Origin of the sequence: Streptomyces sp. NPDC048278 (assembly GCF_040652195.1) — a bacterium.
Taxonomy (GTDB): domain Bacteria; phylum Actinomycetota; class Actinomycetes; order Streptomycetales; family Streptomycetaceae; genus Streptomyces.
Genome location: NZ_JBEZLP010000002.1, coordinates 1 through 55,868 on the forward strand (window position 1 = coordinate 1; position 55,868 = coordinate 55,868).

Consider the following 55,868-nt stretch of genomic DNA (forward strand, 5'->3'; position numbering starts at 1 on the left):
GACGTCCTCGGCCTGTTCAAGACTGCCGGTGACCGAGAACAGCTGGCCGACCAGTCGCGGGTACGACGACTGGTAGAACTCCTCGAAGTCCATCGAGCCGGTCGACTCTCCTCGGTCACCATCTCTGTCCTGGTCCACTTACTTGGTGGGGGGCACCTGGACCATTTCGACGCGCTTCTGGGCAGGGGACAGCGCGAGCCAGGCAAGCTGGTCGGCGGTGGCCTCGCCCTTCGCCTTCAGCTGCTCGACCAGTTGGTTCTCCTTGGCGATCTGGGCGGCGGTCGGGCCGGCGGTCGTCGCCTTCACTGCGTACTGAAGCTGCAGGAGGAGCTTGTTCTCATCGGCGTCCTTGGCCTGGGCCTGGGCCTGGGAAGCCTGGCCGGCGGCCGTCTGCGTCTTCACGCCCTTCTGGGCGGTGGCCTGCTCCTGCTTGGCGGCCTGGGGCCTGGCCGGGGTGCCGGATGAGGCCAGCGCCGTCGAGGCGAACACGGCACACAGAGCTGTGGCGGCGACGCCGAGCGCGGCGAATCCGATCACGCGGTGCTTGCGGTGCTGCATAGTCAGTCGATCCTTCGTCGGTGGGATGGACACGGGGTAGGCACGATGGCGACGGCACGCAACACGGGCGACGAGCCCGTCGCCGTCCCACCACCCCCACGCCGCAGCCCCCGCCCAGCACACACCCCACAGGTCTTCGTTATCGATCCGAGACACCTCACGGGCAATTCACCTCCCCCGCCCCTGCGCCCCCGGTCGGCGAGTTGCGTACGCCGTGACGGCATGAGCGCCCCCCTTCGGCCTGCCGGCACGCCGCACTCGTGTCCGAGGAGAGAGCACGAGGTGATGGAACACTCAAGCGTCTGCCGTGCAATGCCCTTCTGGTCATCAGGTTTTCCCTGACACCGGCGCGCGACCACCGTGGACTTCGCCGACCTGCGCTTCGCCCGTCGCCGCAGTGGTCGGTGCGACCCGCGTGACATAGCTCACTGGAACTCGCATACGCCGAGCGGCAGTTCAAGAGGTGACCACAGACATGCGAACCCGGGTGCGCACTGGGGATCCGGACGCCTTCGCGGAACTCTTCGACGAGTGCGCCCGCGCGGTGTACAACCACGCCTTCCGGCTGACCGCCGACTGGTCCACGGCCGAGGACGTCATGTCGGCCACGTTCATGGAGGCGTGGCGGCGGCGTGCTTCCGTCGAGCCGGAGGGCGGCTCGCTGCGGCCGTGGCTGCTGGGCATCGCCACCAACGTCGCCCGTTCCCACCACCGTAGCGACCGCCGCTACCGCAACGCGGCGAGCGCCGCGGCAGCCGCGAACGCCGCCGGGGAACAGGTCGAGGACCACGCGGACGAAACCGCCGGACGCGTGGACGACCGCCGCCGGATCAACGCCACACTGGCCGCCCTCAGCCTCCTCAAGCGCTCCGAGCGCGAGGTCCTGACGCTGTGCCTGTACGAGGGGATGGAGTACGCCGAGGCGGCCCGCGCCCTCGGCATCCCGGTCGGCACCGTCCGCTCCCGCCTGTCCCGGGCCCGCGGCAAGCTGCGCAGACTCACCGACGCACAACTGCTCGAAGAAAAACGGGAACCCACCCGCACGAACCGGCAGATAACAGGTGATCGCGGATACGCGGTCCGGTCCGTACAGGAAGGAAACCGATGAACGCCAGCCCCACCCACCAGCCCCACCCGGCTGAGTGGACGGAGACGCAGGGTCTGCTGCCCTCCGCGGAGCGGGATCTGCCGGCGGGCCGTCACCAGGTGCACAAGGAGCAGATGATGGCCCAGATCCACGAGGACCTCCGTACGTCGTCCCCCACCTCCCCGGCCGTGCGGCCGAAGCGGACCAACCCGTTCCTGCGCCGTACGATCCTGCTGCCCGCCATGGCCTTCGCGCTGGCCGGCGCGGTCGTGGGCGGCGTCGCCCTCACCGGCGGCGGCGCGGACGGCGGCACGACCGCCCTGGCCACCGGCCCCGCCCTGACCACCCGGATCGGCACCGCCGACGCCGAGGGCGCCCCCCGGCTCCTCGACCGCATCTCCCTGGCCGCCGCCACCACCTCCGCGCCCACCCCGCACCAGGGCCAGTACGTCTACATCGCCTCGAAGGTGGCCAACACCTACTACCGGGAAGACGGCGACGACTCCGGGGTGGTCAGCGACAAGCTGCACTCCCGCCAGGTCTGGAGCTCCCTCGACGGCAAGGACGGCTGGCTGATCGAAGCCGGTCAGACCGGTGACCAGGGCATCACCCTGGCGAGCAAGGTCCCGTCGGCCGGTGCCTACGACACCCTGGCCGGGCTGCCCACCGACCCCGACGCGCTGCTGCAGCGGATCTACCGCCAGTCGGACGCCCACCGGGACGCCGACGTCCCGCGTGACCAGGCGGCCTTCGTCGCCATCGGCGACCTGCTGACCGAGAGCTACCCGCCCGCCAAGGTCGGCGCCGCCCTCTACAAGGCCGCGGCCAGGATCCCCGGGGTCGTCGCGGTGGACGACGCGGCCGACGCCACGGGCCGGCACGGGGTCGCGATCGCCCGCGAGAACCCGGCCGACGGCGAGCGCACCGAGTGGATCTTCGACAAGAAGACCCTGCGGTTCCTCGGCGAACGCACCGTGGTGGTCAAGAAGGTGACGGACAGCCCGCTCAAGGTCGGCACCGTCACCTTCACCAGCGCGATCACGGACCGCAGCATCGTCGACGCCAACAAGCAGATCCCCGGGCAGGCGAGCTGAATGCGCGGCAGAACACCGGCCGGCGCCTCGCTGGCCGCCCTGCTGCTGGCAGGGCTGACGACGGGCGTGTCGGTGGCGGCCCCGGGCTCGGCCCCCGGCGCGCGGACGACGGCCACGGACACGATCGGGGCCACGGTCACGGCGCCCGGCGGCTCCGCCCTCGGCGCGGGCTCCGCCTCCCCGGCCGCCCGGTACGTCACCCTCCTCACCGGCGACCGGGTCCAGCTGGACGCCCGGGGCCGGGTGACCGGCGTACGGCAGGCACCCGGCCGTGAGCACGTCCCGGTGTCGGTGCGCGGCGTCGGCGGCGACCAGTACGTCGTCCCCGCCGACGCCGCCGCCCTGATCGGCCGAGGCGTCCTGGACCAACGGCTGTTCGACGTCAGCGGCCTGATACGCGCCGGCTACGACGACACCCGGCGCGGCACGCTCCCGCTGATCGTGTCGTACGAGGGCAAGCCCGCCCAGCACAGGAGCACACAGAAGTCGCTGGTCACGGACGCGGACGCCACCGTACGCCGGGAGCTGCCCAGCGTGGCCGGCGCCGCGCTCACCGTGCCCAAGGCCGGTGCCGACGACGCCTGGCGGACCCTCACGAAGGAGCAGGGCGTCGCCCGGGTCTGGCTGGACGGCCGGTTCAAGGCGTCGGCGGACGAGGACGGCGGGACGGCCGACGGGACGGCTGGGGCGACGGCCGACGGGACGGCCGGGGAGGCGGGCAGCGGCGTCGCGCAGATCGGCGCCCCGGCCGCCTGGGCCGCCGGATACGACGGCAAGGGCGTCAAGGTCGCTCTCCTGGACACCGGTGTCGACACCACCCACCCGGACCTCGCCTCGGTGGTGACGGCGTCGAAGGACTTCAGCGGCACCGGCAGCACCGACGACAGGGCCGGCCACGGCACGCATGTCGCGGCGACGCTGGCCGGCTCGGGCGCACGGTCCGGCGGCCGGTACAAGGGCGTCGCGCCCGGTGCCGGGATCCTCAACGCCAAGGTGCTGGACGACAGCGGTGAGGGCAGCGAGTCCAACATCATCGCGGGCCTGGAGTGGGCCGCCGCGCAGGGCGCCAGGGTGGCCAACCTCAGCCTGGGCCAGGCCGACACCCCGGGGCAGGACCCGGTCGAGGCGGCGGTGAACGCCCTCTCCGAGCGCACCGGCATGCTCACCGTCGCCGCGGCGGGCAACGAAGGCCCCGACGCGGGAACCGTCGGCTCGCCGGGGTCCGCGGAGTCGGCGCTCACCGTGGGCGCCGTCGACGGCGAGGACCGGATCGCCGACTTCTCCAGCACCGGTCCGACCGCCGACAGCGCGCTGAAACCGGACCTCACGGCGCCGGGCGTGGACATCGTCTCGGCCAAGGCGGCGCACGGCTGGATGGGCGACCCGGCCGCCGACGGCTATGTCTCCATGTCCGGTACGTCGATGGCGACGCCGCATGTGGCAGGGGCGGCGGCGATCCTGGCCCAGCGGCACCCCGACTGGACCGGCGCACAGCTCAAGCAGGCGCTCACCGCGTCCACCACCCCGACCGCCGGCACGAGCGGCTACCAGCAGGGGACGGGCCGGGTCGACGTGTCCCGGGCGCTGGGCCAGACCGTGGTGAGCGAACAGACCTCCGTGTCCTTCGGCAAGCAGCTGTGGCCCCACACCGACGACCGGCCGGTCACCAGGCACCTCACGTACCGCAACGACGGCGACCGCCCGGTCACCCTGGACCTGACGGCCACCGCGACCGGCCCCGGAGGCAGCACGGCCCCCTCGGGCATGTTCACCCTGAGCTCCGCACGGCTCACCGTCCCGGCGGGCGGCACCGCCGACGTCGACCTCACCGCGGACACCCGCGTGGAGGCGGCGGACGGTGCCTACGCGGGCACGGTGGTCGCCACCGCACAGAACGGCCCCGACCCCGTGGCCGTCCGGACCGCCTTCGGCGTCGTACGCGAGATCGAGGCACACGACCTCACCCTGAAGTTCCTGGACCGGGACGGCAAGCCGGTACGGGCGCCGCTGACCGAGATCCTCGGGTACTCGGGCGCGTACTGGACCACGAACCTGGAGGACTCCGAGCAGATCTCCACGGGCGTCTACCGGGTACGGGTCCCACGCGGCGACTACGTCGTGGACACGGTGCTGGAGGCGGCCGAGGACGCGGGCACCTCCGTACTGGTCCGGCCGAGGCTCTCGCTGACCAAGGACACCACGGTCGTCTTCGACGCGCGCAAGGCGAAGCCGGTCGGGATCACCGCGCCGCAGGGCGCGAGGATGTCCGACGGCCAGCTCAACCTCGCGGTGGGCACCGGAGCCGACGGCGGCGAGGCGCACAACAGCACCCTCTTCCTGGGGGCGTTCAAGAACCTGCGCACCGCGACCCTGGGCCCGCCCGCCCCGGCCGGGCGGCTCAGCACCCAGCTCGGCGGCCTGTGGCAGCAGGGCAGCACCACCTACCACCTGCTCCACAACCTGCCCGACCGCTTCCCCACCGGCTACCGGCACACCACGCGCAGGAACGAACTGGCCCTGCTGAAGCGGAACTTCGGCTCATCCGTCGCCCACCGCAAGGGCACCGTCAACGTCCTGTGGAACGGCCCCACCCTCTCGCTGGGCACGGTGAGCGCCCCCTTCCCGCTGCCGGCGACCGCGAAGATCTACGTCACCACGCCCAAGGGCTTCACGTGGACGGCCGACCTGGGCCAGCAGAACGCCTCCGGGGACGACCTGGACGTCTTCTACGGCGCGGAGGGCGCGAAGTCGTACCGGGCGGGCCGGACCTACGCGGCCACGTACAACGTCGGCGTCTTCAGCCCGACGACCGGCGGTGGGTACGGCGCGCGACGCGACGGCGACACCCTCGACCTGTGCGTCCCCGACCTCGCGGACGGTTCCGGGCACCCCGCCTCCTCCACCGCGCGACGCCACACGACCGTCACCGCGGACGGCCGCACCCTCCTCGACAACGACGGCGACCTCTGCCAGACCGTGGAGAAGCTCCCCTCCGCCCCGGCCCGCTACACGATCCGAACGAACCTGACCCGCCCGACGAGCGTGGCCACGACCACGACCCGCCTGACCGCAACCTGGACCTTCACGTCCCGTACGGCACCGTCCGCCTCCGTCCCCCTCCCCCTCTCCACGGTCCGCTTCCACCCGAAGCTGACCCCGGCCGGCACGGCCCCCGCGGGCCGCCGCACCACCATCCCGCTCTCCCTCCAGGGCCCGGCGGCCACCCACCTGAAGTCCCTGACGGTGAAGGTCTCCTACGACGCCGGCAAGACCTGGTCCCCCACCCCGGTGACCACCACCCACGGCACAAGAACCCTCACCCTCAGCCACCCGGCCAACGCCCGCTCGGTCTCCTTCACATCCACCCTCACCGACACCACCGGCAACACCTACACGGTGACAATCCTGAAGGCCTACCTCCTGACCTGGGGCTTCGACATGCAGACTCCCCGCACCCCGGCGAAGAACCCTTAGCGGCGTACGCATCTCGGTGCAAACGTGATGGTGCTCGCGCGGGAGCGCCCCGCGGCGCGTGGCTGCGGGGCGCCCGGTGGGCGTTAGTCGACCATCTGCCCGTCGCCCGTACCGCCGACGCACTTCATCCCGACCACCTTTCCGCCGCCGTCCACGCACTCACCCGGGGTGAGGCTTTCGGTGTGGGCGGTGGCGGGGGCGTTGTGGGGAGCGGCCGTGGCGGTGGCGGCACCTGTGAGGCCGAGCCCGGCGAGGGCTGCCGTGGCGATGACGGCGGCGAGAGTTCGTCGAATGCGCATGCGGTTTCCCTTTCACGGATTGCCTCGGTTGGGGCACTACTCAGCTTGATCTTCACCCATGTGGGTGGCGCGTTTGGTTACTCCATTCGAGTGACACCCGCCGGAGTGGTCCACCGGCGACGGGCCGTCGCCTGCGAGAAGAACACGCCGGCGGGCGTTGAATTCATGCCCCCCTGCCAGTGCCTGCCGAGCCCACGATCAGGTTGCGGCAGGGGCGGCCAGGGTTGGTTCCTGACCGGAGCGGCAGAGCGCCTGGGCGACGAATCCGGACGCCAGCAGCTCGGCCACCGTCTCGCTGAGGAACCGTGTGGTCTCCGTACCTCTCGTCTTCGTCGTGCCGATGGCCTGCCGGATCGTCATGAAGGCAGGCTCCAAAAGGCGCAGGTCGGGGCGTTGCGCGACGTGCGAGCTCAACGGTTGACGGATACCGGCCGCCACGTCCAGGCCCTCGGCATGGAAAACGTCGACGCCCTCGTCGCCGCGCACGACAGTGGCATGGCGCAGGGTGCGGGCCAGGTACAGGTCGTACGCCGACCCCTTCTTGACACCGATGCGGATCCCCTCCCGATCAACCTCGTCGGCGGAGGCGAATGCCGAGTTCACGGGTACCGCGTACACCCCCTCAATGTGCACATACGGCGTACTGAACGTGACCTCCGCTTCACGAGCCGGATCCACAGCGAGGAAACAAAGGTCAGCCTGGCCCTCGACCATCGCGGCGTATGACTTTCGGGCCGCATCAAAGCAAACGAACTCCACTGGCAGGTTCAAGCGTGCGGCTATCTCGTGAGCCAACTCGACGGTGATCCCGGACGGCAATTCAGGGGTGCCCTGAGCGAGGACCGGATTACCGAGGTTGATCGAGGCGCGCAGCACTCCTGTGGGGGCGAGGTCGCGGGCAAGATCTGCGTTTGTGCATGCCATGCCGTGAGCTTAGGAGTCCGTTGTCCGATCGGCCTCAGGTTTCGATTGGGCACAGGGCCCGCTGTCGGCGTCCTACCACCGTCCGTGCCCCACCACCCACCCCTGCTCGTATCCCGAGTGCGGGCAGTTACGGTGAGGGCCCGCGCCGAGGAAAGGAGCGTCGTGTCCGCCGAGAGCTCTCTGGAGCCGCTGCTCGGTCTCGTGTCCCCTGAGCACGGGGCGGATGAGCAGGTGGCCTGGGCTGACGTCGAAGCGGCTCTCGGAGTCGGTCTGCCGAGCGACTACAAGGCATTCATGTCGGTCTACGGCGCGGGGGACATCGGAGATCTCGGCATCCTGGGGCCACTGCCCGTCGCCTCCTTGCAGTGGGACCCCGGCAGCATCGTGGACAGCGTGCCACCGTTTCGGGAACTCTGGGACGGCGAAGGTGGTGTCCCCGGTATCGAAGCCGACGGCGGCTCGGTCCTGCCTTGGGGCTCCGGCTGCCATGCCAACGAGCTGGGCTGGCTGACGCTCGACCCGAACCCCGACAGGTGGCCCGTCGTGGCCTGGCGGCGGCAGATCGGCTACGGCGACTCACGATGGAAGCTCTTCGACTGCGGCATGGTCGACTTCCTGGTCAGGATGATGCGCGCCGAGTTCGACGAGTGTCCTCTCGGGGATGCATCCCTCTGGGGCAAGACCGCCCCGTTCGTGCACTGGCGCGTAGCGCAACGCCGGTGGCTCGCAGGGCTCGACCCTGAAACGGGCGAGCCGGACCCCCACGTGCAGGACTTCCTCCAGTGGCCGGCACCGTGACTCACGGAGCGGTGCCGGCCCGGCGACAGTTCCAGGCCGGCACCGCCTCAGTCCATGACGTGCTGCTTGAAGTGCTGTGTGCAGGGCGGAAGTTCGACGCCTTGGCGGTGTGCCCGTGGCAGGAAGGCGACCGGCCGCAGGGGCTGTCCGGTCTCCGACCCGCACGCCGTCACGTAGCAGGGCGATCCGGGCGCACGCGCCGTCCTCAGCCAGTACCACCAGGAGTTGCCGGACGCAGGGCCGTCTCCAGGCGGCGGCCCCAGCGCAGGGCGGCATCCACGCACGCCTGTGTCCGGGGTTCCAGACGCCGTCGCGGTCCGACGACCTGCACGGCGGCGACGACCTCGCCGGTGAAGTCGCGGACCGGCACGGCGACCGAGTACAGGCCGGGTTCGGCCTCCTCGTCGACGACGGAGTAGCCGCGCCGCCGGGTCAGCTCCAGCCGGCGCAGGAAGTCGGCCAGGCCGGTAGGGGTGTTGGGGCCGTGGCGCACGAACTCGGTGCGGGCGAAGACCGCGGCCACCTCGTCGTCGTCGGCATCGCTCAGCAGCGCCTGACCGCAGTCGCTGCAGTAGGCCGGGTAGGGGCGGCCGATCCAGGAGCCGAGCTGGCGGCTTCCCTGCGGTACCCGTTCGGCGATGGTCACGGTGCTGTCGCCGACCAGGACGCCCAGGTAACAGCTCTCGCCGGTCTCGGCGGCCATGCCCTCCAGGGCGGTGAGTCCGTCGGTGCGGAGCCGGTGTCCGGTGAGGTCGCGCGCCGCGGAGTAGAGCCGCCAGTGCGGGGTGACGCCGCCCGAGGCGTCGTCCCGGACGACGAACTCCTCCGCGGCCATGGCGGTGATCATGCGGGACACCTGGCTGCGGTCGCGGCCCATCTGCCGGGCCAGCTCCGAGACCGACAGGCCGGAGCCATGCCCCCGGCCGTCGGCCGTGCCGCGGGCGAGCGCCGACAGCGCGTCCAGGCCCTTCGTCACGCTCGAGTCCACGCGCTCCTCCTCCGTGCCGACACCCGCGTCCGCCCCTGCGTCCGCCGGGTCGCCATGGGTCGCCGTCCCCGTGACCTGCCGGTGCGGACTCTAACGTCACTCCGGAACGATCAGAAAATGTGCAGCATCTGCATCTTGCCGTGCATTTAATGCACGCCTAACATCCTCGTACCAGCCGCCGCCGAACGCCGAGGGATGAGGACGCATGGCCACGACGACGATCACGCCGGGGACCGCCGCACAGGACCGGAAGCCCGTACGGCGCCGCACGGTCCGCGCGATCAAGGTGCACTGGCCGGTCCCGGCGGCGACCCTGGCCGCGTGCGCGGCGGGCGACCTGGACGTGCTGCGCTCCGACGAGTCCTTCGCCCCGCTGCTGCGGGTCCTGGAGACCTCGCCCGAACTCGGGGACTTCGGCGTCTACGGCGATGTCTTCGAGGTGGCCCTCGGCGTGGAGAGCTTCACCGTACGGACCGGCGCCCGGCCCACCCTCGGCTCGGTCGGCGGACGCTTCCTCTCCTCGACGCTCACGGTGACCACGTACGTCGACGCCACGGCCGGCGACGACGAACTCGCCCTGCTCCTCGCCCGCCTCACCGACGTCCACCCCTGGGAGGTCCCGGTGATCGAACTCTCCGCCCCCATGGACCTCGTCACCCGGGCCTGAGCCCCCTCCAGCTACTCCCCCGAGCCCGTCGCCGTACCGGACGACCGCTCCTGCCCGTGCGCGGCCACCCCTCGCGCACCCCGCACCCCTCACCCCCGAAAGTGGCCCGACCCCACCGCCATGCCCTGCCGATCACCCCCCACGCCCCGTCCTCCCCGCCCCGCCCCGCTCCCGCAGAGGAGACCGCCGTGTCCGTCTCAGCCGTACCGGAGAACCCGCCGACCGCCACCGGCCCCGCTCCGCAGCCGCCCTCCGAAGGCCTGCGCCGCACCATGCGCTCCCGCCATCTCGTCATGATCGCGATGGGCGGTGTCATCGGCTCCGGGCTCTTCCTCAGCACCGGATACACCGTCTCCCAGGCCGGTCCCCTCGGTGCCGTCCTCGCCTACCTGGTCGGCGCGTTCGTCGTCTGGCTGGTGATGGCCTGCCTCGGCGAACTCGCCGTCACCTACCCCGTCTCGGGCGCCTTCCACGTCTACGCCTCCCGCTCGATGGGCCCCGCCACCGGCTTCGCCACCGCCTGGCTGTACTGGCTGACCTGGGCCGTCGCCCTCGGCTCCGAGTTCACCGCGTGCGGGCTGCTGATGCAGCGCTGGTTCCCCGGGGTGAGCGTCTGGGTCTGGTGCGTGGTCTTCGCGGCCGTCGTCTTCGGCGTGAACGCCTTCTCGGCCCGCGTCTTCGGCGAGACCGAGTACTGGTTCTCGCTGGTCAAGGTGATCGCCGTGGTCACCCTCATCGTCCTCGGCGGCGCCGCCCTGTTCGGCTTCCACCCGCTGGCCTCCGGCGGCTCGCACCCGTTCCTCCTCCAGAACTTCGAAACCTCCCACGGCCTCTTCCCGAACGGCTTCTCCGGCGTCCTGGTCACCGTGCTCGCCGCGTTCTACGCCTTCTCCGGCTCCGAGCTGATCGGCGTCGCCGCCGGCGAGACCGAGAACCCGGCCGAAGCCGTGCCCAAGGCGCTGCGCGTCACCGTCGTACGCCTGCTGGTCTTCTTCGTCGGCGCGATCACGGTGATCGCCGCGACCATCCCGTACGACAAGGTCGGCCTGGACGAGAGCCCGTTCGTCACCGTCTTCTCGTCCCTCGGCATCCCCTACGCCGCCGACGCCATGAACTTCGTGATCATCACCGCGCTGCTGTCGGCCGGCAACAGCGGCCTGTACTCCTGCGCCCGCATGCTGTTCTCCCTCGCGGAGGAGAAGCAGGCCCCGCAGGCGCTGCGCCGGCTCAGCCGCCGCGGCATCCCGCTGACCGCGCTGGCGCTCAGCATGCTCGGCGGCCTCGCCTCCCTGGTGAGCAGCGTCGCGGCACCCGAGACCGTCTACCTGGTGCTGGTGTCGATCGCCGGGTTCGCCGCCGTCGGCGTCTGGATGTCCATCGTCGCGGCCCAGTTCTTCCACCGCCGGGCCTTCGTCCGCGGCGGCGGCGACCCGCGCACCCTGCCCTACCGCACGCCCTTCTACCCGGTCGTCCCCGTCCTCGCCTTCGTCCTGTGCCTCGCCTCGCTCATCGGCATCGCCCTGGACCCGGCGCAGGCGACGGCCCTGTACTTCGGCGTCCCGTTCGTGGCGGGCTGCTACCTCTACCACTGGCTGCGCCACGGCCGCCGCCGCACCGCCGCCGGGGCGACCGCGTGAAGCCGCCCACCTGCGTCCTGCTCGACCTCGACGGCACCCTGGTGGACTCGGCCCCCGGCGTGACCGCCAGCGCCGCCGAGGCCCTGCGGGCGGTCGGCGCCCCGGTCCCCGACGCGCCCACCCTGCGCACCTTCGTCGGCCCGCCGATGTACGACACCTTCCGCGACGTCGTCGGCCTCCCCGAGCCCGCCGCGCGCGCCGCCCTCGCCGCCTACCGCGCGTCCTACGCCCGCACCGGCGCGTCCGCCGCCACCGTCTACGACGGGATACCCGAACTCCTCGACACCCTGGCCGCACGCGGGCTCCCGCTGGGCATCGCCACCTCCAAGGTGCAGGACCAGGCCGAGCTGATGGCCCGCCGCTTCGGCCTCGACTCCCGGCTGAGCACCGTCTGCGGGGTGTCCGACGAAGCGGGCCGTACGACGAAACGGCTGGTGATCCGGGAGTGCGTCGCCCGGCTGCGGGCGGCCGGCGCGGACGTCAGCCGCCCGCTGATGGTCGGCGACCGCGCCTACGACATCGAGAGCGCCGCCGCCGAAGGCATCCCCGCCGTCCATGTGCGGTGGGGGTACGGCGGCCCCGAGGAGTCGGCGGGCGCCCTCGCGTCCGTCACCGAACCGGCCCAACTCGCCGCGCTGTTGAACACCGCTGAGAAAGCAGAGAAAGAGGACGAGCACGCATGACACCGGAACCGGCCACCGCCACCACCCCCGAGCCGCCCCTCTGGGCCCTGCACCGGGAACTGATCGGCAAGACGGTCCGCACCGACCTCACGCACGCCTTCCACCCCGGCCAGCCGCACTTCCCGGCCTTCCCGGACGAGAAGCGCGAGATGCCCTTCGACATGTCCCGCGGCGACGGCTTCAACGTGCACCTGTACACGATCGTCGGACAGTGGGGCACCCACGTCGACCCGCCCGTGCACTTCGTCGACGGCGCCCGGACCCTGGACGAGATACCCGTCGACGAGATGATCCTGCCGCTCGTCGTCCTCGACATCACCGAGCGCGTCGACGCCGACCCGGACGCCGTACCGACGACGGCCGACGTGGCGGCCTGGGAGGCGCGCAACGGCCGTGTCCCGGAAGGGGCGTTCGTCGCGCTGCGCACCGGCTGGGGCCGCCGCTGGCCCGACCCGGCCGCCATGGCCAACAAGGACGCGGCAGGGGTGAGCCACTACCCGGGCTGGTCCGCCGAGGTGCTGACCTACCTCTTCGAGGAGGCCGGCGTCACCGCGATCGGGCACGAGCAGACCGACACCGACCCCGGACTGGCCACGTCCGCAGGGGACTTCAGCCTGGAGAGCTACGTCCTGGAACGGGACCGCTGGCAGATCGAGCTGATGGCCAACCTCGACCGGGTACCGGAGGCGGGCGCCCTGATCGTCGCCACCTGGCCCAAGCCGCAGGGCGGTTCGGGCTTCCCGGCCCGCGTCTTCGCCCTGCACCAGGCGGACTGAACCTCCGCCGCACCGCCGGCTCCGGCGGCCGTCCTGACCCGGCCGCCGGAGCTTTCGCCCGTCCGGAGACCCGTGAGGAGAAAGGCACCGCGCCATGGACGCCATCGACGAGCAGATCATCACCGAACTCACCCGCAACGCCCGGATCTCCCACGCCGAACTGGGCCAGCGGGTACGGCTGTCCCGCAACGCCGTGCGCCAGCGCGTCGAACGCCTGGAGCGGCAGGGGCACATCGGCGGCTACACGATCGTCCGCCCGTCCCACGGGCCGGACAGCACGGTGGTCGCCGCGCACGTCCTGGTCTACCGCGAGGACCGGATGCGCGGCGGAGACGTCCTCGCCGCGCTCAAACGCATCCCCGAGGTGGTCTCCTGCGATGTCCTCAGCGGCCAGTTCGACCTGCTGGTCAGCGTGGAGGCGGCCTCCCTGGAACGCGTACAGGGCATCTGGGAGCAGATGGCCCAGATGCCCGGTGTACGGGACACGGTGACGGCGCTGGCGCTGTCCCGGGTGGTCAGCCGGCCGCGGTGACGTCCGCGGCCATGAGGCGCAGCGCGGTCGTACGGTCCAGCAGCCCGCGTCGTACGACGACGTCCACCACGTCCGCGCCGGTCCGCACCGCCTCCCGGGAGACGTCGGCGGCGGTCTCGTGGCCGATGCGCGGGGCGAGCGCCGTCACCGCGCCGACCGTTCGGGCCGTTCCGGCGCCGGTGCGGGCGAGGTGCTCGCGGTTGGCGGTGATGCCCGCGACGCAGCGGGTGCGCAGCGCCGCGCAGCCGTGCGTCAGCCAGCCGATGTGCTGCAACAGCAGGTGCCCGATGAGCGGTTCGAAGGCGTTGAGCTGCAACTGCCCGTTGTCGGCGGCCATGGTGATCGCGACGTCCGCGCCCGCGGTCGCGAAGGCGATCTGGTTGACCATCTCGGGGATCACCGGGTTCACCTTGCCCGGCATCACCGACGAACCGGCTTGCAGCGCGGGCAGGTTGATCTCGGCGAGGCCCGCGTGCGGTCCGCTGGCGAGCAGCCGCAGATCGCTGCACACCTTCGACAGCTTCACCGCCGTACGCTTCAGGACCCCCGACACCAGCAGGAACACGCCGGTGTCGGAGGTCGCCTCGACCAGGTCGGCGGCGGGCGTGAGGGCGAGTCCGGTCAGCGCCCGCAGGTGCCGTACGGCGGCTGCCGCGTAGCCCGGTTCGGCGGCGATGCCGGTGCCGATCGCGGTGGCGCCGAGGCTGGTCTCGGCCAGCAGCGGCAGGGTCTCGCCGATCCGCTGGACGTCCTCGGCGAGCGTGACGCCGAAGGCCGCGAACTCCCGGCCCAGCGTCATCGGCACGGCGTCCTGCAACTGGGTGCGTCCCACCTTCACGACATCCGCGAACTCCTCGCCCTTTGCTCTGAACTCGGCCGAGAGAAGCGTGAGTTCGGCGGCGAGCTCGGTCAGGGCGGCGCTGACGGCGATGCGCAGGGCGGTGGGGTAGGTGTCGTTCGTGGACTGGCAGCGGTTGACGTCATCCAGCGGGTCGAGGTGCTCGTAGCGACCGCGCTCGTGGCCCAGGTGCTCCAGCGCGAGGTTGGCGATCACCTCGTTGGCGTTCATGTTGGTGCTGGTGCCCGCACCGCCCTGGATGACGTCCACCCGGAACTGGTCGTGGTGCCGGCCCTCCGCGACGGCCCGGCAGGCCTCCGTGATCGCCTCCACCTTGTGCGGTTCCAGGACCCCGATCTCGCCGTTGGCGAGCGCCGCCGCGTGCTTGACCTGCGCCAGCGCCCGCACGAGAGGGGGGTGGGCGCCGACGGGAACCCCGCTGACCCGGAAGTTCTCCAGCGCCCGGGCCGTGTGCACACCCCAGTACGCGTCGGCGGGTACCGCCAATTCCCCGAGCGCGTCGGACTCGATCCGGAACCCGGTGCCCAACTCGCTCACGCCGGCTCCCTGTTGAGGCAGACCACCTTCGGCTGGGTCATCTCCTCGTAGGCGAAGCGCACGCCCTCGCGCCCCATGCTGCCGTACTTGAAGCCGCCGAACGGCATCGCGTCGAAGCGGTAGTCGGAGGAGTCGTTGACCATCACGCCACCGGCCTCCAGCAGCTCCGCCGCGGCCATCGCCCGGTCCAGCGAGCCCGTGAAGACGCCCGCGTGCAGGCTGAAGTCGATCTCGTTGGCCCGCTCGACGGCCTCCTCGAAGGAGTCCACGGGCTGGAGCACGACGACCGGCGCGAACGCCTCCTCGCGCCAGATCGCCGAGGTGCCCGGCACGTCCTCCAGCACGGTCGGCGCGTACAGCGAGCCGTCCCGCTCGTGCCCGCACAGCAGCCGCGCGCCCTCGGCGAGCGCGGCCGTGACCGTGGCCTCGGCGGTGGCCGCCGCCTGCTCGCTGATCATCGGCCCGACGTCGGTGCCCACGTCCGCCGGGTCCCCGGCCCGCAGCCGCCGGGTCCGCTCGACGAAGGCGTCCCGGAACTCCGCGTACACCTCGCGCTCGACGAGGATCCGCTGGGTGCCGATGCAATTCTGCCCGGCCGCCCAGAACGCCCCGGAGACACACGCCGCCACGGCCGCGTCGAGGTCGGCGTCCGCGAGCACCAGGACGGGGGCGTTGCCGCCCAGGTCCATCGCGAGTTTCTTCAGGCCCGCCGTACGGGCGATGGCCTCGCCGGTGCGGAACCCGCCGGTGAAGGACACCATCCGCACGTCCGGCGCCGCCACCACGGCCGCGCCCAGCTCGGCGCCGCCGTTGACGACGGTCACCACCTCCTCCGGCAGCCCGGCCTCGACCAGCGTGTCGACCAGCCGCAGCGCGGACAGCGGGGTGAGCAGGGACGGTTTGAGGACGACCGCGTTGCCGCCCGCGACCGCCGGGCCGAGCTTGTGCGCGACCAGGTTGAGCGGGTCGTTGTACGGGGTGACGGCCGCGATGACGCCCAGCGGCTCACGGGTGAACCAGCCCAGCCGGCCCTCCGATCCCGCGTACGCGTCGAAGGGCACCACCTCGCCCGCGTTGCGGCGGGCCTCGGCGGCGGACAGCCGCAGGGTGTTGACCGCGCGGCCGGTCTCCTTGCGGGCCTGGACCAGGGTCTTGCCCGCCTCGGCGACGATCAGCCGGGCGAACGACTCGGCCCGCTCCTCGATCAGCCGGGCCGCGCCGTCCAGCACGGCCGCACGGGCGGCGCGGGAGAGCCGACGGGCCGTCTCCCTCCCGGTACGGGCCCGCCGCAGCACGTCGTCCACGGCGGTGGCCGGGGTGAGGCAGACGGAGCCGATGGTCTCGCCGGTGTAGGGGTTGCGCACGGCAGCCATGCCGATACTGCCGATGCTGAGGGAGGCACTCAGAGCGGTGTCAGCCACGACGGACCTCCTGAAGGGTCTTGTTGTCGGCGACTGTGCTCTGCTCATGGATGCCGATGACGTCCGACAGCAGGGCGTACGCCGTCTCCATGCGTCCGGCGCCGGGTCCGCCCACCGTCACGGTGCCCAGCAGGTCGGTGTGGAAGGCGACGGTGTTGACGGGGCCGGTGACCCCGGCGAGGGGGTGCCCGTCGGGCAGCGCGACCGGGGCGACCCGGGCCTCGACGGTGCCGTCCGGGCGGCGGGCGGCGGAGCCGACCAGCTTCCAGCGCAGCCCCTCGGCCGCGGCCCGGCGGACGTCCTCGGCGGCGAGGGCGGAGATCCCGGTGCAGGGCACGTCCGCGCGGGTCAGGTCTGCGCCCAGCACCTCGTTCGCGAGGATCATGACCTTCAGCTGGACGTCGTACCCCTCGACGTCGGCGGTCGGGTCGGCCTCCGCGTACCCCAGGGCCTGGGCCTCGGCGACCGCGTCCGCGAAGGACAGGCCCGACTCCAGGCGGCCGAGTACGTAGTTGGAGGTGCCGTTCAGAACGCCCTCGAAGCCGGTCACGGCGAGGCCGCCGAACATCCGGCGGGCGGTGCGCAGCACGGGGGTGCCGGACATCACCGTGCCCTCGAACTCGAAGCACACGCCGTGCCGCCGGGCCAGTTCTCGCAGGGCCTGGCAGTGCAGGGCGACCGGCCCCTTGTTGGTGGTGCACACGTGCTTGCCGGCCTCGATCGCCCACCGCACGTGCGACAGCGCGGGCTCGCCGTCCGTGGGGTTGGTGAAGGTCGCCTCGGCCACGATGTCGGCGGGCACCTCGCGGATCACCCACTCGTTGCGGGGGTCCGCGCTGCCGCCGTCCATCGGGGAGAAGTCCAGTTCGCCGGGGGCGACGGCGAGCAGCGGAGCCAGGTCGATCCCCTCCCCGTCCGTGCGGACCAGCGAGCCGGCCCGCAGGTCGGTGATGGCCACCACCCGCAGCGCGAAGCCGAGTTCGGCCTCCAGCGCGTCTCCGCGGCCGGCGATCAGCTCGGCGAGCGCACGGTTCACGCCGCCGAATCCGATGAGCGCGAGGTCGTATCGGGTCATCCGGTCCTCCTTCTCCAGCGGCACCGCCCACCTGGCGGCCCGACCACGGACAGCCTCGTGCGCGGGCCGGTCAGCGGAGCCATGCCGAAACGGCCGGAAGGACTGCCGATGTGCACCGGGCACAGACCGCTCGTCCTGCGTCCGGCGTCGACGGCGCCGTACCGGACCGGACCGCACGGGACCGGCAGGCAGGCCGACCGACCGACCGCGATCCGCCGCCCCGGCCCACTGACCACCGGCTCGCTGACCACCGGCCCGCTGACCACCGGCTCGCTGACCACCGGCTCGCTATAGTGCGGAGGTGACGACGAACGGCCCCGCACCCCGCCCACCTGGCATGGGAACGGCCTCCTCGCTGCGCATGGCCCTCCGGATGGTCAACACGGTCCTGGACCGGGAAACCTCCGGCCGGAACGGCTTCAACGTCAGCCGGCTCGCCGACGAGGTGGACGTCGAGCGCAGCAAGGCGTCACGCACCACCCAGGATCTGTGCGACAAGGGCTTCCTGGAGCGCCTCGACGACTCGACGCTCCGCGCCGGCAGCGCCTTCTTCACTACGGCGGCGTCCCTGCACCCCGGCCTGCTGGGCCGCAGCCGCCCGCTCCTGCGCCGCCTGGCCGTCCAGCACAGTGCGGGCGCACGGCTCTCCGTCCGCGACGGCGTCCAGGTCCGACTGCTGCGCGCCGAGTCCGCCGCGGGTTTCGCCCAGGAGTGGCAGGGCGGGACGAGTCTCGTCACCCCGTGCTGGTGCACGGGCGCCGGCCGGGCACTGCTCCTCGACCACACCGCCGAGGAGATCACCACCCTGCTTGAGGACTACGAGCTGATCGGTGTCGGCGGCCCCGACGCGGCCCACTCGGCGAGGGAGGTCGCCGCGGCCAACGACCGTGACCGCCTGCGCGGTGTCATCGCGGCGCACGGTGAGTTCGAACACGGCGTCACCGAGTACGCCATACCCGTGCGCGACACCGCCGGACGCATCAGAGCCGCGGTGTCGGTCGTCGGCAGGCAACAGGACCTGACGGTCCACGAGCGGATGATCCACACCGACCTCACGGCCGCCGCGACAACACTGGCGAAGTACATCGACGGCGCCGACACACCGCCCTGACCCCGCCAACCCGCGTTCCGAGGACCACAGCCCGTACGAGTTCTTCCCCCGCGACGACCTGACCGTCGCAACCGACCGACTCGCCGCCCTGTCGACCCCATCAGAGCTACGTCCCAGCCCACAAGCCGCTCTCCACCTACGCGACTTGACCACCGTTTACCCAACACACGGCGCAGACCACAGGAAATACCCCTAGGACACCCAACCTCCCCTTTGGACCAGACAACAAACAAACCCCAGGCCTCTGACCTGGGGTCTCTCTGGAGCGGGTGACGAGAATCGAACTCGCGCTCTCAGCTTGGGAAACGGTGGCGCTTTGACGACGGAATACCTTCTGACCTGCGGATACGTCCTCTACGGCGTGCCTCCGAGGGGGGCGTCCGGCACCGCTGTTCACCGTGGTTGACCGGCCTTGTGGGCGCGGTTCGGGCACGAGCCCGGCCCGGGGGATGCGGGGCGGGGCCTCCGCGCCTGCACCGGGCGGGATCGATCTGGGGCTGTCAACGTGTCGGCAGCGGCCCGTACGCAGTGCGTTCTCGGTCGACGCCTCAGAGAAAACAACGGCCCTCTCCTCGATAGGTCGGGACGACGTCCACGATCTCCCCGTCCTGGACCAGGTGCAGCTCGTTGAAGCGCTCGCACAGCTCGCCCGCCTTGGCGTGCCGGAAGAAGACCGGTGATCCGACGGCGAGGTGCTCCGCGGCGGCACCGATCAGTGGCGTCTGCACCTCGCCCGCACCCTCGTTGCCGTCGTACCGCAGTCCCGGCGGAAAGGCCGGTACGGGCGCCCGGTCCCAGCGGGGGACGCCGGAGGCGACGTAGCCACCGCCGAGCACGGTCACCGTCCGCGGGCCGGGCCGGCGCACGACGGGCAGCGCGAAGAACGCCGCGGCCTGCGGAGCGAACCGCGAGTACCTGTCGAACAGGGCGGGTGCGTAGAGCCCTGATCCCGCGGTGACCTCCGTGACGACGGGTTCGCTCACGACGAGCTCCAGGTCACCCGTGCCGCCGGCGTTGACGAAGTCCAGTGGCGTGACGCGCGAGATCGCCTCGACCGCGAGCGCTCGCCGCTCCCGCAGCTCGCGATGGGACCGGCCCTGCATCAGCCGGATCGCGCGGTTGGTGAACGGACGGCCCGGCACCGCGTCCCCTGTTCCGGCGATCTGCGCCTCGTACGACATCACGCCGACCAGCCGGGCGGACGCGCTGCGCTCGACGCGTCGGGCCGCCGCGGCGGCCTGCTCCGGTGTGTGGATCGGGGTGCGCTTCGCCCCGATCCGGATCCGGCCGCCCGCCAGCCAGAAGGACGCGTCGAAGTCCAGGCAGGTCTTCACCCGGGTACCGGAACGGCGGGCCGCGTGTTCGATCAGCTCCACATGGTCCGGCGAGTCGATCATCACGACGGGGGCGCCCTCGGGGTCCTCGGCGGTGCGTTCCGCCAGGGCGCCGAGCAGTTCGGTGTCGGCGGTCGGATAGGCGACCAGGACGCCCTGGGCGCCGAGACCGTGCAGCCACAGCGCCTCGTCGAGGGTGAACGCCATGATGCCCTGGAAGCCGGAGTCCAGCCCGAGGACGTGTTCGACGATCCTGCGGGCCCGCAGCGACTTGGACGCGATACGCACGGGCTTCCCCCGCGCCCGGCGCAGGAGGTCGTGCGCGTTGGCGGTCAGCGCATCCAGGTCGACGAACGCGAAGGGCGGTGCCGTACGGGCGAACACCTTCCGGTAGTAGTCCCCGGCGTCACCGTGCGCCTTCATCGGGTCACCACCTCTCCGTGCGTGCCGAGGACCCTGCGGGTGTGGGCGTTGCCGAACGTTCCGGTCGGATCGAGTTCGGCCCGCTTCTCGGCGAAGTCGTCCCAGTGCGGGTAGAGGGGGCGCAGGGTGCTCCCCGTCAGGGTGTGCCGTTTGCCCCAGTGGGGCCGGCCTCCGTACGTCGCCATGACGTCCTCGAACGCGCGGAAGAAGGGGTCGGCGTCCATGCCCTGGTACTGGTGGGCCGCGATGTAGCAGGTCTCGCGTCCCTCGGCGGTGGACAGATACGCGTCGTCCGCGGCGGTGAAGCGCACCTCGAACGGGAACAGGACCGGCAGCCGCCGCCGCTCCACGAGCCGGAGGCACGCGGTCAGTGCCTCGGCGCAGTGGCTTCGCGGGACGGCGTACTCGCTCTCGGTGAACTTCACCTTTCTGGCGGTGGCGTAGACGCGATGGGCCGCGTCCTCGACCAGCGACTCGGACATCGACCGGGCGACGGTGGCGTTGACGGCCGGTACGAGGGACGGGAACCGCCTGCCGACCCGGCACAGTGCGCCCAGGACCGTGTTCTCGGCGAACTCCTCACGGACTCGCCGCTTCCAGCGCGGTGTCGGACGCGGGGTGTCGTCGGTGCGGGTCGACGTCCTGGTCATGGCCGTACGCGTGTACGGCCAGATGAAGAACTCGAAGTGGTCGCTGGTGTCGACGAGTCGGTCCAGCTCGGCCAGCACGTCGTCGAGCGGCCGGGGCCGGTCGACGCGGCGCAGCGCGAACGCCGGGACGCAGTCGACGGTCACCTCGGTGACGATGCCGAGCGCCCCCAGCGATACCCGGGCGGCCCGTAGCAACTCCGGTGTGGTGGCCTGGTCCAGCTGCCGTACGGTGCCGTCCGCGGTCACCAGCCGCATGCCCACCACCCGTGACGACAGGTTGCCGAAGGCGCGGCCCGTGCCGTGCGTGGCGGTCGCGAGGGCCCCGGCCACCGTCTGCGCGTCGATGTCGCCCTGGTTCTCCAGCGACAGGCCGTGCTCGGCGTTCCTCGGGCCCAGCTCACGCAGGGTGATGCCGGCCTGGAGGGTGACCCGGTGCTCCTGGACGGACAGCACACGGTTCATGCGGGACAGGTCGATCATGACGCCGTCGGTGCAGACCAGGTCGCTGAACGAGTGGCCGCTGCCCACCGCGCGCACGGTGAGCCCCCGCTCGGTCGCGGTCCGCACGGCGCGTACGACGTCCTCCTCGTCGTGCGGTCGTACGACGGACACCGGGTGACCGGTCTGCTCGCCCGACCAGTTGGTCCAGGTCATCGGGTACCCGCCTCAGGAGTCTTCAGGCCGGCCCGGGAGGTCAGCCCCATGCGGAGGGCGCCCGCGACTTCGAGCAGCACCTCCCGGGGGGCGGCGCCCGATCCGGTCGCGTTGACCATGCTGTGCGTGATGCCGCTGTGGCGGCGCAGGACGGTCGGCACTCCGGCGTCACGCAGCTTGTGCGCGTACGCCTCGCCCTCGTCCCGCAGGACGTCGAACCCGGCGACGGCCACATAGGCCGGGGCCACGTCGTGGAGGTCGTCGGCCAGCAGAGGCGAGACGCGTGTGTCCGTGGCCTGCGCGGGATCGGGCAGGTAGTGGGCCTTGTACCAGTCCATCTGGGCCTCGGTGAGGAAGAAGCCCTCCCCGAACAGCTCGTAGGAGCGGTGCTTGCGCGAGAGGTCCGTGACCGGCATCAGCAGGAGCTGCATCGCGGGTGCGGGGGAGCCGGGGGAGTTCGTCTCGCGTGCTCGCCGGGCCGTCTCCAGGGCCACCACGGCCGAGAGGTTCCCGCCCGCGCTCTCCCCGCCGACCGCGACGGCCGCCGGGTCGACGCCGTACTCCTCGGCGTCTTCCACGACGTGCGTGAAGGCCGCGAGCGCGTCGTCCACCGCGGCCGGGAACGGGTTCTCCGGGGCCAGCCGGTAGTCGACCGCGATGACGGTGAGCGACGCGTGCCGGGCCAGGAACCGGGCCACGGAGTCGCTGGCGCTCAGGTCGCCGAGCACCCACCCGCCGCCGTGGAAGTAGACGAGCGCGGCCGAAGGACGCGGAACACCCGCCGACCGGTACAGGCGGGCCGGGATGCCGCCCCCGGGCGTCGGGATCGTGAGGTCCCGGATCTCCTCGACGGGAAGCTCGTCGCCGAAGATCCAGGCTTCGGAGGCGATCTGCGCGCGCCCCTCGGCCAGCGGCAGCGACTCGAACGTCTTCGAGACCGTCAGGCCCAGGACGCGCTTGCCGACCTGCGCGTCCAGGTCCATCACCTGCCCGTCGACGGAGATGGGCCGGCCGGCGATGACCCGCTTCACGGCGGTCGGGAGGCGGCCGAGCCCGCGTGCCGCGCGGCGCGCCAGTCGCTCGGACAGCGGATGTACGTCGGTCATCGCGTCACGCTCCTCGGGGGTTGGAATGGCGCCAGGCTAGGCCGAACTCTGGACGTTTGTCCAGAGTTCATAGAGAGGTCTCCCCGAGCTCCGGCGCTTGGGCGGCCGGAACGCCGTCGGGTAACTTCGAGGCATGGGGATCAGGCCGCAGTCGCACTACGCACGAGGACAGGCACGCCGGGAACGGCTCCTCGATGCCACGGCGGAGGTCATCGCCGACCGCGGCCTGGAGGGGGTCACCCACCGGGCGGTGGCCGCGGCGGCCGGACTGCCGCCGTCCACGACGTCGTACTTCTTCGCCTCCATGGACGAGCTGATCGGCGCGGCCGTCACCCGGATCGCCGACGGCATCCTGGAGGCGACCCGGGACCTGGTGGCCGAGGCACCCTCGGCCGACGGCGGCATCCCCGCCCTCCCGTACGTCGACCAGCTGATCGACGTTCTGATCGCGTCCAAGGAGACGCTGATCAGGGCCCAGTTCGAGGCGTATCTCGCGACCTCGCGGCGGCCGGAACTGGTGGAACCGGTCCAGCGCATCGTGCAGGCCCTCGAAGACGCGGCCGAGTCCATGTTCGTCACCCTGGGAGCCCCGGACGCGCGTCTCGCCGGCCGTGAACTCGTCGCCATGGTCGACGGGTTCGCCCTGCAAAGGCTGGCGAACCCGCGCCCCGACGACCGCGCGGTGCTGCGCGACGCCCTGCGCCGGCTGACCGTGGCCCACCTCGGCAAGGCGTCCGCTTCGGCCTGAGGCGGCGCCCTCACCCCTTGCCGGCGAGGCGGTCGAGCACCCTCATGGCGACGGTCATCGCGCGTGCGTAGCGTTCGCCGCCGACTCCGGCCGGCTTCCCGAGGGACTGCCCGCGCTGCCGGGCCACGGTCTGCGCGTCGGTGTACTTGAGCAGGCCGTGGCGTCCGTGCCGGCTTCCCTGACCGGAGGCGCCCCAGCCGCCCATGGGGGCGTCGGTGGATCCCCAGGCGGCGGCGTAGCCCTCGTTGATGTTGACGTTGCCGCTGCGCAGCCGGTGCGCAAGCCGACGGCCGCGCCCGGGGTCGCGGGTCCAGACGGAGGCGTTCAGCCCGTAGCCGGTGTCGTTGGCCCGGGCCACCGCCTCGTCGTCACTGCCGACCCGGTACAGGGAGACGACCGGCCCGAAGGTCTCCTCCACGCAGACCCGCATGGTCTCGTCGACATCCGTGAGGACCGTGGGCTCGTAGAACGTCGGTCCCAGGTCGGGACGGGCCCTGCCCCCGGCGAGGACCGTGGCACCGTGGGCCGTGGCGTCGTCGACGTGCCGCCGGACGGTCTCCAGTTGCCGGGACGACACCAGGGGTCCGAGATCATGGCTCCAGTCCAGGGCGTGGCCCAGCCGCAACGCGCCCACCGCGTCGACGAATCCCGGCACGAACTCGTCCCAGACCTGCTCGTGGACGTAGAGCCGCTCCATGGAGATGCACAGCTGCCCCGAGTTGGCGAAGCAGGAGCGGACCGCGCCGGGGACGGCCTTGGCGAGGTCGGCGTCCTCGCAGACGAGGAGGGCGTTCTTGCCGCCGAGTTCCATGGAGAAGTCGGTCAGCCGCTCGGCGGCCCTGGCCGCCAGGGTGCGGCCGACCCGGGTGCTGCCGGTGAACATCAGGAAGTCGGTGTGGTCGATGACGGCCTCGCCGAGCTCGGCCCCGATGCCGGTGATCACGGTGAACACGTCGTCCGGCAGCCCGGCTTCGGCCAGGAGGTCCTTGGCCCACAGGCAGGAGTACGGGGTGAGCTGGTCCGGCTTCGCCAGCACCGCGTTCCCGGCCAGGAGCGCGGGCAGCGCGTCGGTCACGCCGAGGGAGAGCGGGTAGTTCCACGGCGAGAGGACGGCCACCACACCCTTCGGGTGAGGGACCTCGTGGGTGACGGTCAGGCCCGGCACGGCGCCGCGCCGCCGGCGGATGCGCAGGAGGTCCGGGCCGACGGTCGCGTAGTAGCGGCAGACCTGGGCGACGTCGAGGATCTCCTCGAAGGCGTCGGTGCGGGTCTTCCCGCTCTCCAGCTGGACGATGTCGAGGATCTCGCGCTGGCGGTCGAGCACTAGACGGCCGAACCGCCGGACGACCTGGGCGCGTTGCCCGACGGGCACCCTCGCCCAGCCCCGCTGCGCGGTTCTGGCCCGTCGTACGGCGGAGGCGACGTCGTCGGGGGTGGCGCGGGCGATGTCGCCGAGATGCCGGCCGTCGGCGGGGCAGTCCACGGGGATCCGGTCACGGCCGCCGGGCACGGTGGCCAGCGCGGCGAGCCGGGCCATCCGGCGGGCCTGCGGGTTCGGCGCCCCGGACGGCTCGGTGCGCTCGGCCGCGGGCCCGTCGGGCGCGGGGTGGAGAGGGGGCATGGGTCACTCCTTCGGATCGGGGGCGTTCAGGCGCGCGGTCACCAGGCGCCGTGCCTCGGCGGACTCGGGCAGGAAGGTCACCGCCGGGTAGACGTGGAAGCCGCCGGCGCCTTCGAGCAGCGCGATGTCGACCCCGGCCGCCCGGACCCGGGCGGCGAAGTCACGGCAGTCGGCCAGGAAGATGTCGCGGGTGCCGACGACCACGGTGGTCGGCGGCAGTCCGCGCGGGTCACCCCTGCCGGGGCTGACCTGGGGCGAGTCCACGGGGAGCGCTCCGGCCCACAGCCGGCCGGCGTAGCGCAGTCCGGCCACGTCGAGCGTGGGGTCCCGGGCGACGACGTCGGCCACGCCGGGGTTGGTGAGCCCGACGTCGAGCCAGGGAGCGAAGAGCACGAGGTGCCGCGGCAGCGGCAGCCCCTCGTCGCGCAGGCGCATGGCCGTGGCCAGGGCCAGCCCGCCGCCCGCGGAGTCCCCGGCCCACACGGGCGCCGCACCGGACTCCTCGGTCAGCCGTACCTGGAGGTCGAGCAGGGCCGGGACGACCGTCGCGGCCGTACCCTCGGGGGCCAGCGGGTAGAACGGCGCGATCACCCGGGCGTCGTTCTCCGCGGCGAGCGCGGCCATCAGGTCCCAGTGCTGTACGACGACCGGATTGATGTAGGCACCGCCGTGGAGGTAGACGATCGTGCGCTCGGGCCGCCGGCCGCGGACCCCGATCTCGGCGCACCGCAGCCCGGCGCGGTCGTGCACGGTGACGTCGTGGGTGCGCCGCAGCCGCCGCGGTACGGCGGCGGGCCCCCTGCGGCGGTTGCGCCGTCGGTCCGCCTCGGTGGATTCGTCGTCGCCGAGGATCCTCTTCGTCCTCGTGGCGGCGAGCCAGGCACACACGAACCGCATGCGCAGCGACGGGTGGCCGCGCCCGGTCACGACGTCGGCGTGCTCCCTCGTGGGCATCCGGGGTCCCTTCGTCTGCCGCGCGATGCAGCGGCGCTCGTTCGTGCTGGTGGTCCGTGTTCGTGGTCCGTGCTCGGCGGTGTTGTTCCGGCAGGGGTGACACGCGGGCACGTGCGTGCGTCCCACCCCTGCCTCGGAGTCGGCTCTACGACTCCTTGAGCGCGGCCAGTTCCCGTTCCACCAGGGCGTCGTGCGCCCGCTCGTCCTCGCGTGCCCGGCGCGGGCTCCACCGGCCGGCCATCAGGAAGACGAAGGGCAGGAACAGCAGCTGACCGGCGACGCACACCCACCACCAGGTCTGCCACTGCCTCGGGTTGTCCTGGGCGGCCTTCGTCACCTCGGCCCCGTGCGCGGAGAGGTACGCCAGGCCGGCCTTGCCGATGGCGGCCGGCGCGGCCTTCAGGTCCGCGGCGTACCGCGCCGCGAGCCGCAGACCCCGCTGTGTGCCAGGGTCACCCAGACCGGCCAGCAGCTTGACGGCCGCGGGCCGGCCGACTCCGAGACCGGCCATGATCTGTTTCACGGCGTCGGCCTGGGCGGCCGTGTCCCGCGGGTCGGTCTGTATCGCGGCCATGGTGGCGGGGGCGACGGCCTGGGCGGCGGCCAACTGACCACCGCGGACGGTCGATTGGGCGCTTCTGATCTCGGTCGCTGTCGCGCCCTCCGCCGTGGCGACCTGGCCGAGCAGGGTGGCCAGCGCTTCCCGGTCGGCGGGATCCTTCCGCACGCGGGCCGCGACGGCCGGGTCGATGCCGGTGACGATCGCGAACTGACGGGGGTGCTCCTGCTGGATGGCGGTGATCCGTGCCCCCTTCTCGACCAGAGTGGAGGTCGCCGGGACGATGAACGTCAGCACCACCAGCGAGAACGTGACGACCAGGCGCAGCGTCCAGCCCCACACCGCGAGCCCGACCGCGGTGGCCGCCGGGTCGTGCTTCTCCACGGTCTCGGTGAACGAGGCCATCCAGGCGACGTAGGCCATGCCGCCGCCCACGGAGGCGAGGACGAAGTAGAGGGCGAACGTGTGGTAGCCGGTGCTCGGGTGAGTCGCCGCGAGGGCGAACAGGACGGTGCCCACGACGCTGACGATGCCGCCGAGCACCATGAACGGCTTGCGCACGCGGAGCTTGTCCGACAGCAGGCCGAACACCACCAGGCTGATCGCGTTGAACGCCCAGTACCAGTTGGCCAGTGCGTTGGCCCGCTGGTCGCTGTAGCCGAACGTCGTCGCGAAGTAGACGACGGCGAAGCCGACCAGTGCGTAGTAGAGCAGCAGGAAGACACTGATCGCGAACGCCGAGCCGACGATGCCGAAGCGCAGCATCTGCCGCCATGGGCCCTTGAGTTCGCGCGCCGGGTCGACGCCCTTCACGTGGGCCGCACGGGCCGCACGGGCCTCAAGGAGGGCCCGGTCGCGCATGCTCACCATGAGCTGGTCACGCAGCGCCGGGGACAGCTCACGCAGTCCGAGGAGGGCGACGACGAAGACGACGAGTCCGGCGACGCCGCAGACGTGGAACTGGAAGCGCCAGTCGGGGTGTTGGCCGAGCGTGTTGCTGGAGACGGTGGTGACCACGAGGCTGCCGAGGACGGGGCCCAGTGTCCAGAAGCCCATCGCGGCTCCGCGCCCCACCTGCGGGGAGAAGTCGCGCATCAGTGCCGGCGTCGCGACCAGCACGACGCCCTCGACGAAGCTGAGCAGGACGTACAGCACCAGATAGGTGATCCCGTTCGGTGCGTGGGGAAGGCCGACGAGGATGATCAGCCCGGTCGCGAGCAGGCCCCCGACCACGAGGTTGGCCCTGCCCCACCGGTCGGCGAGTCCGGCGAACAGCGAGGCGAAGGCGCCGACCGCGTTTCCGGCAACCGAGATCCAGACGAAGTAGCTGAAGGACATGCCGAGTTCGGTGATGATCTGGGTCGCCACCGAGCCCGAGACGTACAGCTCGTAGTAGAGGACCACGGTCGAGAGCACCGTGATCGCCAGGTACAGGTACCGGAGTCCGGTGTCGGGATAGTGCGACAGCTGCCGGTTCCACAGGCTGTGTCGCACTGCGGGACTTCCATCGGGGAGCACGGGGACGCGGGTCGTTGTCACGGTGATTCCTTCCCTGGCGGTACGCCGGTGGCGCACCCAGCGTGTGGGGCGGGGACCCGGTTTCGCGGAGGACGGGCCCGCACCGATCCGCGTCTCGACGCCGAGTTCTACTGGCCGCCGATGACTGCGGACTTTTTCGCCGCAGGACCGCGGCGCTTTCGTGGGTGACCCGCCGGGTCCGCGGACCACCGTTCGGCGAGGCGGTCTTGCGGAGGACGCTTCGTGGGCGCCATCTCGCTCCTGTCCGCTGCCGTGGACGTTGCGGAGACGGTAGGACGCAGTCTGGGCAAATGTCCAGACTTCGCTGGCCGAATGTTCTGCCCGGCAATGCCCGTGTTCGGATCCGGCTGGCGGTCGACAAGCCATATGCGGCGAAAGACCGCTGGCCGTCGCACCGGTGAGCGCGCATGGAGGGCCCTGCCGCCGGGACAGCTATACACGATGCGTATACATGCCATGTATAGTGCGCGGAAACACCCCAGAGGCACGTCAGACACAGGCGTGATCGCGGAGGCCAGCATGACCACGACCATGACTCCCGACGACCTGGCGGCACAGGGCAGCGTCGGCGGCCTGTGGGTCGCCACCGGCACGGCGGCGGTCGGCGGGCTGGCGTTCGGCGTGCTCACCAACCTGGCTCAGGGATGGCTTCCGGGAGCATGGAACCAACTCGCCAACTCCGGCGCCGTCTGGTCCACCGTCGCTTTCGCCGCCGGAGCCCTGCTCACCCGTCGGGGCACCTTGTCCCGGGCGGTGACCTGCGGTCTGGGCGCAGAGGTCGGACTCGTCGTGGGGTACTACGCCTACGCCGAGCTCGGCCGCGGCGGCATGGGCTCTCTCTTCTTCCCGCTCGTCTGGCTCGGTATGGCTTGCGTGGCGGGGCCGCTGTTCGGTGTCGCGGGACACTGGTGGCGACACGGTCGGGACGCACGGCGCCATATCGCCGGCCTGGCGGCATTCGCCGGGCTCTTCGGCAGTGAGGCGCTGACGGCCGCCTGGGACCTTCACTACGCGCCGCAAGCCTGGACCTGCTTCGCGGCGTTCACTCTCGTTCCGCTGCTCATGGCGCGTGCGACCCGGGAGCGGGTCCGTGCCCTGGCACTGGCGGCACCCTGTGCGCTGCTCGCCTACACGGTGATCGACCTGCCCCTTCAAATGATCGCCAACTGAACGGCCGTTGCCGTACGACCGGGGCCCTCGCCCGGATTCTCCGCGCGCCATCCGAGCATCGGCGGCACATGGAGGTGAGCACGTGCCGGGCGGCCCAGGTCTCCGGGAGGTGCTGCCATGCCTACGGGTCGAGGGTGGTCTTCAGGGTCGGAGAAACAGGTATCGACGATCAAGCCGGCCATGGGGTCGAGACGTCGGAAGATCGCCCCGTCGCCGTTCAGGGGGTGGCCACCCGACGCCCCCCTCCCCGCACATGACTGAGGCGGAGCCTGAAGAACCCGACCACCTCCTCGACAACCACTCCGCCCAGCCTTGGGCGGGTCCGAGTTGGACGAGGCGGCCACGCAGCGGTCCGCGAGTGGCGTTTGCCTTACGCCTCCGCACGACCGGAGCCAAGACCACACCACCAAGCCCCATCGTCTCCTGAAAAGCATCACGGACACCGCAGTGTCCGACGACGTGATCAAGCACGACCCGTGCCAGATTCAGGGCGCCGGAAGGGGAAAGGCGGCCGAACGCCGCATTGTCACCGTGGCCCAGGCCGACGCCCTCGCCAACCATGTCGATCCCCGCCAGCGGTCACGGCGTTGAAAATCACGCCGCAATGCGCTGAGCCCGAGCGGATCTCCCCGTCCACAGGGAGTTGCACGCGGGCAGTCGACCCGCTCGGCACCCTCAGAGGCACGACGGTCCGCACCGGCCGGTCCTCGGAAAAGGCCGCGCTGATCCATCAGTACACCGACGACCGGCAGCGGGAAGCCGCACCCGGTCTCGGTGCGGCCGCACGCAAGGCACGCCAGGAGTCTGCACCGCACGCGACAACTGATCACCCCGCACACCAAAAAAGCCCGGGTCTCCGACCCGGGCCTTCTCCATGGAGCGGGTGACGAGAATCGAACTCGCGCTCTCAGCTTGGGAAGCGACGGCGCTTGGGGAGGCGGATAGCTTCTGAGCTGGAGTTATGCGGCTCTCGATGGTGCCCGAGGGACCGGGATCGTACCGCTGATGACCGTGGTTGTCCGTCCTTAAGGGCACGCTATGGGCACGCCGTCGACGCAGCGGCCAGGGAGAGCGTTCTTGGCACTGATGGCCTGTCGGCCTCAGGAGGCGAACCCTGGTCGGAGATGTGTCATTGCATAAGCACACAGATCGACTGATGCCCTGCTTCGTGCATACGGCACTCTTCGGTTTTCACTGGCGACAGCCTGACACTCATCGCGGTCGACCTGGTCATCAGCTGGAGGCCGCTGCCGACACGCCCCGTATCAGGCGCCGACCGGCCAGTCCGCTCGGGCGGCGACGAGCTTGCCGTGCATGAGACGTAGGGTGGCCAGTCCGTCGGACAATGCGTCGATGAAATCGGCCAGCTCGTCAGGTCCGAGAGGTCCGCTCCAGACGCCCTCCACGAATTCGATGTTCACGTGGGGCACCTGATACCCATCGGAGTCGTCTGCACCCGGGGTCACGGCCAACTGAGGCTCCAGCACACGCCAAGGTGTGGCCAGTTCATGGGTGTCGGAGAGAGGGATCTGCACACCGACACCATGGTCTTGATGCCAGATGTCCGCGGCGTACGTCGGTGTAAGGATGTCGCGGCTATGGTCGTTGCGGCAGAAGTCGGTGCATGTGGCGGTGCGCTGGGTCATGTCGCTGCGATCGATGTACGTCCATTTCCGACCGTGTTTGACCACGGGACTGCGGCCGGCGACATGCTTGCGTGCGCATTCGAGCACTGCCTCCGGGAGCGTCTCCGTCGGGACGACGATGCACAGGTCATTGCCCAGTCGGCAGATATCGATGTGGCTGCGGCCGCTTTCACGGATCAGGTGAAGATCGTGTGCGGCGAGGTAGACGATCATTTCGCTCTCGGCCTCGTCCTTGGCGTTCACGTGCGGAACGGACGTGGTGGCGACGGCTGTGTTCTCAGCCCAAGCGGGGCGTCCCGCCGCACGATTGGCCTCACGCTGAGGGATGGCCGCACGTACGTGTTCGAGGATGTCCGGCAGTCGAGCACCTGGCGGCAGGAGAAGAGTGTCGTGAGCGTCCTCTCCGAGTTCGGCCAGGAGCGGTTCATCCAAGGCGTCGGCGTTCGGGCCGTCTGCCACCAGTACGTGGATGCCGTGCTCGGCGAGCAACCGACCCAGTTCAGTCTCCGGGTCGGCCACGGCCTGACGAAGTTGTTCGTTCTGCAGGACGGTCAGTTGGTCGGCCAGTCGGTCGAGTCTGGAGGTCAAGTGTGACAACTGGGTCCGCGCCTCGCGGACGGCGGCCGGGGTCTGAAACTCCAGCAGTTCCACTCCAAGGTCCACCACAACCTCGAATTCCGTGGGGTGGCCTGGTTCTGCATCCCAGCGGACCAGTCTGCCGTTGAGATCGATGCGGCTCCCCGGCCGGTCTGCGAGGGCGATCGGCGACGCATCCGAGTGATGCACCTCGGACTCATGACCGTCGCAATCGCAGGAGAGGCCGACACCGGCGAACGCGTCGCATGGCAGGGCTGAGGCGGGCACGAGTGTGAGCCCGGTCCGCCCACCAGGCGATGAACAGCGGGCGGCTGTTTCCGCCGAGTCCCTGCAGGAGGACTTATGGGCCATCGGGGTCGAACAAGGTTCCGGGTTGCTCATCGTCGCTCCTAGCCGTAGGACCACGGGATCACGCGCTGTCACGGAGCCCAAACCGGTGCCTGAGTCGGATCCTCCGTGCCGTCTGTGACGACGACGGCCGCGGGCGTGGATTAGGCCGTGCGGGTGTTCTCTGTGGTGCCGTGTCCCCAACCATGCGCAAGCTCATGACCGCCGATGCCCACAGCCACTGCCGCCAGGACACCTGCTCCACGGGCACGACGAATGGATCATCGCCTTCGAAAGGAACGGCCGACCGTGTAGGCGTGTGTGTACACCCATCGCCAACCACGCTGCCCCAACGCCAACCAAAAAAAGCCGAAACAGCCTGAGCACGCGGCGCAACACATCGCTGCCCTTCCACATTGCGAGACGTTCCTCACAGAGCGCGAAAAGTATACGCGCGGAGATTGACACTCCGTGACACGAACGGACCTTTATTGATCTTCCGATGCCAGGAATACAGGATTCCACCCAAAGGCGTGGCACTCAGTGCCGCATCTCCACGAAAGGGCGCCATTAGTTGGGGCGTAACCTGACTGACGGCCATTCAGCTTCGAGTAAGCAGTACTTCGATCACAGGAACGGATATGACCTCCTACGGCTACCGCCTTTTCGCCTTCCAGGTCTTTCGAGGTTCCAAGCGAACCCCGCTGGACCTCTCTGACTGCAACGGAGAGTCGTACCAGGAGATAGCCGAGTCCCTACTGAAGATTCTTTCTATTGGTACGGCAGTTGGTGATCCCACAGATGATGGTCAGGCCGAGGTAGAGGAGGAAGGAACGTTTGGCAAGCCAGCGCTACGCGTCGATGATGTCTGCACAGTCGACAACACCATCCGAGCCAGAGTCTGGGCTGGAAAGTTTGGCAGCCACGAGATGGCGATTGGAGACGCCACAGGAAGCGACACCGACATCAAGGACAAGGCCGCCAGCAACCTCTTTCGTGTAATTCTAGCCTTCCCGGAGGGAGGTGACACCGGCATCCTGGCCGTAGAGTCAATTGGCCGATCCTGCCCTGTATCGCAACTCATCAGGTGGATGACTAAGAAATCTCGCGATGAGGCTACAGAAGGAAACAACGAAGGTGCCTGGTGGCGTATTTCCGTATCCCCCGTAGCTGATGAGAATCGCCTCGCGGAGATGATTCGCGAAGGACAAGCCCAGACTCTAGTGCTGGTGCGTCATGCTATTACTGCTGGCAGAACGCGAGCCGTCAAGGATGTGGAAATAACTGCTTCCCTTGCCGTTTCAGGACGGATGGAACAGGCTGTCAAGGTTGTGCAGGGTTGGTATCGGAGCAGTAAAGGAGTGGAAGGTATCAAAGAAGCCGGTATCACCAACGAGCAGGGCGCTAGGCAGCTGGCGGCAATCGTAGGTCCACAGATTGTGGACATGGAGCTTGACGATGGATGGGTGCAGATCGAAGATCCTGATGGCCAGGTCAAGCGCGTGAGGCCCACGCAGATGGCGGACGTGTTCACATACCGCCTGTCAGAGGACCAGCCGCCTGTCACACCCAGGTTCTATGCTGCGGTGAGAGAGACGGCATTGGGGCTCCAGCCTGCCGCGAAGGTAGGCATCGACTGGCCCGTCTCCTAACAGAGGGGGAGGCGTGAGTTGTTTAGTCGGTTCAACTTCATCCCAGTCCTGCGCGGCCACTGGAAGGGTTTGACAGACGGCAGATACACGCCTCCCCGACCTGATTTCTTCGCACGGCTGGCCCCCCTCATTCCAATGACCATCTTCTTGCTTATGTGGATAAAGAAGGGGCACCTTTCTACTCCTGGGGCGCTACTGACTGGCGTCGCGCTACTGGCTGGTGGAATGCTGAGCGCTTTTACCCACCTTTCTACCCTGAGGCTCAAGATCAAAGAGTGGGCCGGAAGTTCCGAAGCGAGCCGCTACGAAGTAGAAAAGGGAATGCTCGACGAGACAGCGGCCCACCTCCTTACAGGTTCACTCCTTTGCGCATTCGATGTAGCCTCACTAGTCATCGGAATGAATGTCAGCGTAACCAAAGAAGGCCATCTGTACGGATTCTGGGCAGCCCTTTCCGCAGCAATTAGCTCCTACGTCCTCGTGATATTTATTTTCCTCGTCCCGCGCCTGTACTCGGCGTACGTTGAGATCAATGATGTGAGCCCGAATCTCAATGGGTTCGTGGGTCGAAAAAGAAGCAACAGATAGTCACCCCCCGGAGGCTCACTCTGTGAGAGCTGCGCGTGGCCGAGACTCCGGTCGTGGCGATGACCCGCAACCCGACCGTTTGGGCGTAGAACTCAGCGGTCGCGTAGTGTCCGAGTTTTCGCCGTAGCTGAGCAAGGCCTCAGTTGACGCCGATGCATCAGTCGAGAAGTTGGATCTCGATGGCCAGAGCGCCCAGGGCCTCCTTCTCCGGTGGGTAAATGGCCCGGATGCTGGCAAGTTGTTCGTCACGGGTGGCGCTGGGGTTGATGGTGGAGGGACCTTCTCCGTCAAGGAGGCCCTGGAAGTCTGCGTATTGGGTGACCCGCTTGACCTCGACCTCGCACGTCTCGTCCGTGCCCTTGATGCGGAACCGGATGACGTCGCCGGCCGTCAGGTCAGCCAGGTGCGGGTACTTCACTCGTACCTCGATGGTCTTGGTGCCCTCGGCAACCAGGTCGAAGTAACGGCGATAGAGGTTGAGTTCGCGGACGCGGGAGGTGCTGCTCATGAGGCGGGAAGGCTCCGGGGGGCTTGGGCGGTCATCATGCGGTTGATCTCGGCGGCCGTGTACGAGCGGAAGAAGTGCCGGGGGTCGGACAGGAGTGGCTCGGTCATGGCCAGGAGCTGGTCGGCGTACTCGGCCACGGTGCCAGGCCACTGCCGGGTGTCGAGCATCCAGTCGGCGGCGCCCTCGGGCAAGGAGGCACGGCCGTCGCGGATAAGGGACTTGGAGAGTTTCGCGCCGGTGTCGGTGACGACCTGCGGGCAGAAGAGACGGGCGGGGAGCTGGGCGCGGGTGAGGCCGACGGCCTGGAGCGCCTCGTCGACGAGGAGGGAACCGAAGACCCAGTCGCCGCCTTTGACCATGACGTGCAGGGTTCCGTCGCCCGGTGTGCTGGTGAGGGCGAGTTCTTTGACGAGGTTGCGGTAGAGGGTGGCCAGGTCGAGGTAGCCACCGGTGATGGGTGTGATGGTGGTGCGGTAAGGGCCGTGGTGGAGACAGACGGCCTCGATGTCGGCCGTCTCGCGGTCGGTGAGGTGGACGCGGGTTCGTTCCGCGTGCTTCTCGGCCCAGCCGCAGCCGGGGTGCGGGCAGGGGACCCGTATGTGGGGTGTGCCGGTGGACGGGGCCAGCCACCAGCGGGCGGCGTCGAGACGGGGGAGCAGCCGCAACCAGGTGCGACGGAAGTGCTCGTCGGCCTGTTGTTGGCTGTAGGTCTCCACTCGATGCGGGATACCCAGGCGCCGGGACAGGGCGGTGAACAGGGGTTGGTAGAGGGCGGCCACGAGATCGGTGAGCGCCTCCGCACCGAGGGTCTGGGCGTAGGCGCGCTGGTAGGTATTGCTGCTGGCCGGGTCGGTGGCCAACTCGTACGGGGCGTTGTCGAGGGCGCTGAAGACGACCTCGACGGGGATGCCGAAGCGGTCGCGCAGCCGTGCTGCCATGGCGAAGGTGAGTGACTGGACCAGTGAGGTGCCGATGTGTGGGGTGCCGTTGATCTGGGTGCCGACGACCAGCACGATCCGCGTGGGGGGACTGGCCAGGATGCGTGGGGTCAGGACGTCCTCGGTGCGGAGAAGGGCGTTGGCGAGGACGGTGTTCGGTGAGACGGGGTGGGTCGTCACGGGTGTCCCCTCGCTGTCGAGGTGGAAGGCCGGGGGTGCTGCCGGGTACCGGCCGCTAGTGGAAGGCACCGGAGTGTCCCTCTTCGGCGGCGGCGATGACGTACGGGTGCCGGAGGGCGGTGCGGAGCGCGGCGGCATCGGTCAGGGTGTTGTCGTCGGGTAGCTCGCACCAGCCGCCGAACCAACCGTCGAGGATCTCCAGACCGGGCGCGACGAGCCATGAGTTGGCAGAGAGGTGCCGTACCGGCAGTTCGTGCCAGTGTCCTGCGGTGCCCGTAGCGATGGCGTAGTACAGGCGGCCGTTGGTCCTGTCGTAGAGCACCGGACCGATCGGAGCGCCGGTCGCCCGCAGGTGGGCGAGGACCAGGAGGCCGACCTCGGCGGAGGTTCGCACCAGATCCCAGCCGTCGCCGACCTTCAGCAGACGCAGTCCGGGCGCATCTTCGACCATGGGCGCACGTCGCAGTGCGTCACGAACGGACGTCAAGTGGTCCCCCGTGGCCGGACGCCGGCGCCTGTGCCCGGGGGTGTTTCGGAACCCCTCGTCGACGTGAAGGATCGAACCACGAGCAGGCGGGTGCCTGTAGCTGTTATCTGCCGCCTTCGCTCGGCACCGATGCCTTTGGGGCCGAGATGACTCAGGGCGGGGACCACTACGCCGTGAATGTCGGGCAGTTGGAGAGCATCGACCAGCCCGACGAAAGCGGCTGAGCGGATGGCCACCGTGGCGTCGCGGTCGGTGAAGACGCCGCCGAGGGTCAGTTCGTGCCGACGGCAGTATTCGGTGAGGCAGTCGACGAGTGCCGCGTGGCGGGGCAGGCCACCGGTGATGTGCCGCAGGTAGCCGAAGACCTGCGGGAAGGCGACGGGGCGGCGTTCGGTGATGAGTTCGTCGTCCATGACCACAGCGTCGGCCGCGACGTACGGCCTCGAAATGACCTGGTGTTGCACTTCCGTTGCACTTCGCGCCCCAGGCCATCACTGAGAGTGCTTCCATACGTGACAGAGGGAGGTCATCCGTGGTCAGCGTGCAACAGTGGACTGGTCGGGAGGCGAGTGCCTTGCGCGCCGCCCTGCGCATGAGCACCCGCGCCTTCGCCGAGCACCTCGGTGTCGCGCTGCGCACCGTGGCCAAGTGGGAAAGCCTCGGCACGGAGACCCAGCCACGGCCGGATACGCAGGCCATTCTCGACACCGCGCTGTCCCGCGCGGACACCGCCGCCCATGTTCGGTTCGACGCGCTGCTGTTCCCTGAGCGGAAGGCCGCACGGCCAGCGGACTACGAGACCTGGACCGAGGACATAGAACGCGCCGTGGTCTGCGTCAGCCGCCAGGACTTCCCCTTCGCCTCGACCCTGCTGAACCGCTGGCTGGGCGGCCACGACCCGCACGAACTCGACGACAAGGGCCTCTACCTGTACGGCCGTTCCCTCGTGCTCCTCGGTGATGTGCAGCGTGACCAAGGGGCGATCCTAGGTCCACTGTCCGCACGCCAGTCCTACCTGACCGCGCGCGCCATGTTCTCCGAACTCGACATCCCCCGTCGTCTGGCCCAGATCGAGCTGTCCCTCGCCGTCGTACAGGAGATGTCGGGTCAGCTCGACGCGTCCGCCCGCTGGTACGAGCAGCTTGCCGCAGACGAGCGCCTCAGCAGGCGTGACCGGGCCCGGGCACGCCTGTGGATCGGGACGGCTCTGAGCAAGGAGGGCAACAACGCCTACGCCACCACGGTCATGGCAGCCGCCACCCGCGAGTTCGAGGAACTCGGCGAGCCGGAGGACTGGTCGGTCGCCCACCAGAAACTGGCCCTGGCCCATCGCGGCGCCGGCAACCTGACCCAGGCCCTGCACTGCATCGACATCGCACGCACCACCGGCACGGTCGACTCCCCCATGCAGCGGGTGCGGGGGGACACCGCGTACGGGCACATCCTTCTGTCGGATGCGGCGACCCGGAATGATGGGCTGTCCGTCCTCGATCAGGCGGCACAGGTGGCACGCCAGTACGGGCTGAGCCACCAGCTGCGCAGCATCGAGGGCATCCGAAAGGGCCAGCAAGGATGAGCCAGGGAGTGCCAGTGCCGGAGCACGAGCAGCGCCAGATCACCGACGAACAGTTCCACGACGCGACGCTGATCTGGAACTACCACCAGATGGGCCACGAGCCGCGGCCCTGCTCGGCGGCGATCGGCCTCGGCAGCCACGACCTCGGAGTGGCCACCACGGCCGCGGACCTCTACGGCGCCGGGCTCTTCCCGGTCCTCGTCTTCAGCGGCGGCAACAGCCCCACCACCCAGGCCCGCTTCCCCCGCGGTGAAGCCGTCCACTACCGCGAGCACGCGCTGAGCCTGGGTGTGCCGGACGAGGCGATCCTGGTCGAGGCGAAGGCAGCGAACACTGGCCAGAACATCACCCTCTCCCGTGAGCTGCTGACCGCGGCCGGCATCACGGTCGACTCACTGCTGCTGATCTCCAAGCCGTACATGGAGCGCCGCTCCTACGCGACCTGCCGAAAGCTGTGGCCGGAGGTGGAGGTCGTGTGCGCCTCCGAGCCACTGGAGCTGGACGACTACATCAAGTCCATCGGTGACGAGAAGCTCGTCGTCGACATGCTCGTCGGTGACCTGCAGCGGGTGATCGAGTACCCGAAGCTCGGCTTCGCCGTCGAGCAGGACGTACCGGGGGATGTTCATGACGCCTACGAGCGCCTCCTGGGCGCCGGGTTCGACAGCCGCCTCATCAGCGACTGAGCCACCCTGCGCGGGCCCGCCGTCGGGAGGGGTCTGCGCGATCCATCAGCCGAACCTGTTCCCACGGCTGTCCACGTTGGCGAAGCTCTTCGCCGCCGACCGCTGGATCGTCCTGGACGACGTGCAATTCGCCCGGCGCGACTACCAACATCGAGCCCGGCTGGCCGCCCTGGACGACCCTGCGCGGCAACAGTGGCTCACCCTCCCTGTTCATCTTCCTCATGGACGCCCAACGCTGATCCGACAGGCACGGTTGGTCGATCAGCGTCGGGCTCGACGGAGAGTCGAACTGCTCGTGCGCCAGTTTTACGGTCGCAGCGCCCACTGGGGTGCGGTGTCCGAGGTACTTGGCGCGGTCTCGGACGCGTTCGATGTCTCCGACCACGTAGCCGATCTCGCGAAGATGTCGACGACGGCCCTGCTCACCGCACTCGGCTGGTCAGGCGAAGTGATCGACAGCAGCCAGATCTCGGCCCGCCCAGGCCGGTCCGACCGCCTTGCCGACCTGGCCGCGGCCACCGGCAGCACCGGCTACCTGTGCGGCACCGGCGGTCTGCGTTACCTCGACGCGCGTCCTTTCGGCGCCGAAGGTATCCCCGTGCTGTTCTTCCACACCCCTGTGGATACGAACGACCCGCTCTGGCACCGATCCCGCCGTATCAGCAGCCTCTGGGCCCTCAGCAAGATCGGTCCTCGGGAGCTCGCGAACCAACTGGCCGCGCATCGAGACACTCACCGTCCTGGAGCCCACACGTGACCGAACCGACCGCCCCAGAGAAGAAGCCCTTCCTCTACGTCGTCGTCTGCGGCTGCGGCATCGCCGGAGACGTCGGCAAACTGATCACCGCAGCACAGGGACGGCACTGGGACGTCGGCGTCGTCGCCACACCTCAGGGACTCGGCCTCCTCGACGCCGAGGCGATCCAGGCCCAGACCGGCTACCCGATCCGCTCCGCCTGGCGCACCCCCGGCGAAGCACGCCCTCTCCCGCCCGCAGACGCGATCGCCGTCGCTCCGGCCACCTTCAACACAATCAACAAGTGGGCCAACGGCATCTCCGACACCCTCGCCCTGGGCATCCTCTGCGAGGCATACGGCATGGGCATCCCCGCCGCTGTCCTGCCGTACCTGAACTCGGCCCAGGCCGCCCATCCCGCGTATCGCCGGAGCCTGGACCACTTGCGCGAGATGGGCATGCTCATCGGTACGTACGAGCCGCACCGTCCGAAAGCCGGAGGCGGGGCTGACCGCTTCCGTTGGGCGGAGGCGCTGGACCTGCTCGCTCCGAAGCCGCATGCCACCGCTTGATCAGCGCCGCCGTGCCAACGAACCCGACCCGTAGCTGGAGGAGGATGTGCTCTGCTGCCGCCTCATGCTGCGAGGCCAGGGCCTGTCCGGACAGCGGGGAGTGGGACCGGACAGGCCCTGGGTCTGTGGGGTGGTGGCTCGCTACACCGTGAGCCAGACGGCCTGGTCCGGGGCCAGGCGGTTGTCCTCGACGGGACCGCTGGTCAGCAGGACCGAGGTGTGTGCGGGCAGTTCGTAGGGCTCGGTGGAGAGGTTGGCCACGTAGACGAAGCCGGGCTCGCGGTGGAAGGCGAGGACTCCGGCCGGGGTGTCGTCCAGCCAGGTGAGGGTGCCGTCGCCGAGGGCGGGGTGTTCGCGGCGTATGCGGAGGGCGGTGCGGTAGAGCTCCAGCATGGAAGCGGGGTCGCCGGTCTGTGCTGCCACGGTGCGGGGTGCCCAGTCGGCGGGCTGGGGCAGCCAGGGGGAGGCGGTGGCGTCGGCGGGGCTGAAGCCGTAGGGGGCGGTGGTGCCGGACCAGGGGATCGGGACGCGGCAGCCGTCGCGGCCGCGTTCGGTGTGGCCGGAGCGTTCCCAGACGGGGTCCTGGAGGACGGCCTCGGGGAGGTCCTCGATCTCGGGGAGGCCGAGTTCCTCGCCCTGGTAGACGTAGGCGCCGCCGGGGAGGGCGAGAGTGAGCAGGGCGGCGGCGCGGGCGCGGCGGGTGCCGAGTTCGAGGTCGGCGGGTCCTGCGGGGATGTAGGACTCGTTGGCCAGCCACTTCTTCGCGGCTTTACGGCCGTAGCGGCTGACGTGGCGCATGACGTCGTGGTTGGACATGACCCAGGTGGCGGGGGCGCCGACGGTGCCGAGCGTGGCGAGGGTGTCGTCGATGACGGCGCGCAGGTCCTTCGCGTCCCAGTCGGTCATGAGGAAGTCGAAGTTGAAGGCGGTGTGCAGGCCGTCCTCGCGGACGTAGGCGGCGAGGCGTTCGGGGGTGTCGGTCCACGCCTCGGCGACGAAGGAGCGGTCGCCGGGGTACTCGTCGGCGAGCTTGCGCCAGGAGCGGTAGATCTCGTGGACCTCGTCGCGGTCCCAGAAGGGGTGTACGTCTCCGGAAAGGTCTGCCAGGTCGGGGAGTTCGGGGTCCTTGAGCAGGCCGTGGGCGACGTCGATGCGGAAGCCGTCCACGCCCCGGTCGAACCAGAACCGCAGGACGGACTCGAACTCCGCGTGGACCTCGGGGTGCTGCCAGTTGAGGTCGGGCTGCTGGGGGGTGAAGAGGTGGAGGTACCACTCGCCGTCGTCCACCCGGGTCCAGGCCGGGCCGCCGAAGCGGGAGTCCCAGTCGTTGGGCGGGAGGGAGCCGTCCGGGCCGCGTCCGGGGCGGAAGACGTACCGCTCGCGCTCGGGGCTGCCGGGGCCTGCCGCCAGCGCCTGCTGGAACCAGGCCGCTTGGTCGGAGGAGTGGTTGGGGACGATGTCGGGGATGATCCGGATCCCGTGCGCGTGGGCTTCCTCGATGAGCTGTTCCGCTTCGGCGACCGTGCCGAACAGGGAGTCGATCTCGCGGTAGTCGGCGACGTCGTAACCGTGGTCGGCCTGGGGGGACTTGTACCAGGGGTTGATCCAGAGGGCGTCCACACCGAGGGACTTGAGGTACGGGAGCCGGGAGCGGATGCCGGCGATGTCGCCGACCCCGTCGCCGTTGCCGTCGGCGAAGCTGCGGATGTAGACCTGGTAGATGACGGCGCTGCGCCACCAGGGCGCGGTGGTGGGGGGCACGGGTCCTGCTCCTTGCGTGTCTGCTGAGGGGGTCACTTGGCCGCGCCGGCGGTCAGTCCGGCGACGATGCGACGCTGGAAGATCAGCACCATGACGACCAGCGGGATGGTGACCAGGACGCCGGCGGCCATCTGGCTGCCGAACGGGGTCTCGTACGTCGTGGCGCCGGTGAACTTGGAGATGGCGACCGGCGCGGTCTGCATCTGGGGTTTGTTGGTCATCGTCAGGGCGATGAGGAACTCGTTCCAGGCGGCGATGAAGGTGATGATCGCGGTGGTGAAGATGCCGGGCGCGGCGAGCGGCATGATGACCCTGCGGAACGCCTGGCCGCGGGTGCAGCCGTCGATCATGGCGGCGTGTTCCAGTTCGTCGGGCATCTGCCGGAAGAACGTGGTCAGGTTCCACACCGCCAGCGGCAGCGCGAAGGACATGCTCGGCACGATCATCGCCTGGTAGGTGTTGATCCAGCCGATGTCCGTGAAGAGCTTGAGCAGCGGGACCACGATCGAGACCACCGGGAACATGGAGGTGGCGATGATCAGGGTGAGGATGAATCGCTTGCCCCGGAACTCCAGCCGGGCCATGGCGTATGCCGTGAAGGTGGCCAGCAGCAGGGACAGCGTGGTCGTGATGCCGGCGACGACCAGGCTGTTGAGGAGTGCGCGGGGGAAGCCTTGTGAGCTGTCGAGCAGGGCGCGGTAGTTCTCGAAGGACACCCGGGTGGGCAGCAGCGAGTTGTCGAAGATGTCGGAGGCGCCGCGCAGGCTGGAGACCAGCATCCAGTAGAAGGGGGCCAGGCAGTAGGCGACGACGGCGAGGACGCCGACGTACGGCAGCCACCTGCGCCAGACGGCCGGGGACGAGGACGAGGAGGTCATGCCGTCACCTCCGTACGGCGGGAGAGGATCCGCTTCCTACGCCTGGCCTTGCTCTTGCCGCCGCTGTCGTCGTCTCCGACGAGGTCGGCGCCGAGCAGCCGTACGAAGGCGAGGGCGACGAGGAAGACGTAGAGGAAGAGGAGCACGGAGTAGGCCGAGGCCGGTCCGAAGCGGACGTTGGACGCCTCGCTCTGCGCGAGCATGGAGAGGGTCTCCACGGAGTTCTTCTGGGCGCCGATGAGGAGGTAGGGCAGGTCGAACATCCGCAGGGCGTCCATGCAGCGGAACAGCATGGCCACCAGGAGAGCGGGTTTCACCAGGGGCAGGGTGATGTGCCAGAACTGGCGTGGGGCGCTGGCGCCGTCGAGGCGGGCGGCCTCGTAGACCTCCTTCGAGATCACCTGGAGCCCGGCCAGGACCAGCAGTCCGATGAACGGGGACGTCTTCCACACCTCGGCGACGATCACCGCGACCTTGGCGTGGAAGCCTTCCGTCGTCCACAGGACCTGGTGGCCGATGAGGGCGTTGGCGATGCCGTTGCTGTTGAAGATCCAGCGCCACAGCAGGCCGGAGATGGCCGTGGGCACGGCCCAGGGGATGAGGATGCTCGCCCGGATCAGCCCCCGGCCGCTGAACGCCTTGTGCATGATCAGGGCCATGGCCACACCGATCACCGTCTCCAGCCCGACCGTGACGACGGTGAAGAAGGTGGTGTTCCAGAAGGCGTTCCAGAACCGGTTGCCGGCGGCTCCGAAGATGTCGGCGTAGTTCTTCAGCCCCACGTACGGCTCGGTGTCGCTGATGAAGCCGGTCTTCGGGTCCAGCCCCTTGGTCCCGTACAGCGACTCCTGGAGCGCCATGATCGTCGGGTAGAGCACGACGATCGACAGCACCAGCAGGGTCGGGGAGACCAGCAGGGCTGCCACCCGGCCCGAGCCCGCGGTGGCGCGGGCACCGGAACCGGAGCGCCGCCGCCCGCTCACCGGAGCCCGTCCGCCGGCCGGGCGCTCGGTCCCGGCGGTGGCGGATCCCGGTGGGATCTTGGTGTCGGCCATGGCCCCTCTCCTCACTGCCCGGTGGACTTCTGCAGCTCCTGCTGCAGGTCCTTCAGCGCCTGCGCGCTGCTCTTGCTGCCGGTCAGCGCCGCGTACGCCTCCTGCTGGATCGCCGAGGTCACGTCGCCGTACTGCACGACCCGGGGGCGTGGCACGGCGTGCGTGATCGACTGCTTCAGGACGGGCAGGTACGGGTACTGCGCGGTCAGCGTCTTGTCGTCGTACAGGTCGGCGTAGGCCGGGGCGAAGGCGGCGTCCTTGAGGAAGGTCGTCGCGTTCTCCTCGTCGGTGAAGAACTTCATGAAGTCCAGCGCGGTGGCCTTGTTCTTGGCGTAAGAGGACAGGGCGAGGTTGGAGCCGCCCAGGCTGGAGGAACCGGTGCCGTTCAGGCCGGGCAGGGGTGCGACCGCGTACTTGCCGGCGATCTTGCTCTTCTCGGCGAGGGCGTACACGTAGGGCCAGTTGCGCAGGAAGACCAGCTTGCCGTCCTGGAACGCCTGGCGGCTGTCCTCCTCCTGGTAGGTGATGGCCTCCTTGGGGATGGTGCCGTCCTTGAAGGCGCCGACGAGGAAGTCCAGGCCCTTCCTGGCCGCGGCGGTGTCCACGTCCGGCTTGCCGTCGGCGTCGGTGATCACGCCGCCGGCCGAGTTCACGGCCTCGGCGAAGTTCACCGTCAGGCCCTCGTACTTCTGGAACTGCCCGGCGTAACAGGACACGTCCTTGCCCTCGGGCAGCTTCTTGATCTTCGCGCAGTCGGCGGTCATCTCCGCCCAGGTGGTCGGAGGCTCGCCGATGCCGGCCTTCTTCAGCAGGTCGGTGCGGTAGTAGAGGATGCCGCCGTTGGAGATGTACGGCGCCGCGTACAGGCTGCCGCGGTACTTCGCCGTGTCCACCGCGGGCGTCAGCATCTTGTCGAGCGGGAACTGCGTCTCGGGCAGCTTGGCGATCCACTGGTGTGCGGCGAACTCCGAGGTCCACACGGCGTCGAGGGAGAGCACCGTGTAGGCGTCGGACTTGGTCTCCGCGTTCTGGATCATCTGCTGGCGCTGCGAGTCCGGGTCCGTCGGCAGGTCGATGACGGTGACCTTCTCCTTCGGGTGCAGCTTGTTCCAGCGGTCGATCACCTTCTGGACCACGCCGGTGGTGTCCTTGCCGGACACGTACGTGATCGGGCCGCGGCCGGTGAACGACGTGCTCTGCGACTGCCCCGAGGAGCCTGCGGAGCTGCCACCGCCGGAACCGCAGGCGGTGAGGGTGAGCCCGGCGGCGACGAGGGCGGCCGAGCACTGAAGGGCTCTGGTGGTTCTGGCGTTCACTGTCTCTCCTGAACGTGCGGTACCGAAGTCTCGGCGGGGGCGCCCTGTAGGGAGTAGCTACCGAGATGACTCTGGGATGGCTCTGTTACGAGACTGTGCTGTCACGGCATTTTCTTGATCAAACACGCAGGTCAAAGCCTTGAGGGATGACTTCGCGGCGACGGCTCCGACTCCGCTGAGACAACGCTTGCACCGTAGGAGTGCATCTGGCGGAAGTCAATCCGTAACTTCCTGGTAGCACGGGGAGAATTGGGTGGGTCATGCAGCTTATATAAGGGCAAAACTACCCATTGAACTCGCCCGAATGGGCGAGACAGCGCTGTCACGAGGTATCTGGCGGAGGTGTGAATCTGTGCTAACTTCCGCTCATGCCGCCAGCTCAACGACTGCCCACCATGGCCGATGTCGCAGAACGGGCGGGGGTCTCCCCGTCCACCGTCTCGCGCACCCTGCGCGGCCTGACATCGGTGGCCCCGGACGTCCGTGCCCGGGTCGAGGAGGCCGCGCGTGAGCTGAACTTCGCGGTCTCCCGGCATGCCGCGAGCCTGGTCACCGGCAAGACCGGGGTGGTGGCGGTGCTGGTGCCCACGCTGGACGCGTGGTTCATGGGGGCTGCGCTGTCCCGGCTGGGACCGCTGCTGCGGGCGGCCGGCCTGGAGATGACCGTCTACGTCATCCCCGACCTCGCCGAACGCACCGCGTTCTTCGAACGCCTCCCGGCCCGCCGCAACGCCGACGCGCTGCTCGTCTTCTCCTTCGACCTCACCGCCGAGGAGACCGCCCGCCTCGACGACCTGGAAATGCCGGTCATCTACGTCAGCCAGCACGTCCAGGGCCGCCCGAGCGTCTACGTCGACGACGTGGCCGGTGCCTGCAAGGCCACCCGCCACCTGCTCAACCTCGGCCACCGCCGGATCGCCTTCGCCCAGACCGTCGGCGCCCGCGGCTTCAGCTTCAGCACCCGCGACCGCCTCCTCGGCTACCGGCAGGCGCTCACCGAGGCGGGTATCCCCCTCGACGACGACCTCGTGGTCACCATCCCGCCCCGCGACAAGCGCGGCACCATGGAGGCCGTGGGCGAGTTGCTGAGCCTGCGCGAACCGCCGACCGCGATCTTCGCCGACGCCGACGAGCAGGCCGTCTCCGTCATCTGGACCCTCCGCAAGACCGGCATCCAGGTCCCCGAGCGGATGTCCGTCGTCGGCTTCGACGACCAGGACACCGCCGAGTGGTTCGACCTGTCCACTGTGGCCCAGTCGCCCTCCGACATGGGCCGCGTCGCCGGCGAACTCGCCCTGAAACTGATCGACGACGCCGAGACCGACCGCGAACAGCACATCGTCCTGCCCACGACATTGATCCCACGGGCGACGACGGCACCGCCGCCTCCTGGGGAGCGCGAAGGTGATTCTTGAGGGCCGAGTGATCTAGAGGACGACGGATTTCCGCTGCCGAGAGGGTCCAGCCGAGGCCGTCAAGCCGTCGCTTCAGGCGAGCTGACGGCGGGGTGATCAGTGCCGACGCGTCTGGGGTTCCTGCCGGTGCGGAGCGGTGGGGCGCGCCACGATCGCCGAGTACGTCGAGGCGCGCTCCGTCGAGCCGGTCCGCCGTGTCCGTGTCCGCTACCGGAAGGCGGCTTGATGGCAGGTCGCAAGCCGCAGCGGCGGCGCGAGTTCGGCACAACCCGCGAGCTTCCGTCCGGCAGGTGGCAGGCCCGCTACATCGGCCCGGACGGGCAGCGGTACACCGCGCCGGAGACGTTCGACACCAAGACGGACGCCCAGGAGTGGCTCAACCTCGTTCGCGCCGACATCGAGCGCAGCGTCTGGCGCGACCCCGACGCCGGCGCGGTGAACTTCGAGAGGTACGCGCTTCGTTGGATGGAGGAGCGCGGCCTGGCCCCCACCACCGTCGACCGCTACGACGGCCTGCTCCGCCTCCACATCCTGCCGACCTTCAGCGGCAAGGACCTGGACGACATCACCCCGCCCTCGGTCCGCACGTGGCGAGCCGAACGCCTGAAGGCCACCGGCGCCACGACGGTCGCCAAGTCCTACCGGCTCCTCAAGGCGATCCTTCAGACGGCGGTCGATGACGACCTCCTCCGCAGCAACCCGTGTCGCATCAAGGGCGCCGGCAAGGAGGAGGCCGACGAACGCCCCACCGCGACCATCGAGCAGGTCTTCGACCTCGCCGATGCCATGGGCCCTCGCTGGCGCCTGATGGTCCTGCTCGGCGCCTTCGCTTCCCTCCGCCCGGAGGAGCTGGCCGAACTGCGCCGCCGCAGTGTCGATCTCGACGAATGCTCCCTGCGGATCGCGCTCGCCTCCCCGAGCTGACCAACGGCAGCCGCGTCACCGGTGACCCGAAAACAAGAGCGGGCAAGCGCACCGTCCACCTTCCGGAGTTCCTGCTCCCGGAGCTGCGCCGGCACCTCCAGTGGTTCGCGGAGTAGGACCCGGACGGCCTGCTCTTCGTGGGCGAGAAGGGCGCCCCGTTCCGCCGCTCGACCTTCGGCCGCAAGTGGCGCAAGGCCCGGCCCAAGGTCGGGATGGCAGACATCCCGCTCACCCACCTCGCCGGAGACGGGGTGGAGGTTCGCTCGGCCGGCTCCGCCTCCGCGGACACGGTCAACCCCGCCGTCGTGGAGGCGATGAGCGAGGTCGGCATCGATGTCTCCGGCGAGACCCCCAAGGTCCTGACCACGGAGGCCGTCCGGGCATCGGATGTGGTGATCACGATGGGATGCGGCGACACCTGCCCCGTCTTCCCCGGCAAGACCTACCTGGACTGGAAGTTGGACGATCCGGCCGGGCAGGGCGTCGACGCCGTACGCCCCATCCGCGACGAGATCGAGCACCGCATCCGCACTTTGCTCGCCGACCTCGATACGCAAGCCAGGGCCTGACACACCCGACCGCGTGAACTCCGGCTTTGCGCATGCGACTTCACCGAGACCCTTAGCACTTGTGGCGCAGGTCACAGAAAATGCGTCTCGCCATTCGAGACGATCGAGGCGCGAGGTGTCCAGAGTGACGCCCGGACACCCTTGATGCGGCCACTTAACGTCGACTTAGGGCACCCGGAGGGCACGCAGCCCCCAAATTGGACTAGACAACAAACAAACCCCAGGCCACTGACCTGGGGTTTCGATCTGGAGCGGGTGACGAGAATCGAACTCGCGCTCTCAGCTTGGGAAGCTGATGTTCTACCATTAAACTACACCCGCGTGAGACGCCGACGGGGTCGGTGTCTGAACGCTTGGTCACTGTACCTCATGGCGGACCCCCGGTGCTCGGACCGTGGGGTTCGGGTGCGTTTCGGGGGTGGGTGCGGGGGTGGGATCCGGGTGCGGGCGGCCGGAGTTGGGGCGTACGGTGGAGGTGTGGGAGAGGGGCCCGGTAGGCCGGAGTGCCGCCTGGAGAGCCGTCCCTTTGATCCCGTAATGTGGCTTTCCGTCGTCACGGCAGTAAGCCCGACGCGGCTCCTGGGGAAGGGACTTAAGGGACTTGATGGAACAAACCGTCGTCCGCTGTGCCGAAGGGCACGTTTTCAACACCGCTTCGTTCCCGATGCAGCAGGCCGAGCGGCTCGGCCCCGGCCGGCTCGTGCGGTGTCCCAAGTGCGCCCGGCTGCGCAGCGTCGTGCCGGTCGCACTTGAGAAGCAGCAGTAGCGGGCAACAGCAGTAGCACGGGCGCGTGGACTCGTCACGGTTTTCGTGGGTCCGCGCGCCTTGCGTATCCTCGGGACGTGCTTCTCTCAGACAAGGACATCCGGGCCGAGATCGATGCCGGGCGGGTACGGATCGATCCCTACGACGAATCCATGGTGCAGCCGTCGAGCATCGACGTGCGGCTGGACCGCTTCTTCCGGGTGTTCGAGAACCACCGGTACCCGCACATCGACCCCTCCGTCGAGCAGCCGGACCTGACCCGGCTGGTGGAGCCGGAGGGCGACGAGCCCTTCATCCTCCACCCCGGGGAGTTCGTCCTCGCGTCGACGTACGAGGTCATCTCGCTCCCCGACGACCTCGCCTCGCGGCTGGAGGGCAAGTCCTCGCTCGGGCGGCTCGGGCTGGTCACGCACTCCACCGCCGGGTTCATCGACCCCGGGTTCAGCGGGCACGTGACCCTTGAGCTGTCCAATCTCGCGACCCTCCCGATCAAGCTGTGGCCGGGCATGAAGATCGGGCAGCTGTGCATGTTCCGGCTCTCCTCCCCCGCCGAGCACTCCTACGGCAGTGAGCGCTACGGCTCCCGTTACCAGGGGCAGCGCGGGCCCACCGCCTCCCGCTCCTACCTCAATTTCCATCGGACGCAGGTGTGAGGGGCCAGGCGTGAGCAGCGGTAGCGAGGTCCGGGAGAACCTGACCTACGAGCAGTTCGGCGTCGCCGTGCGCGAGCTCGCGCAGACCATCGCCGACGACGGGTTCGAGCCCGACATAGTGCTGAGCATCGCCCGCGGCGGCGTGTTCGTGGCCGGCGGGCTCGCCTACGCGCTCGACTGCAAGAACCTGCACCTGGTGAACGTCGAGTTCTACACGGGGGTGGGGACGACCCTCGACATGCCGGTCATGCTCGCGCCCGTCCCCAACGCCATCGACTTCAGCGACAAGAAGGTACTGATCACCGACGACGTCGCCGACACCGGCAAGACACTGAAGCTGGTCCGCGACTTCTGCCTCGAAACGGTCGCCGAGGTGCGGTCCGCGGTGGTCTACGAGAAGTCCCACTCCCTCGTGAAGTGCGAGTACGTGTGGAAGCGTACCGACGACTGGATCAACTTCCCCTGGAGCGTCCTGCCGCCCGTGGTGCGGCGGGACGGGCAGGTGCTCGACGCCTGAGGGTGCGTGAAGGCCCCCGGCCGGTGGGCCGGGGGCCTTGTCGTGTGCGGCGGCGGTCGTGGCGGCGGGCTAGAACGTGCCCAGCTTCACGATCGACAGCAGGGCGATCAGCTGGATCGCCGAGGCGCCCAGGGCCTTCGGCCACGGCAGGTCGTGGGACTTGCCGACCATCAGGGTGAGGAGGACGCCCGCCCCGACCCAGGTGGCCCAGCCCAGGAGCTGGACGAAGCCGGCGTTGCCGCCGAAGAACATGGCGACGAGCAGGCGGGGGGCGTCGGTGATCGACATGATCAGCATGGAGAGGCCGACCGTCGGCTGCCAGGCCCCGTCGCCGCCGAGCTGGCGGGCCAGGGTGTGGGTCACCACGCCCAGGACGAACGCGGAGAGCACCATCGCGATCGCCGTCACCAGGACGATCGGGACCGCGTTGGTGAGGGTGGCGTTGATCGCGTCGGCACGGGCGCCGTCGAAGCCGAAGACGGCGAGCAGGCCGTAGAGGAACGTCACGATGAGGGCGGGGCCCCACATCGCGTAGTCCCGCATCTGGAGGAAGGTCTGGTTCGGGGCGAGGACGATCCCCCTCAGCAGGTCCTTCCAGTGCAGGCGCGGGCCGATCGGGCCGGACGGCGCCGCCGAGCCGGCGTGGTAGGTCGCGCCCTGCGTGTACGCGCCGGCCTCGTCGACCGAGAAGGCCTGGGTGTGACCCGGCTGGTTCGCCGCGTACGGGTCGGGGTTGCCGGCGCCGTGGCCGCCGCCGTAGCCGCGGTCGTCGCCGAAGTACTCCGGGCCGTCGCCGCCGCCCTGCCCCGGCTGGTGCCCAGGGTGGCCGCCGCGCGCCTGCGCCTGCGGCCAGCCGGACCCGCCGCCGTGCTGCGGATACGGCGGCTGCGGGGCCGACGGGTACCCGTACGACGGCCCCGCCGGCTGCCCGCCGAAGCTCTGGGGCGGCGCCTGCTGCCCGTACGCGGGTTGTTGCGGTCGCGCTTGCGGGGCGCGGTCGTCCCGGCCGCCGCGTCCGTTCCTGAATCCAGCCACGTCATCGAACGTACCTGGTCCCGGAGATCCGTGTGGCGGGCTCGGGCACCCGAGCCCGCCATTGCCGCAGACCTGTGACATCCCCTAGGGGGCGTCACAGGGGCGTCTCAGGGCGCCGTCCGGCAGCTCCGGGGCGCGCCCGGTGCGGCTCACTGCGCGAACGCCGTGCCCAGCAGCGACCACGTGCCCGGCAGGCCCGCCTGGTTCGCCCCGAAGGTCACCGCGCCCGTCGTCGTCAGCCCCGAGGAGGCGCCGCGCAGGGTCCATACGGCGCCCCGTCCGCCGTTCTCGTGCCGGGCGCCGACCGCCAGGTCGGCCTTGCGGTCGCCGTTGAGGTCGGCGAGGTGGACGGCGGTGCCCCAGAAGTCGTTGTCCTCGTTCGAGTCCGGCACCCCGGGGGTGTTCTGGGTCCAGCGGGTCGCGCCCGTGCCCGTGAGGCCCGCGGCGGAGCCGCGCAGCAGGGTGACCGTGCCGGTCTGCCAGGCCGCGCCGACCTCCTCGTACTCCGCGCCGACGGCGACATCGGCGTATCCGTCGCCGTTGACGTCTCCGACGGAGAGGGCGTCGCCGAAGGAGTCCGAGCCGGTGGCCGCGGTGCTGCCGGGGACACCCGGGCTGTCCTGGGTGATCGTCGCCTGGGGCGAGCCGCTCACGCCGTTCGCGCCGCCCAGGTAGGTGCGGACCCTGCCGGGCCCGACCACGGAACCGGTCACCGGGGAGTAGGAGGTGACGACGTCGTCGTACCCGTCCCCGTTGAGGTCGCCGAGGAGCACCCGCTGGTAGCCGCCGCTGTTCAGGAACCGCTGCAACCGCGGCCCGGAGGCGGAGCCCAGGTACACCAGGTTGCCGTCCTCGTACGTCGTGCCGTCCGTCCCGCTGATCACCAGGTCGTCGGTGCCGTCACCGTTCACGTCACCGGCGGCCAGCGCCCACGAACCCCGGCTCGTGCCGCTCTGCAACGGGGTGGCGAGGACGATCCGGGAGGAGGCTCCGTTCGTCTTCGTGAAGCCGCCCTTGAAGATCTGCACGTCCCTGCCGGTGCTGCCGACGGCCAGGTCGGCCCGGCCGTCGGCGGTGAAGTCGCCGACCGCGAGGGACATGCCGAAGCTGTGGTGGACCGTGCGGGCCGGGTCGGGGACGGCACGGCCGCCGGACAGGCCGTTCCTGCTCCCCCAGACGACGGTCACCGACCCGGCTCCGCCGTCCTCGCCCTCGGCGCCGACGACCAGGTCGGCGTAGCCGTCCCGGTTCAGGTCGCCGAAGGTGAGCGACGAGCCGAACTCGTCGTCCTTCTCGGCGGTGCCGGGGACGCCGGCCGAGTTCTGGGTGACGACCGTACGGTTCGAGGCCTTGACCCCGGACCTGGAGCCGTAGGTGACGACGACCGCGCCGGCGTCCGCCCGGCCGCCGACCGTGGCGCCCGGGGCGGCGGTGGCGAGGTCGCGGTAGCCGTCGCCGTTGAAGTCGTCCGCGTATGTGGCGGGCGCGGCGGAGGCCTGGCCGGCGAGCGGGACGAGGCCCGCGGTGAGGAGGGCGGCGAGGGCCGCCGCCGTACGGACGCGCATGATCAGCCCTCCAGTACGTCGCCGAAGTAGGCGGTGCCCGTCGGGCCGCCGAGGGTGGGGCCGGTGAAGGTCTTCGAGCCGCCCGCCTGGACACCGGCGGTGGTGGACTTGAAGAGCCAGACGGCGCCGGCGCCGTGGCCCTCGCCGTAGGCGCCCGCGACCAGTTCGGCGCGGCCGTCGCGGTTGGCGTCGGTGAGGCGGACCGAGGAGCCGAAGAAGTCCTGGGACTGGGCGGTGCCGGGCACGCCCGTGGTGTCCTGGGAGAAGAGCTTGGCGCCGCTGCCGGTCAGGCCGCTCGCCGAGCCGCGCAGCACGGTGACCGTGCCGGCCTGCTTCTTCGTGCCGAGCGTCTCGGCGTAGGCGCCGACGGCGACGTCCGCGTACCCGTCGCCGTTGACGTCCCCGGCGGACAGGCTCCAGCCGAAGCCGTCGTTCTTCTCGCCCTTCTCCGGGACGCCCGCCGTGTCCTGGGTGATCCGGACCGGCGTACGGCTGCTGAGGCCGCCGGCCGCGCCGTACGTCACGGTGACCGCGCCGCCGAGGCCGCCGTTCGGTTCGTCGGCCGACTTCTCCATGAAGTTGCCGGTGACGATGTCGCCGTAGCCGTCCTTGTTCACGTCGGCGATGACCGCGTCGTAGCCGCCCGCGAGCTTCTTGCCGACCTTGAGGGTGCCGCCGCCGGCGCCGGTCCCGGTGTAGAGGACGCTGCGGGTGCGGTAGGCGCCGGAGGCGGTCTCCTCCTGGCCCATGACCAGCAGGTCGGTCTTGCCGTCGCCGTTGACGTCGCCCGCGATCAGCTTGTCGGAGTAGATCGTGGTCTGGTCGACCGTGTCGATGCCGACCAGGGCGGTCGCCTTGCCCTTGCGGGTGAAGGGGCCGCGGAAGATGTTCAGGGACGGCGTGGAGTTGTTGCCGACGGCCAGGTCGGTGTGGCCGTCGCCGTCGAAGTCGCCGGCCGCCAGCGCCCAGCCGAGTTCGATGCGGTACCTCGGCAGCGGCGAGGTGAGGTTGCTGGCGCCCTTGAGGCCGCTCGCGCCGCCCCACAGGACGGTGACGTTGCCGTAGGAGTCGGTGGTGCCGATCCGCTCGCTGTGCACGCCCACGACCAGGTCGGTGTAGCCGTCGCCGTCCAGGTCGCCGGTGGTGAGCCGGTCGCCGAAATAGTCGCCGGAGGCCGGGTTGCCGGGGACGCCGGTGGTGGCCTGGCTGATGATCTGGCGCTTGGTGGTGTCGAGGCCGTTCTTCGTGCCGTAGACGACCGCCACGTAGCCGGCGCCGGACTTGCCGGAGACCTTGGCGACGGGCGCGGCGATCGCGAGGTCGCGGTAGCCGTCGCCGTTGAAGTCGCCGGCCAGGCCCGAGGGGGCCGCGGTGGCGGTGGCTGCGGGCAGGGCGGTGAGCAGACCCGTGGTGAGGGCCGTGGCGAGGAGCAGGGTGGTGCGCTTGGGCATGGTCTTCCCCCGTGTGCCGTGAGTTGACGGTTCGTTCCGCGCTGGTGGTGTCACGCGTGATGTCGGTGGTGACGTCGGTGATGACATAGGTGGTGGTGTCACTGGCCGATGGCTGCGCCGAAGAAGCCCTCGCTCTTCAGGCCGACGTTCGCCGCCGTGATCGTCCTGGCGCCGGACCCGGTCAGGCCGGTGGTGGCGCCCTTGAGGACGGTGACGGCGCCGAACTGGGCGTCCTCGCCGTGCACCCCGACGACCAGGTCGGCGCGGCGGTTCTTGTCGAGGTCGATCAGGCGGACCGAGCCGCCGAACCCGTCCGCGGTCTCGGCGGTGCCCGGGACGCCCGCGGTGTTCTGCGTGAAGGTCTTCGCGCCCTTGCCGGCGAGGCCCGTCGCGGAGCCGTACAGGACGGTCACCGCGCCCGCGTCCGCCTTGGTGCCGACGTTCTCGCCCGGCGCCCCCACCGCCACGTCGGCGTAGCCGTCGCCGTTGACGTCACCGGCGCTCAGGGACGCGCCGAACGCGTCACCGGCCTCGCCCGTGTCGGGGACGCCTGCCGTGTCCTGGTCGATGACGGTGGGCGTCCGGTCCGGGTCGGGGCCGGTGGCGCTGCCGTACCAGACGGAGATCTGGCCGCCCTTGTGGCCGGAGGGCTTGCCACTGCGCGGGTCCTGGGCGTCGCCGAGGACGATGTCGCCGTAGCCGTCGCCGTTGACGTCGGCGATCGCCGCCGCGATCCCGTCGGCCCCGGGCAGCTCCTTCCTGACGTAGTGCGCGCCGTTCCAGGTGAAGTAGAGGACTTCGCCGCCCTCGTCGCCGCTCACCTCGAACGTGTGGAGCCGCTCGGCCGCGCCGTCGCCGTTCAGGTCGCCCGCGACGGCGTCGTACGTCGTACCGATGTTCGGGGAGAAGGTGGTCGCGGCGCCCTTGCGGGTGAAGGGGCCCTGGTAGACCCGGGAGTCGGTCTGGCCGGTGGCGGTGAGGTCGTTCCTGCCGTCGCCGTTGAAGTCACCGACGGCGAGACCGGCGCCGTAGCCGCCCCATTCACGCAGGCCCGCCGGGACGGGCAGGGTGGTGCCGCTGGTCAGGCCGGACCTGCCGCCCCACAGCACGGTCACCTGGCCGACGTGCCGCTGCGAGCCGACGCTCTCGAACCGGGCGCCGACGGCGAGGTCGGCGTAACCGTCCCCGTCCAGGTCGCCGGTGGCGAGGCTGTCGCCGAAGCGGTCGTCCGTCGCGGCCGTGCCCGGAACGCCGGCGGTGTTCTGGGTGATCACGACGCGCTTGGCGGCCGAGACCCCGGTGGCGGAGCCGTAGAACACCACGACGGCACCGGCGGACCGCGCCTTGCCGACCGTGAGGAGCGGGGCGGCGACGGCGACATCGCGGTAACCGTCGCCGTTGAAGTCGCCGGCCAGGCCCGAGGGGGTGGCGGACGCGGTGGTGGCGGGGAGAGCGGAGAGCAGACCCGTGGTGAGGGCCGTGGCGAGGAGCAGGGTGCGCTTGCGCAAGGCGATGAGACTCCTGTGAAGGGCCGGGCACACATGCGGCACGCCCGGCCGGCTCCCTTGGATGCGGCTTGTGTGGAGGTGTTTCGCGGGTCGCGGGTTGTGGGTCGTGGGTTGTGGGTCAGTCGGCGAAGACGGCGCCGAGCTGCGGGGTGCCGGTCGTCGAGATGCCCAGCTTGCTCGCGGAGAGGGTCCGGGAGCCGGTCGTGGTGATCTTCGAGCCGTTGGAGGGCAGGTAGGTGACCGCGCCGTCGCCGCCGTTCTCGTACGAGCCGACGATCAGGTCGGCCCTGCCGTCGCCGGTGACGTCGTCGAGCTTGACGTCGGCGCCGAAGAGGTCGCTCTTCTCGTCGTCGCCGGGGACGCCGGCCGTGCTCTGCGCGAAGGACTGGGCGCCGGAGGCGAGGTTGATCGCGGTGGCCGTCGCGAGGGCGAGTCGCGGGAACGTGTGCATGCGGGTCGTCTCCTGCGGCACGCGGGGGCCGTCCGCACCCGGCGGACGGCCGGAGTCAGTGATGTCCAGCGATCAGGAGACCCGCGTGAAGGGGTAAGGGTTGTACATGAGTTCGGTGAAATCGAGATCGCCGCTCCTGGCGCGGAACCCAGCGCAGGAAAGCGGGTCCCGGTCGTGCAGGAAGGCGGGTCCCGGTCGTGCAGGAAGACGGGTCCCGGTCGCTCACGTCCTCC

The 55,868-nt window shown here is 70.1% G+C and carries 51 protein-coding genes, 1 tRNA gene and 2 pseudogenes; 26 read left to right on the forward strand and 28 right to left on the reverse strand.

The features are described from left to right. Positions 1 to 138 precede the first annotated feature (138 nt). On the reverse strand, positions 139 to 558 hold the full coding sequence (locus AB0D74_RS03600) for a hypothetical protein (protein WP_362580186.1): 420 nt from the start codon (positions 556 to 558) through the stop codon (positions 139 to 141). 475 nt (positions 559 to 1,033) lie between these two features. Between AB0D74_RS03600 and AB0D74_RS03605 the strand changes: the two genes are divergently transcribed. Genes AB0D74_RS03605 through AB0D74_RS03615 form a run of 3 tightly spaced genes read left to right on the forward strand, consistent with a single transcriptional unit; the run spans position 1,034 to position 6,213 of the window. Next, a complete protein-coding gene (locus AB0D74_RS03605; RefSeq protein ID WP_362580188.1) occupies positions 1,034 to 1,666 on the forward strand; it encodes an RNA polymerase sigma factor in 633 nt (210 codons plus the stop codon). Continuing rightward, the gene (locus AB0D74_RS03610; protein ID WP_362580190.1) at positions 1,663 to 2,739 is read left to right on the forward strand and encodes a CU044_5270 family protein; all 1,077 of its coding nucleotides are present in this window, start codon (positions 1,663 to 1,665) and stop codon (positions 2,737 to 2,739) included. The genes AB0D74_RS03605 and AB0D74_RS03610 overlap by 4 nt, the downstream gene beginning before the upstream one ends. After that, the gene (locus tag AB0D74_RS03615) at positions 2,740 to 6,213 is read left to right on the forward strand and encodes a S8 family peptidase (RefSeq protein ID WP_362580192.1); all 3,474 of its coding nucleotides are present in this window, start codon (positions 2,740 to 2,742) and stop codon (positions 6,211 to 6,213) included. A gap of 83 nt (positions 6,214 to 6,296) precedes the next feature. Here AB0D74_RS03615 and AB0D74_RS03620 read toward each other — a convergent pair whose 3' ends face one another. Beyond that, positions 6,297 to 6,512, reverse strand: a complete 216-nt coding sequence (locus AB0D74_RS03620) for a hypothetical protein (RefSeq protein WP_362580194.1) — start codon at positions 6,510 to 6,512, stop codon at positions 6,297 to 6,299. A 198-nt stretch (positions 6,513 to 6,710) separates the two neighbouring features. Further along, complete coding sequence (locus AB0D74_RS03625) at positions 6,711 to 7,436, reverse strand: transporter substrate-binding domain-containing protein (RefSeq protein WP_362580196.1); 726 nt, start codon at positions 7,434 to 7,436, stop codon at positions 6,711 to 6,713. 162 nt (positions 7,437 to 7,598) lie between these two features. Between AB0D74_RS03625 and AB0D74_RS03630 the strand changes: the two genes are divergently transcribed. Continuing rightward, complete coding sequence (locus AB0D74_RS03630) at positions 7,599 to 8,234, forward strand: hypothetical protein (protein WP_362580198.1); 636 nt, start codon at positions 7,599 to 7,601, stop codon at positions 8,232 to 8,234. A 205-nt stretch (positions 8,235 to 8,439) separates the two neighbouring features. Here AB0D74_RS03630 and AB0D74_RS03635 read toward each other — a convergent pair whose 3' ends face one another. Then, positions 8,440 to 9,222, reverse strand: coding sequence for an IclR family transcriptional regulator (locus AB0D74_RS03635; protein WP_362580200.1), 783 nt, complete (start codon positions 9,220 to 9,222; stop codon positions 8,440 to 8,442). Positions 9,223 to 9,427: 205 nt separating this feature from the next. On the opposite strand from AB0D74_RS03635, the gene AB0D74_RS03640 reads away from it, so the two are divergent. The 5 genes from AB0D74_RS03640 to AB0D74_RS03660 all read left to right on the forward strand — a co-directional run bounded on the left by AB0D74_RS03640 (position 9,428) and on the right by AB0D74_RS03660 (position 13,517). Then, entirely contained in the window at positions 9,428 to 9,889 is a 462-nt protein-coding gene (locus tag AB0D74_RS03640) for a hypothetical protein (RefSeq protein WP_362580202.1), read from the forward strand. Between the two features lie 188 nt (positions 9,890 to 10,077). Beyond that, positions 10,078 to 11,526 (forward strand): amino acid permease, encoded by a 1,449-nt coding sequence (locus AB0D74_RS03645; RefSeq protein WP_362580204.1) that lies wholly within the window; start codon positions 10,078 to 10,080, stop codon positions 11,524 to 11,526. After that, entirely contained in the window at positions 11,523 to 12,209 is a 687-nt protein-coding gene (locus AB0D74_RS03650; protein WP_362580206.1) for an HAD hydrolase-like protein, read from the forward strand. Before AB0D74_RS03645 ends, AB0D74_RS03650 begins: the two co-directional genes overlap by 4 nt. Further along, the gene (locus tag AB0D74_RS03655; RefSeq protein WP_362580208.1) at positions 12,206 to 12,985 is read left to right on the forward strand and encodes a cyclase family protein; all 780 of its coding nucleotides are present in this window, start codon (positions 12,206 to 12,208) and stop codon (positions 12,983 to 12,985) included. The genes AB0D74_RS03650 and AB0D74_RS03655 overlap by 4 nt, the downstream gene beginning before the upstream one ends. Positions 12,986 to 13,079: 94 nt before the next feature. Continuing rightward, positions 13,080 to 13,517, forward strand: a complete 438-nt coding sequence (locus AB0D74_RS03660) for an Lrp/AsnC family transcriptional regulator (RefSeq protein ID WP_362337645.1) — start codon at positions 13,080 to 13,082, stop codon at positions 13,515 to 13,517. On the opposite strand, the gene AB0D74_RS03665 is transcribed toward AB0D74_RS03660, so the two are convergent. Genes AB0D74_RS03665 through AB0D74_RS03675 form a run of 3 tightly spaced genes read right to left on the reverse strand, consistent with a single transcriptional unit; the run spans position 13,501 to position 17,409 of the window. Continuing rightward, entirely contained in the window at positions 13,501 to 14,913 is a 1,413-nt protein-coding gene (locus AB0D74_RS03665) for an aspartate ammonia-lyase (RefSeq protein ID WP_362580210.1), read from the reverse strand. The genes AB0D74_RS03660 and AB0D74_RS03665 overlap by 17 nt on opposite strands. Then, on the reverse strand, positions 14,910 to 16,334 hold the full coding sequence (locus AB0D74_RS03670) for an aldehyde dehydrogenase family protein (protein WP_362580212.1): 1,425 nt from the start codon (positions 16,332 to 16,334) through the stop codon (positions 14,910 to 14,912). The genes AB0D74_RS03665 and AB0D74_RS03670 overlap by 4 nt, the downstream gene beginning before the upstream one ends. Continuing rightward, positions 16,327 to 17,409 (reverse strand): homoserine dehydrogenase, encoded by a 1,083-nt coding sequence (locus AB0D74_RS03675; protein ID WP_362337639.1) that lies wholly within the window; start codon positions 17,407 to 17,409, stop codon positions 16,327 to 16,329. The genes AB0D74_RS03670 and AB0D74_RS03675 overlap by 8 nt, the downstream gene beginning before the upstream one ends. A 108-nt stretch (positions 17,410 to 17,517) precedes the next feature. On the opposite strand from AB0D74_RS03675, the gene AB0D74_RS03680 reads away from it, so the two are divergent. Then, on the forward strand, positions 17,518 to 17,703 hold the full coding sequence (locus AB0D74_RS03680; protein WP_362580214.1) for a hypothetical protein: 186 nt from the start codon (positions 17,518 to 17,520) through the stop codon (positions 17,701 to 17,703). A gap of 7 nt (positions 17,704 to 17,710) precedes the next feature. Then, positions 17,711 to 18,520, forward strand: coding sequence for an IclR family transcriptional regulator C-terminal domain-containing protein (locus AB0D74_RS03685; RefSeq protein ID WP_362580216.1), 810 nt, complete (start codon positions 17,711 to 17,713; stop codon positions 18,518 to 18,520). A gap of 548 nt (positions 18,521 to 19,068) precedes the next feature. Here AB0D74_RS03685 and AB0D74_RS03690 read toward each other — a convergent pair. Genes AB0D74_RS03690 through AB0D74_RS03700 form a run of 3 tightly spaced genes read right to left on the reverse strand, consistent with a single transcriptional unit; the run spans position 19,069 to position 22,687 of the window. Then, the gene (locus AB0D74_RS03690; protein ID WP_362580218.1) at positions 19,069 to 20,277 is read right to left on the reverse strand and encodes an alanine racemase; all 1,209 of its coding nucleotides are present in this window, start codon (positions 20,275 to 20,277) and stop codon (positions 19,069 to 19,071) included. Continuing rightward, the gene (locus AB0D74_RS03695; protein WP_362580220.1) at positions 20,274 to 21,581 is read right to left on the reverse strand and encodes a D-arabinono-1,4-lactone oxidase; all 1,308 of its coding nucleotides are present in this window, start codon (positions 21,579 to 21,581) and stop codon (positions 20,274 to 20,276) included. Before AB0D74_RS03695 ends, AB0D74_RS03690 begins: the two co-directional genes overlap by 4 nt. Next, complete coding sequence (locus tag AB0D74_RS03700; protein WP_362580222.1) at positions 21,578 to 22,687, reverse strand: alpha/beta hydrolase; 1,110 nt, start codon at positions 22,685 to 22,687, stop codon at positions 21,578 to 21,580. Before AB0D74_RS03700 ends, AB0D74_RS03695 begins: the two co-directional genes overlap by 4 nt. 133 nt (positions 22,688 to 22,820) lie before the next feature. Between AB0D74_RS03700 and AB0D74_RS03705 the strand changes: the two genes are divergently transcribed. Beyond that, the gene (locus AB0D74_RS03705) at positions 22,821 to 23,435 is read left to right on the forward strand and encodes a TetR family transcriptional regulator (protein ID WP_362580224.1); all 615 of its coding nucleotides are present in this window, start codon (positions 22,821 to 22,823) and stop codon (positions 23,433 to 23,435) included. A gap of 10 nt (positions 23,436 to 23,445) precedes the next feature. Here the strand turns inward: AB0D74_RS03705 and AB0D74_RS03710 are convergent, their stop codons facing one another. The 3 genes from AB0D74_RS03710 to AB0D74_RS03720 form a co-directional block, all read right to left on the reverse strand. After that, positions 23,446 to 25,056 carry a succinic semialdehyde dehydrogenase gene (locus AB0D74_RS03710; RefSeq protein ID WP_362580226.1) on the reverse strand — a complete coding sequence of 537 codons (1,611 nt, stop codon included), beginning with the start codon at positions 25,054 to 25,056 and terminating at the stop codon, positions 23,446 to 23,448. 3 nt (positions 25,057 to 25,059) lie between these two features. Then, positions 25,060 to 26,010 (reverse strand): alpha/beta hydrolase fold domain-containing protein, encoded by a 951-nt coding sequence (locus tag AB0D74_RS03715; protein ID WP_362580228.1) that lies wholly within the window; start codon positions 26,008 to 26,010, stop codon positions 25,060 to 25,062. A gap of 145 nt (positions 26,011 to 26,155) precedes the next feature. Further along, the gene (locus tag AB0D74_RS03720) at positions 26,156 to 28,063 is read right to left on the reverse strand and encodes an MFS transporter (protein ID WP_362580230.1); all 1,908 of its coding nucleotides are present in this window, start codon (positions 28,061 to 28,063) and stop codon (positions 26,156 to 26,158) included. Positions 28,064 to 28,627: 564 nt separating this feature from the next. On the opposite strand from AB0D74_RS03720, the gene AB0D74_RS03725 reads away from it, so the two are divergent. Further along, positions 28,628 to 29,278, forward strand: a complete 651-nt coding sequence (locus tag AB0D74_RS03725; RefSeq protein WP_362580232.1) for a DUF6518 family protein — start codon at positions 28,628 to 28,630, stop codon at positions 29,276 to 29,278. Between the two features lie 447 nt (positions 29,279 to 29,725). Beyond that, a complete protein-coding gene (locus tag AB0D74_RS03730; RefSeq protein ID WP_362580234.1) occupies positions 29,726 to 29,869 on the forward strand; it encodes a hypothetical protein in 144 nt (47 codons plus the stop codon). Between the two features lie 674 nt (positions 29,870 to 30,543). Here the strand turns inward: AB0D74_RS03730 and AB0D74_RS03735 are convergent. Further along, complete coding sequence (locus AB0D74_RS03735) at positions 30,544 to 31,788, reverse strand: hypothetical protein (RefSeq protein WP_362580236.1); 1,245 nt, start codon at positions 31,786 to 31,788, stop codon at positions 30,544 to 30,546. 701 nt (positions 31,789 to 32,489) lie between these two features. Here AB0D74_RS03735 and AB0D74_RS03740 point away from each other — a divergent pair. Beyond that, positions 32,490 to 33,500, forward strand: coding sequence for a hypothetical protein (locus AB0D74_RS03740; protein ID WP_362580238.1), 1,011 nt, complete (start codon positions 32,490 to 32,492; stop codon positions 33,498 to 33,500). Positions 33,501 to 33,635: 135 nt separating this feature from the next. Beyond that, positions 33,636 to 34,088 (forward strand): hypothetical protein, encoded by a 453-nt coding sequence (locus AB0D74_RS03745; protein ID WP_362580240.1) that lies wholly within the window; start codon positions 33,636 to 33,638, stop codon positions 34,086 to 34,088. 157 nt (positions 34,089 to 34,245) lie between these two features. Here the strand turns inward: AB0D74_RS03745 and AB0D74_RS03750 are convergent, their stop codons facing one another. The 4 genes from AB0D74_RS03750 to AB0D74_RS03765 are packed head-to-tail and all read right to left on the reverse strand — an operon-like array spanning position 34,246 to position 36,614. After that, on the reverse strand, positions 34,246 to 34,596 hold the full coding sequence (locus AB0D74_RS03750) for an ASCH domain-containing protein (RefSeq protein WP_362580241.1): 351 nt from the start codon (positions 34,594 to 34,596) through the stop codon (positions 34,246 to 34,248). Beyond that, the gene (locus AB0D74_RS03755; RefSeq protein WP_362580243.1) at positions 34,593 to 35,714 is read right to left on the reverse strand and encodes a hypothetical protein; all 1,122 of its coding nucleotides are present in this window, start codon (positions 35,712 to 35,714) and stop codon (positions 34,593 to 34,595) included. Before AB0D74_RS03755 ends, AB0D74_RS03750 begins: the two co-directional genes overlap by 4 nt. A gap of 55 nt (positions 35,715 to 35,769) precedes the next feature. Beyond that, positions 35,770 to 36,165: a hypothetical protein gene (locus tag AB0D74_RS03760; protein WP_362580245.1), complete on the reverse strand. Its 396-nt coding sequence runs from the start codon at positions 36,163 to 36,165 to the stop codon at positions 35,770 to 35,772. Positions 36,166 to 36,197: 32 nt separating this feature from the next. After that, positions 36,198 to 36,614 carry a hypothetical protein gene (locus AB0D74_RS03765; RefSeq protein ID WP_362580247.1) on the reverse strand — a complete coding sequence of 139 codons (417 nt, stop codon included), beginning with the start codon at positions 36,612 to 36,614 and terminating at the stop codon, positions 36,198 to 36,200. A gap of 119 nt (positions 36,615 to 36,733) precedes the next feature. Between AB0D74_RS03765 and AB0D74_RS03770 the strand changes: the two genes are divergently transcribed. From AB0D74_RS03770 to AB0D74_RS03785, 4 genes are read left to right on the forward strand one after another with little or no spacing between them, the layout of a single operon-like run. After that, positions 36,734 to 37,777: a hypothetical protein gene (locus tag AB0D74_RS03770; protein ID WP_362580249.1), complete on the forward strand. Its 1,044-nt coding sequence runs from the start codon at positions 36,734 to 36,736 to the stop codon at positions 37,775 to 37,777. After that, on the forward strand, positions 37,774 to 38,463 hold the full coding sequence (locus tag AB0D74_RS03775) for a YdcF family protein (protein ID WP_362580251.1): 690 nt from the start codon (positions 37,774 to 37,776) through the stop codon (positions 38,461 to 38,463). Before AB0D74_RS03770 ends, AB0D74_RS03775 begins: the two co-directional genes overlap by 4 nt. After that, positions 38,405 to 39,220, forward strand: a complete 816-nt coding sequence (locus tag AB0D74_RS03780; protein WP_362580253.1) for a WbqC family protein — start codon at positions 38,405 to 38,407, stop codon at positions 39,218 to 39,220. Before AB0D74_RS03775 ends, AB0D74_RS03780 begins: the two co-directional genes overlap by 59 nt. Beyond that, entirely contained in the window at positions 39,217 to 39,771 is a 555-nt protein-coding gene (locus tag AB0D74_RS03785) for a flavoprotein (RefSeq protein ID WP_362580255.1), read from the forward strand. Before AB0D74_RS03780 ends, AB0D74_RS03785 begins: the two co-directional genes overlap by 4 nt. Positions 39,772 to 39,912: 141 nt before the next feature. On the opposite strand, the gene AB0D74_RS03790 is transcribed toward AB0D74_RS03785, so the two are convergent. From AB0D74_RS03790 to AB0D74_RS03805, 4 genes are read right to left on the reverse strand one after another with little or no spacing between them, the layout of a single operon-like run. After that, positions 39,913 to 41,532, reverse strand: coding sequence for a glycoside hydrolase family 13 protein (locus tag AB0D74_RS03790; protein WP_362580257.1), 1,620 nt, complete (start codon positions 41,530 to 41,532; stop codon positions 39,913 to 39,915). 32 nt (positions 41,533 to 41,564) lie between these two features. Then, positions 41,565 to 42,410 carry a carbohydrate ABC transporter permease gene (locus AB0D74_RS03795; protein ID WP_362335036.1) on the reverse strand — a complete coding sequence of 282 codons (846 nt, stop codon included), beginning with the start codon at positions 42,408 to 42,410 and terminating at the stop codon, positions 41,565 to 41,567. Beyond that, positions 42,407 to 43,465: a sugar ABC transporter permease gene (locus tag AB0D74_RS03800; RefSeq protein ID WP_362580259.1), complete on the reverse strand. Its 1,059-nt coding sequence runs from the start codon at positions 43,463 to 43,465 to the stop codon at positions 42,407 to 42,409. Before AB0D74_RS03800 ends, AB0D74_RS03795 begins: the two co-directional genes overlap by 4 nt. 11 nt (positions 43,466 to 43,476) lie before the next feature. Beyond that, entirely contained in the window at positions 43,477 to 44,781 is a 1,305-nt protein-coding gene (locus AB0D74_RS03805; RefSeq protein ID WP_362580261.1) for an ABC transporter substrate-binding protein, read from the reverse strand. Between the two features lie 395 nt (positions 44,782 to 45,176). Here AB0D74_RS03805 and AB0D74_RS03810 point away from each other — a divergent pair, with 395 nt between their 5' ends. The 3 genes and pseudogenes from AB0D74_RS03810 to AB0D74_RS03820 all read left to right on the forward strand — a co-directional run bounded on the left by AB0D74_RS03810 (position 45,177) and on the right by AB0D74_RS03820 (position 47,689). Continuing rightward, complete coding sequence (locus AB0D74_RS03810) at positions 45,177 to 46,196, forward strand: LacI family DNA-binding transcriptional regulator (RefSeq protein ID WP_362335026.1); 1,020 nt, start codon at positions 45,177 to 45,179, stop codon at positions 46,194 to 46,196. 225 nt (positions 46,197 to 46,421) lie between these two features. Then, a pseudogene (locus AB0D74_RS03815) lies at positions 46,422 to 47,335 on the forward strand (site-specific integrase); the annotation flags it as partial. Next, positions 47,333 to 47,689, forward strand: a complete 357-nt coding sequence (locus AB0D74_RS03820; protein ID WP_362580981.1) for an arsenate reductase ArsC — start codon at positions 47,333 to 47,335, stop codon at positions 47,687 to 47,689. The pseudogene AB0D74_RS03815 and the gene AB0D74_RS03820, both read left to right, overlap by 3 nt. Positions 47,690 to 47,936: 247 nt before the next feature. Here AB0D74_RS03820 and AB0D74_RS03825 read toward each other — a convergent pair. Continuing rightward, positions 47,937 to 48,010 (reverse strand) — tRNA-Gly (locus AB0D74_RS03825). A 283-nt stretch (positions 48,011 to 48,293) separates the two neighbouring features. Between AB0D74_RS03825 and AB0D74_RS03830 the strand changes: the two genes are divergently transcribed. The 3 genes from AB0D74_RS03830 (at position 48,294) to AB0D74_RS03840 (ending at position 49,625) form a co-directional block, all read left to right on the forward strand. Next, entirely contained in the window at positions 48,294 to 48,455 is a 162-nt protein-coding gene (locus AB0D74_RS03830; RefSeq protein WP_362580263.1) for a hypothetical protein, read from the forward strand. A 77-nt stretch (positions 48,456 to 48,532) separates the two neighbouring features. Then, entirely contained in the window at positions 48,533 to 49,108 is a 576-nt protein-coding gene (gene dcd / locus AB0D74_RS03835) for a dCTP deaminase (protein ID WP_133023558.1), read from the forward strand. Positions 49,109 to 49,118: 10 nt separating this feature from the next. After that, positions 49,119 to 49,625, forward strand: a complete 507-nt coding sequence (locus AB0D74_RS03840) for a phosphoribosyltransferase (protein WP_362580265.1) — start codon at positions 49,119 to 49,121, stop codon at positions 49,623 to 49,625. A gap of 69 nt (positions 49,626 to 49,694) precedes the next feature. Here the strand turns inward: AB0D74_RS03840 and AB0D74_RS03845 are convergent, their stop codons facing one another. The 5 genes and pseudogenes from AB0D74_RS03845 to AB0D74_RS03865 form a co-directional block, all read right to left on the reverse strand. Continuing rightward, on the reverse strand, positions 49,695 to 50,741 hold the full coding sequence (locus AB0D74_RS03845; protein WP_362580267.1) for a Yip1 family protein: 1,047 nt from the start codon (positions 50,739 to 50,741) through the stop codon (positions 49,695 to 49,697). Positions 50,742 to 50,809: 68 nt separating this feature from the next. After that, positions 50,810 to 52,225: an FG-GAP and VCBS repeat-containing protein gene (locus AB0D74_RS03850; RefSeq protein WP_362580268.1), complete on the reverse strand. Its 1,416-nt coding sequence runs from the start codon at positions 52,223 to 52,225 to the stop codon at positions 50,810 to 50,812. Between the two features lie 2 nt (positions 52,226 to 52,227). After that, on the reverse strand, positions 52,228 to 53,676 hold the full coding sequence (locus tag AB0D74_RS03855; RefSeq protein WP_362580270.1) for an FG-GAP-like repeat-containing protein: 1,449 nt from the start codon (positions 53,674 to 53,676) through the stop codon (positions 52,228 to 52,230). A 98-nt stretch (positions 53,677 to 53,774) separates the two neighbouring features. Then, positions 53,775 to 55,184 carry an FG-GAP-like repeat-containing protein gene (locus AB0D74_RS03860; protein ID WP_362580272.1) on the reverse strand — a complete coding sequence of 470 codons (1,410 nt, stop codon included), beginning with the start codon at positions 55,182 to 55,184 and terminating at the stop codon, positions 53,775 to 53,777. 118 nt (positions 55,185 to 55,302) lie between these two features. Next, a pseudogene (locus AB0D74_RS03865) lies at positions 55,303 to 55,605 on the reverse strand (FG-GAP repeat protein); the annotation flags it as partial. Positions 55,606 to 55,868 lie beyond the last annotated feature (263 nt).

Coding starts and splice junctions, on each gene's coding strand:
- AB0D74_RS03855 (WP_362580270.1), bottom strand. CDS start 53,676: ATGCCCAAGCGCACCACCCTGCTCCTCGCCACGGCCCTCACCACGGGT.
- AB0D74_RS03625 (WP_362580196.1), bottom strand. CDS start 7,436: ATGGCATGCACAAACGCAGATCTTGCCCGCGACCTCGCCCCCACAGGA.
- AB0D74_RS03615 (WP_362580192.1), top strand. CDS start 2,740: ATGCGCGGCAGAACACCGGCCGGCGCCTCGCTGGCCGCCCTGCTGCTG.
- AB0D74_RS03800 (WP_362580259.1), bottom strand. CDS start 43,465: ATGGCCGACACCAAGATCCCACCGGGATCCGCCACCGCCGGGACCGAG.
- AB0D74_RS03600 (WP_362580186.1), bottom strand. CDS start 558: ATGCAGCACCGCAAGCACCGCGTGATCGGATTCGCCGCGCTCGGCGTC.
- AB0D74_RS03745 (WP_362580240.1), top strand. CDS start 33,636: ATGACCATCTTCTTGCTTATGTGGATAAAGAAGGGGCACCTTTCTACT.
- AB0D74_RS03830 (WP_362580263.1), top strand. CDS start 48,294: ATGGAACAAACCGTCGTCCGCTGTGCCGAAGGGCACGTTTTCAACACC.
- AB0D74_RS03750 (WP_362580241.1), bottom strand. CDS start 34,596: ATGAGCAGCACCTCCCGCGTCCGCGAACTCAACCTCTATCGCCGTTAC.
- AB0D74_RS03610 (WP_362580190.1), top strand. CDS start 1,663: ATGAACGCCAGCCCCACCCACCAGCCCCACCCGGCTGAGTGGACGGAG.
- AB0D74_RS03715 (WP_362580228.1), bottom strand. CDS start 26,010: ATGCCCACGAGGGAGCACGCCGACGTCGTGACCGGGCGCGGCCACCCG.
- AB0D74_RS03655 (WP_362580208.1), top strand. CDS start 12,206: ATGACACCGGAACCGGCCACCGCCACCACCCCCGAGCCGCCCCTCTGG.
- AB0D74_RS03725 (WP_362580232.1), top strand. CDS start 28,628: ATGACCACGACCATGACTCCCGACGACCTGGCGGCACAGGGCAGCGTC.
- AB0D74_RS03690 (WP_362580218.1), bottom strand. CDS start 20,277: ATGAAGGCGCACGGTGACGCCGGGGACTACTACCGGAAGGTGTTCGCC.
- AB0D74_RS03680 (WP_362580214.1), top strand. CDS start 17,518: ATGTGCACCGGGCACAGACCGCTCGTCCTGCGTCCGGCGTCGACGGCG.
- AB0D74_RS03640 (WP_362580202.1), top strand. CDS start 9,428: ATGGCCACGACGACGATCACGCCGGGGACCGCCGCACAGGACCGGAAG.
- AB0D74_RS03605 (WP_362580188.1), top strand. CDS start 1,034: ATGCGAACCCGGGTGCGCACTGGGGATCCGGACGCCTTCGCGGAACTC.
- AB0D74_RS03845 (WP_362580267.1), bottom strand. CDS start 50,741: ATGTCACAGGTCTGCGGCAATGGCGGGCTCGGGTGCCCGAGCCCGCCA.
- AB0D74_RS03740 (WP_362580238.1), top strand. CDS start 32,490: ATGACCTCCTACGGCTACCGCCTTTTCGCCTTCCAGGTCTTTCGAGGT.
- AB0D74_RS03700 (WP_362580222.1), bottom strand. CDS start 22,687: ATGACCGACGTACATCCGCTGTCCGAGCGACTGGCGCGCCGCGCGGCA.
- AB0D74_RS03795 (WP_362335036.1), bottom strand. CDS start 42,410: ATGACCTCCTCGTCCTCGTCCCCGGCCGTCTGGCGCAGGTGGCTGCCG.
- AB0D74_RS03705 (WP_362580224.1), top strand. CDS start 22,821: ATGGGGATCAGGCCGCAGTCGCACTACGCACGAGGACAGGCACGCCGG.
- AB0D74_RS03820 (WP_362580981.1), top strand. CDS start 47,333: ATGGCAGACATCCCGCTCACCCACCTCGCCGGAGACGGGGTGGAGGTT.
- AB0D74_RS03810 (WP_362335026.1), top strand. CDS start 45,177: ATGGCCGATGTCGCAGAACGGGCGGGGGTCTCCCCGTCCACCGTCTCG.
- AB0D74_RS03660 (WP_362337645.1), top strand. CDS start 13,080: ATGGACGCCATCGACGAGCAGATCATCACCGAACTCACCCGCAACGCC.
- AB0D74_RS03780 (WP_362580253.1), top strand. CDS start 38,405: ATGACGCCTACGAGCGCCTCCTGGGCGCCGGGTTCGACAGCCGCCTCA.
- AB0D74_RS03775 (WP_362580251.1), top strand. CDS start 37,774: ATGAGCCAGGGAGTGCCAGTGCCGGAGCACGAGCAGCGCCAGATCACC.
- AB0D74_RS03710 (WP_362580226.1), bottom strand. CDS start 25,056: ATGCCCCCTCTCCACCCCGCGCCCGACGGGCCCGCGGCCGAGCGCACC.
- AB0D74_RS03850 (WP_362580268.1), bottom strand. CDS start 52,225: ATGCGCGTCCGTACGGCGGCGGCCCTCGCCGCCCTCCTCACCGCGGGC.
- AB0D74_RS03765 (WP_362580247.1), bottom strand. CDS start 36,614: ATGGACGACGAACTCATCACCGAACGCCGCCCCGTCGCCTTCCCGCAG.
- AB0D74_RS03675 (WP_362337639.1), bottom strand. CDS start 17,409: ATGACCCGATACGACCTCGCGCTCATCGGATTCGGCGGCGTGAACCGT.
- AB0D74_RS03620 (WP_362580194.1), bottom strand. CDS start 6,512: ATGCGCATTCGACGAACTCTCGCCGCCGTCATCGCCACGGCAGCCCTC.
- AB0D74_RS03760 (WP_362580245.1), bottom strand. CDS start 36,165: ATGGTCGAAGATGCGCCCGGACTGCGTCTGCTGAAGGTCGGCGACGGC.
- AB0D74_RS03695 (WP_362580220.1), bottom strand. CDS start 21,581: ATGACCTGGACCAACTGGTCGGGCGAGCAGACCGGTCACCCGGTGTCC.